The following is a 53,953-nucleotide window of genomic DNA, read 5'->3' on the forward strand; positions in this document are numbered from 1 at the left end:
ATTCTATATTCTATATTCTATATTCTATATGAATATTAAACAGGGGATTATTTCTACATTTACAAATCAAGAAGTATTTTCTTAAATCTGGTAACTATAATTATATTGTTATTTATATTGTTTCACGTGAAACATAATATATTTGCTTAATAATATAAGCTTAGTAAATTTTAATATTAGTATTTTGAATTACTGATATATGTTTTGCATTTTTTTACTTAAAGAAAAGGAATAAATATCAATACTAAATATATATTTAGTAGATATAAGTTTTATTTATTATTAAAAAAGAATAGTAAGAGTAAGTACTATAAATAAAAAAGAGCTGTAATTTTTCTGCAGCTCTTTTTTATAAATTACATACAAACTTATAAAAGAATATTAATCTGTTCTATAACTAAATCAGGTGATTCCAGATGACATAGCTGTTTAGTATCAGGAATACTAAAAGTCTCAATTGACTGGTTAAAGTAAACATAATTATCAACTATTGTATCTATATCATCTTTCATTTCACCGTATAAAATATACATACTATGATCTATTTCTTTTAATGCATGAATTATATTTGCATTCATATATCTACATACATAGCTCGCAAAAGAAAATTTTGCATTGAAATCTGGAACATGCGAAGCCTCTACATAATTAGACAATATTTCGTCAGTAACAGCAGACGAATTATAAAAGTATTCTTCTTCAAAATCCTTCCTAAAAGATTCTTTGCGTGTAAGCATATTATATAGAAAAGTTCCGATGATGGGAGTGTCAATTAAGAACTTCAATAGCTTAGTTTGTTTACTTGGCACCTGGTTTAACTTATTTATACTTTGCGGATTAATGAAAAGCATTTTGTCAATAACTTCACCATCATTATGGCAAGCCATAACAGCTATTGGGGCAGCATCGCCTGTTGCAATAATACTTGTCTTTTTACCTATTACATTCTTAATAAAATCTATAATAGACTGTACATAAAGGTAATTGGTATAAGTAATATTAGGTTTGTCTGATAAACCATAACCAAGAAAATCTATTGTATATACTTCATGCTTCTCAGCTAAAGAATCAACTATAGCGGAAAATTCAAAGCCTGAACTGCCGGCTGTAAGGTCATGGAGGAGGAGAAGAGGGGTACCCGTTCCCTTTTTAGTATATCGTATCTTACCAAACCGCCACTCATAATATTTATTGTTAGGGCAACCTAAATTATTCTTTACAGTACTGACAGAAAATTGTACTCTGTTTATCATGTGAATAGTAAAAGTAGCGATACCTGTGAGGGCAATTACAGTTCCAAGCTTTTTATTCATAGTAATACCTCCTGTATTTAATTATTATAAACCATCACATGTTATCTTACAAGTTAATGATTTGTAGTTTTGTGGCAGTTTTTGCGTGGTTCCTACTTTTGTTTTTATATTGATAATGTTTCACGTGAAACATTAATTAGAATATATTTAACAAGAATTGTATAATACATATTGCATAAAACTATATTTTATGTATTTTATATAGCCTTTAATATAGCTGTTTTAAACTTTACTTACAATTATGTTTCACGTGAAACATAACTCATTATATAAATAAAATACTCTAAAATTAAATTTAAAAAAATAAGTTAATATTTGAATACAAATAGAACAAGTAATAACCAAATTAAAAATATGTATAATAAATCTATTCTGACACTTAACTTAAAAATAATATAATAGAATTAATAAACATTTTCTTCAATAAATCATATTTTAAATTCAAAACTTTCTTTTTAAATACAAAACCAACAATAATATAAAAAAAGAAAGTCCAAATTCTAATATTTCCTTATAGAATATCAACCAGAAAAGTGATATAATCGATAAAGTACTTATTTGGGTGAGAAAGTAATATATAGTGTTGACAGAAGAATGACTCTATCTTGTTTTGTCCAATTGCACACGAAAGGAAAAATGTAATGGGAAGAATTATCGCAATTGCAAACCAGAAGGGCGGTGTTGGTAAAACAACCACAGCGATTAATTTATCGGCTGCTCTCGCTGCAAAAGGGAAGAAGGTATTAGTCATAGATACGGATCCGCAGGGAAATACGACAAGCGGATTTAATATTGATAAGAATAATCTTGACAATACAATCTATGAACTGATGCTGGGGGAATGTACAACTCAGGACTGCCTGATTAAAGAAGTAGTTCCGAATGTTACTGTATTACCGTCCAATGTCAACCTGGCTGCGGCAGAAATAGAGTTAATTGGTGTAGATAAGAAAGAATTTATATTAAAAAATGAGGTAGATTGGGTAAGAGATCAGTATGATTTTGTGGTAATTGATTGTCCGCCTTCCTTGAATATGCTGACGGTTAATGCAATGACGACTGCGAATACGGTTCTGGTTCCAATACAATGCGAGTATTATGCACTGGAAGGACTGAGCCAGTTAATTCACACAGTTAATCTTGTGAGAGAAAGATTGAATCCTCAGTTGCAGATTGAGGGAATACTGTTTACTATGTATGATTCCAGGACAAACCTTTCAACACAGGTAGTTGATAATGTAAAGAAGAATCTGAATCAGAAAATATATAAAACAGTAATACCCAGAAACATAAGGCTGGCCGAGGCGCCGAGCTATGGCCTGCCGATAACAATGTATGATCCGAAATCAGCTGGTGCAGAGAGCTACATGGCATTGGCAAATGAAGTTATTAAGAGAAAGGATTTATGATAATGGCTGCAAGAGGACTGGGGAAAGGCCTTGATTCTTTGATCCCGAATACTATTGGGGAAGCAAAAGAAAAAAAAGAAAGTAAAGAAAAAGTAGAAAATAAAAAACCGGAAACCATGGTAAAACTGTCAATGGTTGAGCCAAACGGGGAACAGCCCAGAAAGAATTTCGATGAGGATTCACTGTTGGAGCTGGCGGAATCAATAAAACAGTTTGGTCTGCTTCAGCCCATTATTGTGCAGGACAGGAAGAATCATTATGAGATAATTGCCGGAGAAAGAAGATGGCGTGCGGCAAAGATGGCGGGATTAAAAGAGATTCCCGTTATTATTAAGAATCTTACAAATCAGGAAATTGTAGAAATTTCATTGATTGAAAATATCCAGAGAGAAGATCTGAATCCGATTGAAGAAGCACAAGCCTATAAAAGACTTTTGGAAGAGTTTAATCTGAAGCAGGATGAGGTGGCAGAGAGAGTATCCAAGAGCAGGACAGCGGTTACCAACTCCATGCGTCTGCTCAAGCTTTGTGATGAAGTACAACAGATGGTCGTAAATGAAATGATCAGTACGGGCCATGCCAGAGCTTTGCTTTCCATTGAAGATCCGGAAGAGCAGTATATGATCGCCCAGAAGGTTTTTGATGAAAAGATGAGCGTACGGGAAGTGGAAAAGCTGGTAAAGGATCTTCATAAACCCGAAAAGGCGCCAAAAAAAGAAAACAAGTCTCTGGAAGTAATTTATCAGAACATTGAAAACAGACTGAAAGAATCATTAGGCACCAAGGTTTCAATTTCACCTAAGAATAATGGAGCAGGCAAAATAGAAATAGAATTCTATAACCATGATGATTTGGACAGGCTTATGGAACAGTTAATGAGAGCCTGATTGTTATAACAGGAAGCGGAGTTTCCTGTACTCAGGATAAAAAATATAAAGGAGAAAAAGATGTCAAGCAGCTTACTGGAGAGTATTGGATTAGGCGGATTGGATATTGCGTACTTGCTTATAGGCCTGTTGGTTTTTATAATAATACTTTTGATTCTGATAATTATCCAGTTCAATAAGTTGAATAAAATACAGAAAAAACTATCAAAGTTTATGAAGGGGAAGGATGCCGGGAGTCTGGAAGAAGATATTACAGGACTATATGAGGATAACGACTTCATAAAGAAGGAATCTGATAAAAACAGAAAAGAAATTAAAGATATTCAGAAAAGATTAGAGTATTGTTATCAAAAAATGGGAATGGTAAAATATGATGCCTTCAGTCAGATGGGCGGACAGCTCAGCTTTTGTTTATGTCTGCTGAATGAAAAGGATGACGGTTTTATACTGAATTCTGTGCAGAGCAGCGATGGCTGTTATACATACACAAAAGAAGTAAAGAAGGGTGAGTGTGCAATTACACTTGGCGCTGAAGAAAAAGAAGCATTAGATAAAGCCATTGGCTATTAATTATAAAATGAGGAGAGGAGCCTTATCATGATTGACATTAAGTTTTTAAGAGAAAATCCGGAAGCAGTAAAAGAAAATATCAGAAAGAAATTCCAGGATTCCAAACTTCCGTTAGTTGATGAAGTAATTAAGTTGGACAAGGAAAGCAGAAAGACACAGCAGGAGGCTGATGACCTGCGTGCCAATAGAAATAAAATTTCCAAGGAAATCGGCGGACTGATGAAGGCCGGTAAGAAGGAAGAAGCGGAAGCAAAGAAAGCTGAAGTGGCTGCCGGAGCAAAGAAGCTGGAAGAACTGGAAGCGAAAGAAGCTCAGCTGCAGGAAAAAATCCTGAAAAATATGATGGTAATTCCTAATATCATTGATCCGACTGTTCCAATTGGTAAGGATGATACGGAAAATGTGGAAATTACAAAATATGGCGAGCCTGTTGTTCCTGATTTCGAAATTCCTTATCATACGGAAATTATGGAAAAGTTCAATGGAATTGATCTTGACAGTGCCAGAAAGGTAGCAGGTAACGGATTCTATTATCTGATGGGCGATATCGCCAGACTGCATTCCGCAGTTATTTCTTATGCAAGAGACTTTATGATTAACAGAGGTTTTACCTATTGTGTACCTCCCTTTATGATCAGAAGCAATGTGGTAACAGGCGTTATGAGCTTTGCAGAAATGGATGCCATGATGTATAAGATTGAAGGAGAGGATTTATACCTTATCGGTACAAGCGAACACTCCATGATAGGTAAGTTTATTGATACTATCATTCAGGAAGAAGAGCTTCCCAAGACCCTTACCAGCTATTCACCCTGCTTCCGTAAGGAGAAGGGCGCGCATGGTCTGGAGGAAAGAGGCGTATACCGCATTCATCAGTTTGAAAAGCAGGAAATGATCGTTGTATGTAAACCCGAGGATTCTGCTATGTGGTTTGAGAAGCTGTGGCAGAATACGGTTGATCTTTTCCGGTCCATGGATATTCCTGTAAGAACCATTGAATGCTGCTCCGGTGATCTGGCAGATCTTAAAGTGAAGTCTTATGATGTAGAAGCATGGTCACCCAGACAGAAAAAATATTTTGAGGTAGGAAGCTGCTCCAATTTGGGAGATGCACAGGCAAGAAGACTTAAAATACGTGTAAATGGGGAAAATGGGAAATACTTTGCGCATACACTAAATAATACGGTAGTTGCTCCGCCGAGAATGCTGATTGCTTTCCTTGAAAATAATCTTCAGGCAGACGGCTCCGTCAGGATTCCTGCAGTGCTTCAGCCTTACATGGGCGGCATGACTGAAATTAAATAAGAAAGGATTGAGTTACTGATCAATAATGATCAGTAACTCAATTGCACAATAATCAAAAAGTGAGGTGAGATTCTTGCATAAATTTTTAAAATCAGTGGGGTTTAGTGAGTATACATCAACTAAGAAAATTCAGGAGCTGGTAAAGGATGTGATCCTGAATGCGGAAACCAGAAACTATACCACTCTTGATGGAAAAGAAGATACGGTCCTGGTAGAGTTTTGCAAGGATTTCGCAGAGAACATGGGAATTGCAGTTTGCGGGGAATTTGATGAAAGTGATAACTTCATTTTCTACTATTATTATCCCTACCTGCGCGGAACCGGCATCAGTTCCATGGAGGATGTGAGCGTGGAGCGTCATGCGGCAGTGGAATCCTATGCAGGTGTGTGTGATGATATTAAGGTAGGAGTAACTTTGATCTTTTACCTGCAGAACATGATCCCCTATATAAAATACAAAAATGCAGATAAGCTTCCGGTCAGAGGTACCAGCCTGACCTTGTCTGCCCTGGCAAGTCAGGGATCAATTATGATGCCTATCATAAAAAGTGAAAACCAGAAAAAAAAGATTCAGCAGTCCACAATTACAAGGAATCAGCTTATTGAGGCCGCCAGACGGGGAGATGAAGACGCTATTGAAAGCCTGACGCTGGAGGATATGGATACCTACACAACTATCTCCAAAAGAATTCAGAAGGAAGACGTATTCAGCCTTGTTGACACGTATTTTATGCCTTATGGTGTGGAGTGCGATCAATATTCTGTATTAGGAGAAATTTCAGAATACCATACGGTAATGAATAAACTGACAAAAGAAAAGATCTGCTTTATGACGATTAACTGCAATGAATTAACCTTTGATGTATGTATTAATGAAAAAGATCTTTATGGCGAACCTAAAATCGGCCGAAGATTCAAAGGGGTAGTCTGGCTCCAGGGAGCAGTAAATTATCCTGAATAAATCAGAAAAAGGCAGAAAAATAAAATATGTTTTGTGCGTTTCAGTAATTTGAAACTGAGCAGCCTGCAACAGAGAACCCTGGAATAAAGATACCTGGAAAAGAGATATCTGAAAAGGAGATGCCTGCAACAGAAATCCCAAGAAAAAAAGAATTATCAATGAAAAGGGGCCAAAATCAGTTGATGAAACGCACAATAACCAAATATTTATAAAACCGTTAAAAAAAATATGATAATTAATATTATAAAAAGAGTAGACTTTTTCCTTAAAATATAGTATTATACTAGATGTGTTTCCTTAGTTAAATGGATATAACAGCCCCCTCCTAAGGGGCAGTTGAGGGTTCGATTCCCCCAGGGAACGTAAATCCGTACAAAAAGAACAACATCTTTTTGTACGGATTTTTTATATTACCGCATATATTCTTATTTATTGCGGGCAGGAAAGCCCGGCTGCCCCATTAGTACGCTGTCTGAACAGAAATAGAACACCAGCAACATCAGCAAAACCACCAACACCATCATAATGGAAAATGAGCAGCAGAAAAAGACAGACAATAAGGCAGAATAAGAATACAGTATAAAAAAAGTACCGAAAAATACAGGACGGGAAGAATTATGAAAAAGATAAAATTCCAGTTTAAAAGGTTAACAAAAATAAGACAGCAGCTGTATACCATATACTTTGCCGCACTGTTCCTTCCTATTATGATAATCGGTATTTTTCTGCTCATAAATACTTACACGCTGCTTTCCAATTATCACAGAGATCTGTTGGAGGCGGATAACCTGAGGGTGAAGACGATTCTTTTTGAGATGACCACCCAGGTTTATAATATATCCGAAAATCTGGTTTTTGACGCAAATATAAAAGAAATTCTGTCGGCCAACTATACCCAGAGGGAAAAGCTTGTGGAAAAAGCTGGGAATCTGACTGTTGTGGATAATTACGCTCAGAATTATGCGGAAATAGAAAGTATAGAAATCTATACGGATAATCCTACTTTTACAGATTATAAGCAATTTTACCGGGCAGATGAAAAGATACAGAATACCGACTGGTACTGCAAGGCTATTTCCCAGTCCAGTGTCTTCTGGGTCCCCATGACAAGCAGGGACAAGTACGGAAATGAATATTGGAACCTGAGCCTGGTGCGCAGGCTGCCGCTGGCGGAAGCGGACTATAATGCCGTGCTTGTGATCAAGGTGAGCGATAACTATCTGAGAACCAGGATCAACAGCCAGGAATATGCAGCCATGATATCCGTAAATGACAGAGAGGTTTTTTTCAATTCCAACAGAAGCGAATATGGCATCAGCCAGAAGGTACCCATAGATTATGACAAAAGCTATTATCAGTACACGGGAAAAGAAAAGATAAACGGAGTCACCTATTTTGTGGATGTTTCCACGCTGTACCTATACCAGTCAGATTCCCGCCTATATATCTGTACCATGAATGATTTAGGCTATGTCAGCATTAAAAGGATTCTGACTATCTGTGTGCTCATACTTGCCGTGGCTATTCTGATTCCGGGACTGATCATTCATTTTTTTACCGAATATTTCACCTCCCGTGTGCTCACTCTGAGACAGGCCATGCATCAGGCCAGTACGGAGGATTATGACATCCGCAGCTATATCCAGGGACAGGATGAGATCTCAGAGGCCTTTTCTGATCTTGAGGTCATGGTACGGAATATTAAAAAGAAGGATGCGGAAATGTATGAGGCCCGCATCAATGAGGCAGAGCTTCGAAACGAACAGCAGGTTATGGAATTTAAGATGCTGGCAAGCCAGATTAATCCTCATTTCCTCTACAATACGCTGGAAACCATCCGTATGAAGGCGTTTGCGGCAAATGACAAAGAAGTGGCAAGGGCCATAAAGCTCCTGGGTAAATCCATGCGCTATGTCCTGGAGAACACCGGTACATCCTATACGACCTTAAGCAGAGAGCTGGAGCATGTCAATGTTTATCTGGATATCCAGAAGCTCAGGTTCACGGATAAATTTGACGGCATAACGGAAATAGGGGAGGAGGTGGATCCTGAAAAAATATATATTCTTCCCCTGCTTCTTCAGCCCGTGGTGGAAAATGCCATACTGCATGGCCTGGAAGAGAGGGAGCATGGAGGCATAATCAAAATCTCCGTAACAAAACATATAGAAGAACAGGAACTTCTGTGCATAGAGGTTTCAGATAACGGCTGTGGAATGACAGAGGAAGAGCTGGCCCAGCTGAGGAGGGACATAGAGCAGAAGGATATGACCAGGAGCAAAAGCATCGGCCTTTATAATATCAACCAGCGTATCAAGCTTACTTATGGAGATGCCTTTGGCATACAGGTTTTATCCGTTCCGGACGAAGGAACCAGGGTACGCCTTTACCTTCCCATTTCCAGGATGGCGGAAAAAGACAGCCCGGCAGTTTGCATATAAAAACTGAAAAAATACGGCATATTTCAAAAAATGAATGTATTTTTAACCGGAATTTTACCGTATTTTTATATTTTTAATTCAATTATAATAAATACATCACAAGGATTGAAAAATTCTGTGGTGTATTTTTTTGACAAAAAATACGGATATATTTGTACAGGAAAGGGAGGAAGAAAATGAGCAGTACAAAGTCACGAAAGGAAGTTTTGACGGATAAGCTTTATTATCCTATCAGGATTGCCATTCTTTTATCTGTGGTATTTCTATTTATACCAAATCTGAATCCGGCAAGAATCTGCGGCATGATCAATAAAAATATGTCGCTGTTCACATCGGGTATTTCTTATTCAACCTTAACGGCGGAGTTCGGCCGCGCCTTCAGGAAGGGCTGGGTGGATGAAGCGTCGATGCAGCTGCTGTTTGCAGCGGCAATGGCGATGTGCCTGGGCATTGTAAGCTTTGGTATCAGTGGTTGTATGTCGCTTGGCAATCTGAAGTTCAAAAAGACAGGCAACGTCATCGGCATTATTGGATGTGTGATTGAGCTGGCAGGCATGGGCGGTATTTACATGGCCTATACACAGGTAGCGCAGACAACCAAGCCGGGTAAGGTGGAACCCATATTTCCTTCGGGACTTTGGCTGATTCTTATTATAACGGTTCTTATACTGGTAGTTTCCATATTGCAGATGGTTTTGCTCCCGAAGCTGAAAAAAGGGACGAAATTCGAAATGCCGACGAAGTTCAGGCTTTTCCTGATGTTGATGCCCTTTGTGGCGCTGGTGGCTGTATTTGCTTACCTGCCGCTGTGGGGCTGGCGTTACGCTTTCTTTGATTATAAGGTAGGCGACGCCATCAGCATGGATAATTTTGTAGGCTTCAAGTGGTTTACAGAGCTGTTTGAAAACCCGGCAACGGTAAGGGATATCGTGCGTGTACTGAAAAACACCCTCGCCATGAGCGGCCTGGGAATCGCAACAAGCTGGCTGCCTATGGCTTTTGCAATTTTCCTTTCCGAAATTAAAAATGTAAGATTCAGAAGATTTGTACAGACCTTTACAACGGTTCCCAACTTCATCAGCTGGGTTCTTGTATACTCCATCGCTTTCTGTATTTTCTCAACAGACGGTTTTGTCAGCAGTATCCTGGTAAACCTGGGAATTTGGAAAGAAGGCGTGAACATGCTGATGAGCGGCGAACACGTGTGGCTGAAAATGCTGGGCTGGGGATTATGGAAAGGAATCGGCTGGAGCGCAATCATTTACATAGCGGCCATTTCCGGTATTGACCAGCAGCTTTACGAGGCGGCCACCGTGGACGGCGCCGGCAGGTTCCAGAGAATGTGGCACATTACCGTGCCCGGGCTGATTCCCACCTTCTGCGTACTGCTTCTGATGTCCATTGCAAACATCTTAAGCAACGGTATGGATCAGTACCTGGTGTTTGAAAATGCAACCAACCAGAACGCCATTATGGTGCTGGATCTGTATGTATATAAATTAGGTATCGGCAAGGGCGCAATCCCTCTGTCTACCGTAATCGGCATGGTGAAATCCATAGTCAGCGTAACGCTGCTGTTCGCGGCCAACGGAGTATCCAAGTTAATCCGCGGCGAAAGCATTGTATAGGAGGTGGAAGCATGGCTAAAACAGCACAGGAAAAAGCGGACTTAAAAGCGGAAAAGCTTTATGAAAAGACACATAAGAAAAAATACAGAACAAGACCGGGCGACATGCTCTTCAACCTGATAAATTACCTGATATTCATCCTGTTTACCGTAGCATGTATTTTCCCGTTCTACTACCTGTTTATCAATACAATCAGTGATAACGATCTGGTGGTAAAGGGTGTTATCAACTTTATCCCCAGGGGGCTTCATCTGGATAACTACAAGTCCCTGCTGAACGTAAGCGACCTTTCCAATGCATTCCTGGTATCTGTGGGAAGAACGCTTCTTGGAACCGCATTCATGGTAGCGGCTTCCGCATTCGTAGGATATCTGGTAACAAAGCAGGAAATGTGGGGCAGGAAATTCTGGTACAGATTTTTAATCATAACCATGTACTTCAACGCAGGCCTGATTCCCTGGTTCTTAAATATGCAGATGCTGGGCCTGACGAATACCTTCTGGGCCTACATCATTCCCGGAATCGTTGCCCCTTACAATATTATTCTGGTAAAAACCTATATTGAGTCCATTCCGGCAGAGCTGGAAGAAAGCGCACAGATTGACGGCGCGACCCATATGGTGATTTTCCGTAAAATCATCTGGCCGCTGAGCAAGCCCATTCTGGCAACCATAGCGATTTTCGGCGCGGTAGGCCACTGGAATTCCTTTACGGATTCCCTGATTCTGATGCAGTCCGCCCCTACGCTGTATACACTGCAGCACAGGCTTTACATCTACCTGAATACGGCTTCCAACTTAAGCGCACTGATGGAATCCGGCGGACAGGTAAGCGATGCGGTCCTGAAATCAGCGCTCAGTGCAAAGGTTATTAAATATACCATTTCCATGGTTACAGTTATTCCGATTCTGGTAGTATATCCGTTCATGCAGCGGTATTTTGAAAAAGGTATTATGCTGGGAGCCGTAAAGGGCTGACAGCTGCCTGGAAACAATTTTACATCGGTGTTATCCGTTCAAACGGTTTTAGTAACACAATCATAAAGGAGGAGAAAAAGTATGAAGGCAAAAAAAATTACGGCGCTGCTCATGGCGGCTGTCATGACGGTATCCCTGGCAGCATGCGGAAGCTCAGGCGCCACAACGGCGGAGCCTGCGGCAGACAGCAGCACGGAAGCAAAGGCTGAGACAGACGCGGATGCGGCTGATGCGGATACGGAAGCGGCGTCTGCAGAAGATCGGGAATCCTATGATGAGCTTCTGGAGGAAATCATTCCGGAGGAAACAGTTACCCTGGATGTATTTGACCAGCTGGCAAATTACTCAGGAGAGCAGATCGGATGGTTCGGTCAGATTATGCTGGAAAAATTCAATGTTAAGCTGAACATCATTCCTGATCCGGACGGTGTATATGAAACACGTATGGAATCCGGAAACCTGGGCGATATCGTTATCTGGGGAAATGATTCCGATGAATATATGCAGGCAGTTGAGAAGGGAATGCTTTTCGACTGGAACGAGGATGATATCCTTTCCGATTACGGCCCGTATATCAAAGAGCATATGCCCTATGCACTGGAGAAGAACACCAACCTTTCCGGCGGAACTACCTATGGCTACGGCTTTGACGTAGCGGTGGATCCCAGCGCCCGCGGTGATATCATGTATACCTGGGATTTAAGATGGGATCTTTACAAGGAACTGGGATATCCTGAAATCAAGAACATGGACGACATGGTAGAGGTTCTGGCCCAGATGAAGGAACTCTGCCCTAAGGATGATAACGGAAAAACCACCTACGGCGTTTCCCTTTTCAACGACTGGGACGGCGACATGGTTATGTTCGTTAAGTCAACGGCTTCCGCTTATTACGGATATGACGAATTCGGTTTCGGCCTTTATGATTCCGAGACACAGGAATATCATCCCTGCCTGGAAAAAGACGGCCCTTATCTGACAGCGCTGAAATTCTACAACAACCTGTACCAGAGAGGACTTCTTGATCCCGACTCACAGACACAGAAATATGACGGTATGGTAGAAGATTACCAGAACGGTACCGCATTCCTGAACGTATTCAACTTCCTGGGATCAGCAATGTACAATTCTGAAACCCATGCGGCTGACGGAAAAGCAATGTATCCCTGCCCTCCGGAAGAAGCGTCACCTATCGCATACGGCCTGAATGTATACGGCGGAAACAGAATCTGGTCCATCGGCGCCAAGAGTGAATATCCTGAACTCTGCATGGCTATCCTGAACTGGCTTTCAACTCCGGAAGGACGTATGACCGCAGAATACGGCCCTAAGGATGTCTGCTGGTATTATGATGAAAACGGCAAGACCTGCTTCACCGAGCTGGGAAAAGCTGCAAAGCTTGATATCAAGACAGAAATGTCAGACGGCTACTCAGGAACCTTTGAAGACGGTAACTTCAAGATGAACAACCAGACCTGGGCGCTTGATACCGAAAACCTGGATTCCAACGGAGATACCTACAACTACAAGAAATGGGACAGCTTTATTACGGAACCCAATTCTGAAATAGAAGCTGACTGGAGAGAACACACCGGAGCAAGAACTCCTGATGAATACATGGGAAGCAGACCTTTCAAGCTTGCACCCGGAACCACCTACTCCGCAGGAACCAAGTCCGATGAGCTTCTTGTGCTCTGGAACCAGGTTGCCGACTGCATTAAGACAAATTCCTGGAAAGCAATCTATGCTTCTTCCGATGAAGAATTTGATAAGATCGTAGATGAAATGATTGCCAAAGCAAATGAATATGGCTATGATAAATGTATTGAATTCCAGGAGAATGAAGTAAAACTGAGAGCTGCAGCAGAGGATGCTGTGAAATAAACAGTTTATAATTCTTCCGTGATAACAGAACAGGGAAAGGGATTGTCCGCAGCGGCAATCCCTTTTCAGGCATAAAAAAGAAAGGGAGCGGCAGCAAATAAAATGGAAAACTATAAAAATACTCCTTTATGGGATAATTCCCTGACAGTGGAGGAACGACTTGATTATCTGGTAAAGGCGTTGACACTGGAGGAAAAAATTGCATGTCTGACCACAGGCTGCCCGGATGTGGAGCGTCTGGGAATCAAGTCCTCTTATATGGGAGGGGAAGCTGCCCATGGAATCGAAGCAAGACATGATCAGGCATTTAACCGTGGGGAACCGGAGCCTACCACATCCTTCACCCAGCCCATCGGCATGAGTGCAAGCTTTGACAGAGAGCTGATCCGGGAATGCGGGCGCTGTGTGGGAGAGGAAGCAAGGGCGCTGTATACAAGAAACGGTGGCGGCGGCCTGTGCAGATGGGCGCCTACCATTGATATGGAACGGGATCCCAGATGGGGAAGGACAGAAGAGGCCTATGGGGAGGATCCCTATCTGTCAGGGGAAATGTCCTCAGCTTATATCAGGGGAATGAAGGGAAATGATCCCTTTTACCTCAGATGCGGTGCAACCCTGAAGCATTTTTATGCAAATAATGTGGAGCACGACAGAATATCCATATCCTCCTCCCTGGATGGAAGAAATAAATATGAGTATTATCTGGAGCCCTTCCGCAAGGCCGTAACAGAAGGCGGTGCAGAGGCAGTCATGACCTCCTATAATGAAATCAACGGCGTGCCTGCCATCGTTAACGATGAAGTTCAAAGAATACTGAAGGACACCTGGGGGCTGCCCGGCCATGTGGTCTGCGACGGCGGGGATATGCAGCAGACCGTATATGACCATAAATATTTCAAGACCCACGCGGAAACAGTGGCTTATGGACTGAAGGCAGGAGTGGACTGCTTTACCGATGATAAGGAAGTGGTTATGGCATCGGCCTGGGAGGCGCTGGAAAAAGGGATGATAACAGAGTCCGATATTGACCGATCCATCCGTAACTCCTTCCGTACCCGCATCCGTCTGGGCTTTTTTGACGGTAACGGGGACTGTCCCTATACAGGAATGGGAGAGGAATACATTAATAATGAAGAGCATCGGGAAATCTGTGCAAAAATGGCAGAAGAGTCAGTTGTCCTTTTAAAGAATGAGAAGGAAGCCCTGCCCATCCTTCCCGGCAAAACAGAATCACTTGCGCTGATAGGCCCTCTCGCGGATGTATGGTATAAGGACTGGTACTGCGGTATTCCGCCCTATTCGGTAACCGTGTTAGATGGGATGAAAAAAGCATATCCGGATACGGAAATCACCTGCACAAGCGGCCTGTCCGATATTTATCTCGTCTGCGGCGGGAAATATGCAGGCCTGGATGAATCCTCCCGGCTGATCCTTACGGATAAGGAGAATGCGGAAGCGTTTACCCTGACTGACTGGGGCACGGGCTGTTCTACGTTAATTGCCCGCAGCAACGGAAAATATGTAACGCTGGAGGAAGGAAGCTGTCAGATAAAAGCGGATAAGGACGAGGCTTTTTCCTGGTTTATCAGGGAATCCTGGAATTTCAGGCAGATCGGGGAAAAGAAAGAAGACGGCAAAACGGAAGAAAGCGGCAAAATAGAGGAATACGGCAAAACAGCCTGGTATCTTGACAGCTGGAACGGCAGGCAGGTGGCAATAGATGAAAAGGGTTACCTTGCGGTAATAAAAACGGCGGAGAAGGCCAACGGGGAAGGCGAAGAGAACGAGGAAACGGCCTGCTTCCTTCGAAGCGGTGAGCCGGCGGTATTTACCATGGAAACCGTAAAAGACGGAATCAGTGAAGCGGTGAAGGCAGCGGGAAGTGCACAGCGTGCCGTGCTGGTGCTGGGCTGTAATCCCGTAATCAACAGCAAAGAGGAAATCGACCGTACTACCCTGGCGCTTCCTCCCTTCCAGCAGAAGCTGGCGGATGCCGTAAAAGCAGCAAATCCGGATACGGTTGTAGTTCTGCTGTCCAACTATCCCTACACCATCAACCGGCTTCAGGAAGAAATGCCGGCTATCCTCTGGAGCGCGTCGGGAAGCCAGGAGCTTGGGAACGGGATTGCAGGCGTCCTCAGTGGAAGGACGTCACCTGCGGGACGTCTGAATATGACCTGGTACAAATCAGATGATGATTTGCCGGATATGAATGATTATGACATAATCAAAGGAAAGAGAACCTATCAGTATTTTGACAGGGAGGTATTGTATCCCTTTGGACACGGACTTTCTTACACCTCCTTTTCCTATGGGAAGCTGACGCTGGAAGAAAAGGCTGATAAAATTATAGCCCGCCTTTCCGTGACCAATACCGGCAGCAGGACTGCCGACGAGGTGGTGCAGCTTTATGTACATAAGGAAAAATCCCGCGTGAAACAGCCTGTAATGCAGTTAAAGAGCTTTGTCCGGCTGAAGGAGCTTGCGCCGGGAGAAACGGCGGAGGCAGAGCTTGTTGTAAACCGGGAGGAACTCAGATATTACGATGTGATTTCTGAAGCCATGCTGCTGGAAAGCGGAGATTATACCTTCATGGCAGGCGCATCCTCAGGGGATATCAGGCAGCAGGCCGTCGTCCGCCTGGAGGGTGAATGCGCCGGGAAACGCAGCCCCTGGGAGCTTACGGCGGCAGACAGATATGATGATTATGAAAACTGCTTTATCCATAAAGGGACAGACGGATATACCTGCGTCATCCCGGGAAAGGCGGGAGATAAACCGGATGAGGTATTGCGGGAAGAAAATGGAACGCAGCCGGAAAAAAGAAAGAGCATACTTATCTACCGGGATTTCTGTTTTGACAGGGCGCCGGAAAAAACAGCATTTATCCTGCACGCGCTGGAGGATGGAAAAATTAAGCTGACAGTAATCCCGGAGGCATCGGAGGAATCCGTTATGGATATCCCGGTAAAGGCAGGAGCCGGTTTTGAGGAAATAGAAGCGGCGGCAGATTTTGGCCGGGTGAAAGGAAACTGTACGGTAACGATAGAAACAGAAGGAAAAATAAAGCTCTGCCGGTTCTGCTTCCGGTAACAACGGACTTAAAAAGGGTTTGCGGGGACAATAGGTATCAGCCCCGGCGGCGCAGCAGCCAGATTAAAAAAAGCCGGAGAGCTTTCAGTCTCTCCGGCGCGCCGTCAATCAGTTTCAGGCAAATTTTTAAGGGGGGGGGTAGAACCGTTTTTTCGGTATTCGGCAGGACTCATCCCCGTATACTTTTTAAATTTCTTGTGAAAATAGTCCACATTATTATAGCCCACCTGCCCGGCAATTTCATAAACCTTCAGCCGGTTTTCCTTTAACAGCTCCTTGGAGTAATCGATTCTTCTGTGATCCACATAGGAATTAAAGCTCTCCCCCATGGTTTTGTTGAAGATTTTTCCCAGGTAGGCGCTGCTGTAGCCGAACAGGGGAGCGATTCCCTCCAGCTTGATGTTGTTCCGGAAGTTATGATCAATATAATAAAGGATATCATCCAGCACCGTATCCCGGGAAGGATTTCCGGTGGCATTCATGATCATTTCCGTCTGCGCGGAAATAAAAAGTATGATTTCATACAGATAATGGCAGCATTTAATCCTGTCAATAATCTCGGAATTGGTGGGAAAAGGAATATCCGCCGAACAGAAAATATGGTTGGCCTTCTCCTTAATGCGCAGGTAAAGATCCGTGAGGAACAGCTTGACGGAGGCAATATCGTTTTTTACATTATAAAGGAACTCCTCCAGGCTAAAAAGCGTCTCAGCCACCTTATTGCGCTGAAAGGCAATGAGATAATCCGTGAGGAGATTGCTGTATTCCTCCAGCTTGTCATTATTGATCTCCAGGGAAATATCCTGTACCTTCGGAAGCGCATCATAGCCCAGCGTATGCTGGCCCTGCATACAGAAGAAACGCCTTTTCTGCAGCGTGGAGGCCTCCTCATAGGACAGATAGATTTCATCCAGGGATCGGACAGGACGTCCATAGGCCAGAAAAAGGGTGTCCAGGGGACTTCCCTTCTGCGGCGGATTCTTCTCATAACGCTCCAGAAAGCCGCGGAATTTATCCAGGGCGAACTGCCCCTTAAGCAGGATGACCTCATTGCCGTCCTCTTCGAAATACTCAAAGGTATGGTTGCCTTTATTGGTTATTTTCAGAAGATCCGCAAAGCTGTAGCTGATATCCTCCGGGTTTTCGCTGAACTTTTCATAAATGACAACCTGATAAATGTCGGCATAAAGATTCATCTCCTCCATTTCCCGGGGAGACATAAGCGCGGCTTCCGCGGTATTGTAGGTTCCGGTTACGATTTCATGAAGGATGACGTCCTTGGCTTTTGTCTTCAGAAGCTCTATATTTTCAGAAGCCGCGTGCTCTTTTTCCAGACTCTGCTTTATTTTGCTGATGGCCTGTGAAAGCTCATCCTCGTCAATGGGCTTGGTGATATAGAAGTCCACACCGTAGCGTATGGCGGTCTGGGCATATGTAAAATCAGAATATCCGCTCAGAATAATGAACCTGCCCTTGTACCCGCGTTCACGGGCTATGCGTATCAGATCCGTCCCATACATTTTGGGCATGCGGATATCCAGAAGAACCAGGCTCGGATTCTTCTCCAGGATGGCACAAAGAGCCTCTTCGCCGTTGGCGGCCTCCCCGCAGATTTCAAAGCCCAGTTCATTCCAGTCTATAATAATTTTGAGGCCTTCGCGGATATTAACCTCATCATCTGCAATCAATACGGTTTCCATTGCGTTCCCCCGCTCTTTATTGTTTTTTGGATGCATTTGGAAAAATGGGTAACATCAGCAGCTGAATCGGATAACTGCTCATATTTTAACACTTTATTTTAAGTATAGAAGAGGAATATCAGATTGTCAATGTATGGCGTGTCCGCAGCCAAAAGGTGACAACGAAGTGCAGCTGTGAAGGGACTTAACAGTTTGAATGAAGTTTTTTTCAGGTGCGGATTACGGCGGTTACATGTTATAATCTGATTATATCCCTGGCAGGGACGGCACCGTAGGTAAGGAGAAAACAATATGAAAAAAGGTTGGAAGAAAACCCTGGCTGTGCTGGCAATATGCAGCCTTGTTATCATCAGCTGCAGCCCCGGAAAGAAGGAAGAGGAATGCCCCTATGAGGATTTTATCGTAGTGGATGTATTTGACTCGCTGGCGAATTTCCAGGGAATCCAGTCAGGCTGGTTTGCCAAAATTGTGAAAGATAAATTCAACATGGAGCTGAATATCATAGCCCCCAATGTTTCCGGCGGAGGGGATACCCTGTTTGAAATCCGATCCGCCGCCGGGAATCTGGGAGACCTGATCATATGTCCGGCAGAAAACGGGGCGCTGCAGGATATGGTGACGGCCGGGCTTCTGATTGATATGGAGCCGATGATTAAGGACCGCCAGATCATGCGTTTTGAAGGCGCCATCCGTGCCCTGAACGACAGCGTATCACAGCCCGGAATCTACGCAATCCCTTCGGAAGTGTCCATGAACTCCCCTCAGACACCCATGGAGGATCCTGATCCTATCTACGGCCCTTATGTCAGATGGGATCTGTATAAGGAGCTTGGATATCCCAAAATAGACACCCTGGAGGATTTGCTCCCGGTGCTCAAGCAGATGCAGGAGCTGGAGCCGGCGGCGGAAAACGGGGACAGGACCTATGCCTTTTCTTTTTTTAAGGACTGGGATTCCAATCTGATGAATGCGGTAAAGCAACCCTGCTGTTTTTATGGTTATGACGAGTACGGCTTTGTTCTGGTGAAGGCGGACAGCAGTGATTATCAGAGTATAATTGAACCGGATTCCCTGTATATGAGGGTGCTGAAATTATATTTTGACGCCAATCAGATGGGGCTTGTGGATCCGGAATCCAGCACACAGACCTACGAAAGCTTTGAAAAAAAATATAAGGAAGGCCAGCTGTTGTTCTGCACATGGCCCTGGGTTGCCCAGCCCGCATATAATACGGAAGCCAGAGTTCAGGAAGGAAAGGGCTTCATGATGGCGGATATCAGTGATATGGTCATCTACTCCTATGGCTGCAGCCCGGCAGGAAACCAGAAGGTGGTTATGTCTATTGGTTCCCAGGCAGAGGATCCGGAAAGGCTGGCGGCCTTTATCGACTGGCTGTACTCCCCGGAAGGGATCCGCAGCAACAGGGCGCAGACATCCGGCGGCATGGCCGGCCCGGAGGGGCTGTGCTGGGAATATGGCGAAGATGGCCCCGTTTTAACCGATTTTGGAAAAAAAGCGCTGCTGGGGGAGGATGCAGAGGTTCCCGAGGAATGGGGTTCAGGAACCTGGTCAGAAGGAATATCTACATTGAACTACAGTACAGTGGCCTCCTGTGAGCTTGATGAAAACGGATATCCCTATGCCTATCTGTTATGGGATTCCGTAAGGAACAGGGATATATCCCCGCTGGAACAGGACTGGAGGGATAAAATGGGGGCAAACAGCACCATGGAGTACCTGGAGAAGAACAACAAGCTCCTGGTATCCCCCGGCACCGGCTACATGGCTCCCCAGGAAAATTCCGAGATGGCCGCAATCAGGCGTCAGTGCCGCAAGGTTATCCAGGAATATTCCTGGAATATGGTATTCGCGGACGATGAACAGGAATTCAACCGCCTGTATGATCAGATGTACAAGGAAGTGATGGAGCTTGGTTATGAAACCATGCTGGAGGTTGATCTGCAGAATGCAAAGGCCAAGGAAGCCGCCAGATGGGAGGCTGTGGAGAGGTTTGAAGAAAAAAACAGGGAATAACAGGTGAGCTGTTACAAAGTAACTGTACTGTTTTGTTCCGCCGGAATCATTATTAATACAAAGGGCACATGAAATTTTTTTAGAAAATTTCATGTGCCCTTTATTTATATAGGTATTGAGGAGCAAATTAAGGCTGTTTCCGGTCTGTAAAAGCCTCTATTTTTTCACCAACCGGAAACTGTAATACTAATCCTTTTTTATACCTTCAGAACTCTCAGATTTAAAGATCGTTTTTAAAGTAACCATACATAATTTTAAATCCAGCCAAATGGAATAATTCTCAATATAAAATAAATCAAGTTTCAGCTTATCTTGATACGATGTGTTGTATTTTCCATAAACCTGGGCAAATCCGGTTAATCCAGCTTTTACTTTTGTACGAAAAACAAATTCAGGTCTTTCCTTTAAATATTCTTGAATTATCTCTGGCCTTTCCGGCCTTGGTCCTACAAAAGACATTTCCCCTTTTAAAATATTCCATAATTGAGGCAGCTCATCAAAACGAAATTTTCTTATTATTTTACCAACAGAAGTAATTCTTATGTCATCTTTTTCCGCAAGTTTTGCAATTCCGTTACTCTCTGCATCAATTTTCATACTTCGCAGCTTTATAATATAGAAAACTTTATTATCCTTAGTGCAACGCTTCTGACGATAGAAAACAGGCCCCCTATCTTCAAATTTAATCAAAACGGTAAAAATCAGTATAATAATGCTTGCCGGCAGCAATAATATAAGAGACAGTAAAATATCCAACATCCTTTTTATTAACTCTTGTCCTACAGTAATTGCCCTATTATTTACGTACAAAACTGGTACATCGGAAAAATGTAACTGCACTGAACCTTTTATCAAAACATCCGCAATTGAAGGAATGATATATATATGTAATCCGCATGCATAGCAATATTTTAAAATATCCTCAAGCGATTCCCCCTCCGGTTTTTGCAAAACGACGGCCTGATAGCCTTTTTCTATTACCATTTTCAGCCTATCTAATCCTTCTGAAATACATAACGAATCTATTATTTTAACATCATTTAATGAGTCAATTTTTTCTAAAATATTTTTATCTTTTTCTGAACGATACAGGAATAGTGCGGACACTGGACAATAACATTTCTGATTTATGCTTCTTCCAACAATGATACCTGTTTCAGAAATAACCAGCTGCAGAATGGTTACCAACAGTATGGGCGATATTCTAACTGTCCAGTTTCTCAACAAGGAGATCATAAAATAACCAAATATATTTACTATACATATCGGAACCAGTTGGGAAACCATACCTTCCATTCCTTTTAAATGAACTATGTCATCGCTCCCATAGGTCTTTTGAAAAAAGAAAAGCAATACAAAATATATTGTTATAAATAGTACATGTCCCTTAAAATAGAATTTGGTTCCCAAACCCTGAATAACTACTGTAAATGAGTAATAATTAATCCATTGGTAAGCAAATACAAATGTCTGTAATGACCAGATTATTATGCAAACTATTAATTTATATAATTTTGCATCTGGTCTATATATATTTGTTTTCATAGTATTAGCCTTTTCTGTTATCTGCTTGTAGCCATTTTTCCTATATTGTTGAGGTTAATAATTCAACTATGAGGAACAGCAATAAATGCTATTCCCCATAGTTGAAAGTTACTGCATATCCTTAAAACATGATTACTACTTATAAACCTTCATAAGTCCCGATGCATAAACACCATCGTCCGCATTTTTGTTAAATACAGCTTGGTATACTTCATTTTTATCCAGATTGTAGAATTTTGATGTATACGTTGAAGTTGTACTAGGTTGCCATGCTGATGCAACTGCAAGGGATGAAATATGTAGTTCAGATCTCCAACTCGTTGTACAAATTACATTAGTAAACTGTACATAAATTGTATCATATCCTGTAAAACCCACTGATGATGCTGCCATTCCCGTTGCAGAAAATGATGCGATATATGGAATTCCCAAATCCCAAATGCTTCTTGGCGTCCTTGCATCTGACTGTTTTAAACCGAACTCACACTTAGAGGCATCTATGTCATATATGCTCAGATTTCCTTCTTTTCTAAGGTACACACCCGGCTCAACCTCAACTGGCTCAACGTCTTTCAATATTTGATCTATTTCAATGGGTGTAAGTTTATTTGGTTCTGCGGCAGACAGCGACATTGAAAAAAACAATGTCATCATACAAATACAAAGTATTATTGCTTTTAATTTATTTTTCATAAAATATATCCCTCTTTTCCCTGAAAATAAAATATTATTTATCCTTTGCAAATAATTATAGTCCCTTTTATGTACTTTACTACTTGTTGATCTTCATCGGTATCACTTCCTTTCTAAATGCTCAATAAACACTCCAAATTTCAATAATATTGTAACTATACAGAGCTCAGGTTAAAAATTATTTAACAAAATTCCCTGTTCAGTCCTATTTTTTGCTACCAATAGTCCCGTTAAATTTTAATTCTTTTCTAGATCCATTAATAAATTTCTCAATCTCAAGTATTATTTATTATATATTAACAAACTTAGTACAACAATTGTATATTTGTCTTTATTCAGTCGTTTTTAGACCTCCAATTGTATCTCCTACCTATTTCTATTGTTCAGCCAGTCTTCCCGGTTCTTATCAGGCTTTATGGTCATACGCTTATCTTCTGGCTCTTTGTCAGAGACATTTCTATTTTTTAGTGCCAGATAAAATAAGAATAAGGACTTGTAAAATGTTACGATTCGTACAGTTGAGGGTCAAAAAACGACAGAATAAGGTCAAAGGAGTATTCTTAACAGTAGATTTGATAAAATATAAATAATCGTATAAGTGTTTAGGATTTTAAAAGCTTTAGGATAAAAAGATAATCGGTTCAAGCAATTTTATGGTCTTCTTTAATCGTCTGAAAACAAAGGAGAAAAAAAGTGATTCGTATAGCAATTTTGGATGATTCTGATAAAGACAGAACTTTTATTAATAATATAACTAATAAATATTTTAATCGTAAGGGAATTCGGTCAGAAATTTATTTGTTTTCAAAAGCTGAGATTTTACTTATAGAACTAAAGGAAAAGGAATACTACGATATTTTTATGTTGGACATTGAATTACCGGAGCAAAGTGGAATACTGGTAGCAAAAGAGACCAGAAAATATTTGCCGGAGTCATTTGTAATCTTTATATCTAACTATGAGGAATATGCATTAGAAGGCTACAAAGTCAGAGCTTTTCGTTATATTACTAAAGACATGCAGAGACTGGAGAACTTATTAGAGGAAGCTTTAGATTGCATTGTACCGATAATTGAGCAGAAAAATGAAAAAGAATATCTATATATAGCAGGCAGTTCCTTTGGAAAAATATTATACCGTAATATCTATTATATTGTTAAGGATCATAAATACATAATAATATACTATCGTGGTGGTGTAATAAAAGAAAGAAAGACATTACAGGAAGTATATCAGGAGCTGGATGCGGAGGAGTTTTTTTATATTGACAAGGGATGTATTGTAAATGTTTGCCATGTGTGTTCCTGTGACAGAGAAAAGGTTTATCTTACCGGAGGGACAGAACTTCATATCAGCCGTTCAAAATATGAAATGGTCAGAGAAAAAGTCCTTACCTATTGGGGGAAGATTAAATGATGGTACATGTAATATTATCAATAATTGAAGTTTCTCTTCATATGTTGGTGGGAATGGGATTGTTTATAGGTGTTTACGGAAGAAAAAAGGGAGGTGTAAAAGTTTACGCATATTTGATGACAGGATTGTGTTTTATAATGGAATTATATAATAACTATTACAGTCAGATATCATTAACAGCAGTAGTATTTGTTGCTGTAGTGGAAAGTATCTGTCTTTGGAAATGGAGCAACTGTAAATGGAAGACTTCTTTTAGCTGGTGTCTGTTTTATAATAATTTCTGTGTTTTATGTATTCTGCCGGCCCTTATTCTGGTTGGAGTTAATTCAGATTATAGTCTGGCACAGCTTATCCGTGTAGAAAATATGCTGATAAGGTTATATGGTTGTGTAATTCTTTTAATATTTTTTCTTATATTAAGGTACAATTTTAGAAAAATTAAGAGTTTTCTGAGAATAATTCTGAGCAGATATTTATATTTAGTGCTGGCTATTGGTACTTTTGAATGGGTTATGGGGATAGGCCTATGGAATCTGGGAATTGATGGTTTTTCAACGCATGTATTTTGGCTGGCAATTTTATTAATTCTCTGCCTGATATTTCTTATATTATTATTGAGTATTATTTTATTATATAAAATAGCTGAAGCTAAATTAAATATAATGTATATCAATGAAAAAAGTATAAAACAAAATTTCAGATTAATAATGCAGGAGCAGGATAAAATCAGAAAAATCAACCATGATCGAAAATATGAATTCCAGTACCTTTTAGAATGTATGGAAAAGGAAGAATATCAGAAGGGGAAAGATTATATTATTGAGAGGTATGCGCAATTTAAGAAAGAACAGATGGTCAGAATCTGGACTGGCTGTAATGGAATTGACAATCTGCTTAACAATGCCGGAAGTCAGGCTAAGAAGAAATATGTTGAGCTAAAGCTGGAAACTGAAATTATGGAAAGCCCGATTAAAGAATATGATTTTTTTGCTGTTCTGGGAAATCTGCTGGATAATGCGATAGATGCTGCGGCAAAGTGTGACGAAGGAAGGAGGAACGTAGAACTTAAACTTTACAGGGCAAATAATATTACTGTACTTAGTCTGAAAAACAGCTATTTGGAAGAGCCGGTAAAAAAGAAAAGGAAATTTATATCATCTAAAGAAGGAAGGGAGCATGGATGGGGAATTGAAAATGTAAAAGGGATAGTGGAACGTAATCATGGAAGAATGGATATCAACTATGGAGATGGTATTTTTACAGTACAGATAACATTTGGAATGTAAGAAAAAGTAAATAAGGAAGAAGGCAGATTTAATGGAGAATTTAGAACACTATGCAGGTGATATTTTATCAGAAATTAAAGAGGCAGAAAAGCTTAGTCCAGAGTCAGAAATAGAAGTAATTGTTTCGATAACTAACGATTGTGGACCATTTTTTACTTTATCTTGTTGCTAAAAACAAAGGAAAATAAGAACAAAGGAAAATTTTATAAAAAAGTCTTATAATTTCCTATTTAAGGTGAAAATCTATGGAGGCTAAAAGAATATTACAGGAGAATACAGTATTTTGGAATGAAATACTGGGGGAAAAATTATATAAACAAATATTGGAAAATGAAAAGGAAACTTTTATTCAGTCTGATCAGCCTTATATATTCGAAATAGAGAATCTAACAAAAGAATTTTACGAATCAGAGGAATCCAAGACAGATGTAAAAAAATTTCAATTGAAGGACAAAGTTTTCGAACCATTTTATGTAAATATAATTAACACATTCCTGAAGAAAGTAAAAAAAGTGAAGCTTGTTCATAAATTCTTAGTTGAACCGTTACAGATGATAGCTGAAGTTTTGGCATATAGCATTCAAGATATACCGATTCGTGTCTGTATTTATGATATGCATTTGTGGAAAGAGCAAGGTAAACTGCAGGGAGAGAATATAATAGAGGAATATGAATATTATTGTAGAGAACGGCTTTGTAATATTGGTGAATTAAAAAAATTATGCAAAGAATATCCGGAAATGATGCGACTAATATGGCTCAAAATAACATTTGCATGGCAAAATCTTAATGAACTTCTTGAACATATAGACATGGATAAGAAAGTGATAATTAAAAAATTTTGCAATAACAATAATTTTCTTAAAATAGTTTCATTGAATATGAATTGTTCTGACTGGCATTCAGGAGGTAAAAGCGTTGCCAGATGTACTTTAGATAATGGTACAACACTTATATACAAACCTCACAGCCTTCATAAGGAGATATTGTATCACAAAATAATTAACCTGTTTTATAGAAATATGGGCCTGGCTCCTTTTTATTTCAAACTATATGATAGGGGATCTTATGGCTGGGAAGAATTTTTGGAATGCTCATCCTGTGAAAATAAGCTTCAGGTAAAAAGATACTTTATGCGTATGGGGGTCCAGCTTTTTCTATGTATGTTACTGAATGCATCCGATATGCATCAGGAAAATTTCTTGGCGGTGGGGGAATTCCCTGCTGCATTGGATTTGGAAACTTTGCCAGGAATAAAAAAAATACACGATATTAAAAATGCGGAAGAAAGAATAACTAAGATAATACAGGATTCTGTATTAAGCACAGCTATTCTTCCGACAACTTCATGGAGTGCAGCAGGTAAAGGGGTTATATTTGGGGCGTTAAATTATGATGCAGATTTAAAGAGTACCGTAAAGCTTCCGGTTATAAAAAAAGCAAAGACCTCTGAAATGTATATTGATTATGAGTATAGGGAGATACAACAAGGAAAGAGTCTCCCTGTTTTTGAAGGCAAACAAATTAATCCTAAAGATTATATTGAAGAAATATGTACTGGTTTTCGAACTGCGTACCGTATATTCTTGAAAGATAAGACAAATCCAGAAAAACTATTTGAGACATTCTGGAAAGAACAGTGTCGTATCCTGATCAGACATACTCAGCAATATAGTATGTTATTGTCCAGTTCTTTACATATAGAATTTTTAAAAGATTCTGATAAACGTCTCCTTTTTTTACAGATACTTCAGAAGGAAAAGATAAATATTTTACAGAACTTGAGATTGAAGCACTTTTTCAAGGGGATATACCTTTGTTATCCTGCAGAGGTGATGAAAATTTGGCATATTTTTCAGCCTCCCCAAAGATTTGTTATGAAAAGAGAATAAAAAATATAACAGAAGTTGATATGGAACAGCAAATAGACTTTATTCAACTATCTATGAAAATGTCAAACCCGGAAGTAAGAATAAACAAATATCTGAATAGTGAGGATAAGGGCTGCAATACTGATACCTTATGCGTCAGAAAAGGTATCCAAAAAATATATGAGTTAATACAAAAAAGAGCAGTTGTTGAAAATGAGGATATAGGATGGATTACTGTTAAAATGAAAGAAGGTAACAGCTGGTATCTAACCTCAGCCGGGATGGATTTTTATGATGGAATTGGAGGAATTGCTTTCTTTTTGACATTGCTGAAGATAAAAAAATATCCGGTTTGTAATAGAATGTATAGATTAATTCTCAAGAAGCTATTCTTATTTACGGATTCAAACAAATCCCTTGAATCATGTAAAACGGGGTTATTGGTTGGAGAAGGATCTATTGCATTTACCTATTATCTCTTATATATGCTTACAAAGAAAAATATATTTAAGGATTATGCCGACAAACAAATAATAAAACTAAAAGATACATTCCGGAAAGATATGGAATTTGACTTATTATCAGGAAATGCCGGTGCTATTACCTTGTTAATAAAGATGCATGATGAATTTGGTGGCAATAAATACTTAGATTTGGCTATACAGATGGGAGATTATTTAATAGCTCATGCACAAAAACAATGTATTGGTATAGGATGGACAAATGTAACAGTAACAAGAGCATTAGGAGGAATGGCACATGGAAATAGCGGGTTTTTATCAGCATATATTGATTTGTATCGTATTACTCATAAAATAAAATATAGAAAAATAATTGATGATATATTAGCTTATGAGAATTCTCTTTATTCCTTAGAAAATAGGAATTGGGTTGATTTACGATATCCCGACAAGGAGATATTTGGAAATGCATGGTGTCATGGTGCGGCAGGAATTTTATTGTCAAGGCTAAAACTGATTTCCTTAAAGGAATATAGCGGGAATAATGAGGTTGCTCGTGATATTGATAGTGCATCTTCAATATTATTTTCAAATTGGAAAAGGAGTGGAATGTGTCTTTGCCATGGTATGGCAGGAAACTACTGGATAATGAAGCAATATGAAAAAGTATTTGGGGTAGATTATTTTCAAAAAAAAGCCATGAATGATACATGGAATAATTTTATAGAAAATGTTTTGGACTGGAACAAAATGCTCCCTCAGGAGGTAAATTCTTTGGGACTTATGAATGGAATAGTTGGTGTTGGATGTGTTTTATTGATATAAAAACAACGATGGAAGTATACAAGTGGTCTAACTTTGTATGCTTCCTTTTTTATAGGGTCAAAAAATGACGGATGGAGCTATTTTTGACAAATTTTAATCTGAATATGATATTTTTTTATTGTAAACTCTGCAGAGTAAACAGTACTATATAATTTTATTGAAAATGAAAGTATTTTAATACTTATACTAGAAAGGATGAGCAAAGCGTATGAAAAAAAGAAATATTATTTTACCTATTCTTACATTGGCTTTTATGTTTTCTATCCCCTGTTCCGCGGCACAACCTAGAATACAAGTATGTTGCGAAAAAATGAATAATGTTTCGTCTACGTATGAGTCACATTGTAATAATCTGTCTGGTACAATGTGTGAAGTAATTATCTGGAAAGATACCCATTGTACTAATTGCGGTGCTACAACTAAGTCAATAGCTGGTGGTTATAGCCATGCACCTCATTTTTAAAAATTATATTGCAATAAGTTTAATAATCATGATTAAAATTTTTAATTAACAATCTTATAATACACCAACATGCATATAAATTGTATGTTGGTGTATTATAAAAAGTCATTCATATTAAGTTAGATTTCATGTAATGAAAATAAGATATAAGTCGTTATAATGTTATTTTACAATTATCTAGATTATATTATTTTCGTTAGAGTTTTATTTTTTCAAATTGATTTCGACATTTAATTTTTGATGTTATAGATAAATTAATTTTTTTAGATAAAAGTATTGTTTACAGAAAGAAAAATAAGGGGGCAAAAACAACGTTACAGAAGCTTATGAGATATCTTGGTAGAAACAATGTGTGTATACTTGGTTTTTTGGTGGGATGCATATCATTTATATGTATATTTGGTACACAAATTTTGAATATTACATATACGGATTGGCTTTTGGGTGGTGGTAATATCACCCAAAACTTTCTTGGATGGATTTTTTTTAGAAATAGTGAATGGCTTTTCCCCATTGGATTAATGAATAATATAACATACCCTAATCCTGTATCTATTATCTATACAAATTCAATACCATTATGTGCAATTTTTTTTAAACTGTTCGATGTAGTTCTACCAAATGAGTTTCAGTATTTTGGGCTATGGATTATTCTGTGTATGGGTCTTCAAGGTGCCTATAGTTCCCTTCTTATTTATCATTTCATTGAAAATAAAATGATAGCTGTGATAAGTAGCTTATTTTTTGTGATAACTCCAATTTTACTGGAACAAGTATCATTAAACTTTGCGTTAGGTGCTCAGTGGTTGATTCTTTTTTCACTATATGTGGGTGTTAAAAGAAAATTGATGGAGCGAAGAAAGAAAATTATTGTATGGGGAATGGCTGGTTTTTTGGCAGGAAGTATTCATCTATATTTTATACCTATTTGTGGTATTATTTTTTTTAGCTTTTTGCTATCAGATATTATACTGAATAAAAATAAAATACATACACTAGAGGATTTTTTTTCCTATATATGTGTGGCTATTGTGACAGTAACACTTTTGGGAGGTTTTTCTCATTTTCATTTACCGGATTCTACTTTAATAGGACAAGGAAGCTTTAATTTGAACGGATTTCTAAATCCACAGGGATGGTCAAAGTTGATACCTAGCTTTGTGGTATATGGTGAAAATCCTTCTGAGGGATTGGCATATCCAGGAACTGGTATTTTATTACTATTTATAGTTGGGTTAGTAGTTTACTTATTAAATAAATTTATATATATATTCGTTAATAAAGAAAAATGTCCTCGATTATTTATTAAAAATTTTCATGAAAATAGATTGGCATTTTTGATTTTATCAATATTGTCTATTTTAATTTCCTTATCCCCTTGGATAACTTACGGAAATAAAATACTTTTAAAGATAGAGTATCCGACTTGGGTTTATTCCATATGGCTGCGTATTGGTAATTGCGGCCGGTTTATTTGGCCGGTTGTCTATTTAGTCATATTAGGATGTGTGATATGGCTGAAGAAAAATATACCTTGGAAGAATATTTTAATTATTCTGTTAGTTCTATTTACTATTGTACAAGTTCAAGACGAGAAGTGGCAATTAATACATAGAAAGGTTCAGTTTAGTACTAATTTCTGTTATAAAAGTCGTTTAGAAGATGGAATATGGGAGGAATGGGCAAATGACGAAAAGTTAAAGCATATTGTTTTTATTTCTAATATTTTTGATGATGAAGAAATGTTATATAGCTTGAGTATTTACGCAGCTAAAAATGGAATGACTGTGAATGGTTTTAAATTATCCTGTCAAACGGTTCGGGATATGAACTTAATGGATCAAAGTAAAATTAGGGGTAATATACAGGAAGACACATTATATGTATTTAAAGAATCAGATAGAATGATACGTAATGATATTTATATGAACTATAAAAATATCGATGGAATGGTTATAGGAACTATAAAACCGTTTGAATACTGAGTACATAATATAATTTTTTGTTTTCTGTAAAAAGTATTTTCTATTATTATCATGGAGAAGAATATGAACAAATTAATTACAACTAATTATAAAATGGGAAAAGGGCTCTCTTCATGGCGTGATGGTTCTGCCCAGTCTATTACTTTTGTTGTAACAGAAGATTGCAATTTAAGATGTAAATATTGTTATATTTCGCACAAATCAACTGATAATAAAATGAGCTTCGAAACAGCACGAAAATTTATTGATTACATATTAAGCGGAAAAGTTCATTGTGGTCCGGCTGTCATACTTGATTTTATCGGCGGGGAGCCATTTCTTGAGATTGAACTGATCGATAGAATTTGTGATTATTTTAAAGTGCAGGCATATGTAATGAAACACCCCTGGTTCTGGAATTACCGATTCAGCTTTTCAACTAACGGAATAAATTTTGGTGAAGAGAAGGTACAGAGGTATTTGGAAAAGAACAGAGGAAAAGTATCGGTAGGCTTAACAATAGATGGTAATAAAGAAAAGCATGATTTACAACGTGTATTTCCGGATGGCTCTGGTTCCTATGATTATGTTTTATCCAATATACCCTTATATCTTAAAGAGTTTGCACCTAGTACAAAAGTTACATTTTCCAGCGAGGATCTTAAATATCTTAAGGACAGCATAATTAATTTATGGGAAATGGGGATCACGGATGTTGCTGCAAATGTAGTATTTGAAAATGTCTGGAGAGAAGGAGACGATAGTATACTGGAGGAGCAGCTGAAGCAATTAGGTGATTATATCCTTGATAACAATTTATATGGACAATATAATTGTACGTTCTTTTCTGAAAGTATTGGCGGATACCTGAAACCACAATTATTAGATCGGCCAACATGCGGGGCAGGCAAAATGGTTGCTTTAGGACCGGATGGAAAAATTTATCCTTGTATTCGTTATAAGTCATATTCCCTGAATAAAAGAAAAGAGTGGATAATAGGTGATGTTGACAACGGAATCGACATGGAAAAAATAAGGCCGTTTATGGTTGCAAGCAACCGCTACCAAAGTGATGCCGAATGTCTGGAATGTCCTGTGGCACAGGGTTGTAATCATTGCCAGGGGTTTAATTATGACGAAGCTGATACAGATACCAATTTTCAAAGATCCAAGTACATTTGTAAAATGCATAAGGCCCGTGTCAGGGCAAATGATTATTATTTTGCCAGGCTACATGAAAGATATGGTATAAAAAGAAGGTGGCATCAGGACAGACGCCAAATGTATTTTTTATTATCTGATAATTATGTTAGTTATTGCTGCTATTGCAATACAAAAGAAGAAGAATCGCAAGTTATGGCTAAGGAAGTGTTAGCGGAAGGATTATCTTTTTGTTATAGAAACTTCTATGAAGCAGTGCTGGTTCATCCTAATCATAGGGTGTTAGATATTGATATTCCCATTATACATGAATTTAGTATTCGGCATATTGTATCAGCTGATGTGTATAAGGAAGCTCTGGGTAAGTATATAAATGTACTTCCCGTATTTGAAATGAATACGCCTAATGAAGTTGAAGCTGCACCTGTTGATAACTGTATTTTTAACATTCAGGAACAAAATATAGGCGAACTCGCAGAAAATGTGAGTAAGCTTATGGAGAAATCTAATAGGATTAATGTTAATATTCATAATTTGAGCGCGGATTTCCAATTTGACATATATAAAGCACAGCTTTCTATTTTAGAAAAGGAATTGATAAAAAATCGAAAAAAGGAATTAAACTTAATTACAGACCGCTATTATCTAAAAGACTTCAGTAATTGTAAAGCGGGAGAAAAAACTTTTGTACTTTCGCCGGATGGTGATATCTATACATGTGTTGGACTTTATGAGAGCGGGCTTGAGCCTTCGATAGGAAGTATCGGTGAGGGCATAAATAAGCATTTAAATAAACATCTATATAATATGGACTACCATCCTATATGCCAGAAATGTGATGCTTATCAATGCAGGAATTGTATTTACCGTAATAAAAAAGCAACTAATGAGGTGAATGTATCTCCTTCATATCAATGTAAGAAAAGCTATATAGAACGTTCTGTCACACAAAAATATCAATTGGATATAGGCTGTAAGGGAGAACCAATAGACGATACAGAGTATATGGATCCGATTTCTAACATAGGAGGAGTCGATAGTTCCTTGTATTCTTTTTATACACACTAGATGTATGCAAGAGGATTAATTATGCGGAAAGTAATTGATATTTTATCAGAAAAAGAGAAGGAAGAGATTCTTGAGTTGTATGAAAAAAAGCTGGCAATGGAAAATCTGGCTAAAGTTATCAATGCAGAAACTGATGAACAGCTGTTTCAAAACCTCAAAAATGACTATCTTGTATTAATGAATGAATACACTGCATGGTGGAGTAATAATACAGAGATAAAGGGATGGGCAAAAGGAAACTTATTTATTGATTTTAATACAAATGAAGTTGTAATGGACGAATAGAAAAGTATGGGACGGTGGACAACTATGTATAATAGAAGATATTGGTTTGTTATTTTGGCAATGGTAATTTCCGGTTCGCTTATGGCATGCGGAGATAAGGAATTTCAACACATAACCCCTGACAGTATGGAAAGTGTAGCGTCCACGGAACCGGAGAAAGAGGAAGATGTTGAACCGCAGCAGAGTATATCGGAAGAAAATAATACATATAGTTATCTTACTGGTCTGCCAATAGCGGAGGAACAGAAAAATAAAAGGCCGATAGCAGTAATGATGAGTAATATTAAAAGTGGCTGCCCCCAATATGGAATTGAAAAAGCCGCTGTCATATACGAGGCTCCGGTAGAAACCCGTATTACCCGGTTGATGGGTATTTTCGAAGACTGGGAGGATATTGAGAAAATAGGGTATATTCGAAGCAGCAGGGATTATTTTGTATATAGTGCCTTGGAGCATGATGCTATTTATTGTCATTTTGGACAGGCGACTCTATATGTGGGTGAACTGCTTAATAGTGGGAGGGTAGATGCCATCAGCGCGGCGGTGGCGGGAATTAATCATCCGGCACAATATGCTTTCCACAGAACTGTTGACAGAAAGGCGCCTCACAATGTCATAACGTCAGGACCGGATATATTATTAGATGTGGAAAAGTTTAAATATTCTTTAACTTATCATGATACCTTCAAACCTAAATTTATATTTATGGAAGATGATGATTTATATCAGGATAAGCCGGAGGTACATGAAATTTATCCTGGAGGGAAATCCGGGAATGCCAGAAACGGCTATGGTAAAATTCAGGCATATTTTAAATATGAGGATGGAAAATATAACCGATATCAGTATGGAGGCCCGCAAATTGATGAAGAGACAGGAAGGCAATTAAGCTATGACAATGTAATATTGCAGTACTGTTACGGTGAAGTCAGAGATGAAAATGATTACCTGGCATTCGGCACTCATGGAGATAATGGATATCCTGTACAGGTATTCACAGGAGGAAAAATAATTCAAGGTACCTGGTCGCGTTTCAGTGATAACGATCCTGCTATTTATGTTGACGAAAATGGGGATACAATCAAATTAACACCAGGAAAGACGTGGATTTGCATTGTCTGGATGGACTATGCGGAGGATGTAATACTTAATTAGACATCTACAGTGGAGGATAAAGTGACGTGTAAAAAAGAAAGAGCAATATACGATTTTTTATATTCCTATACTTCCGGGTATAGATTACATTTATTAACGCTCATTTTTCTCTTGTTCACAGGACTGACTATGGCTTGTGTACAACCGCTTATTTATGGAAAATTAATTGACAGTGTTGTAAATATAAATGTAAAGGGATTTAGCTCAATTCTTTTTGTGTATTTCAGTTCGGTAATTATGGTAAATATGTTACATGTGATGGAAAGTTATTATGGGGAATGGATATCCTTCCGGATTACCTCTAAAATAAAAAGTAATGTTTTTAAAAATATTATTTTATTAAGATGCCTGGAAATTGAGCGGATGGGAAAAGGAGAATTGTTATCACGTTTAAATGGTGATATAGAAGTGATTACAACATATTTTATTAGCCTGGTTACATCAGTCATATCAATTTTCCTGAATTCTGTTATTTCACTGATATTCATATTTAATATATCCGGGAACCTGTCCAGAATTGCGCTTATATTTATACCACTTTCATTTTTAGTTAATTTCTATTTTAAGAAGAAATATGGGGCAATACAGACAGAAAAAAGCTCCTATTGGGATAAATATTATACTTTTCAAGTTAATGTATTAAATAACATAATTTCCTTTCGTACTTATTCTGTTGAAGATAAATATGTTAATTTGTTTGGTAACCTGATGGAAGGTCAATGGAGAATTACCAGGAAAGAAAAGAAGCTTCGTTCACATGCTGTAATTTGCGGAAGTCTGATTATGAACTTTTCATCTCTCCTTCTTTTTTACTTTGCAGCCATAATGATATGGAAAAATGAATTTAGCCTAGGAAATATGATTTCATTTCTGACATATATTTCTTTCTTAACGAAAGAAGTAGATCGGATTTTAAATTTAAACCTGGAATCACAAAAAGTACAGGTTTGTATAAAACGTCTGAAGGATATAGAAAAACTGCCTTCTGAAACGGTTCTTATAAAGGAAAAAGAGGATGTGGAAATTCAAGTTTTTAATTTATTGCTTGTGAATAATGTTTTCTTTTCATATGTTCAGGGACGTAATATATTAAATGGAATTTCTCTTGAAATTAATGAAAATGGTTTATATACCATGGTAGGAAAAAATGGATCCGGCAAAAGTACTTTATTAAAGTTGCTAGTGCGATATTATGACTATACAAGTGGAGATATCTGGTTTGGACAAAAGGAACTTATGAATATCCCTCTTCCTATCTTGAGACGTTCGGTTAAATATATTTCTAAGGATGCTTATATAGAAAACATATCTTTTTTAGAAAATATACGTTTTTTTTGCGATGTAGACGATGATAACGAAATTATCAATGTATATGAAAAGGTTGGTCTTTCAGATTTTATTGAATCTCTGCCGGAGAGATATAACACGAAGGTAGGTGAAAATGGAGTTACACTATCCAGCGGGCAAAAACAAAAAATTAATATTGCAAGGGCACTTGTCAGTAAAGCCAGTATTTTACTATTTGATGAAATTACATCGGATTTAGATGGCAAGTCAGAAAGAGATATTAATTTTATTCTGAGAAAAGAAAGTAAAAATAAAATTATTATACATGCAACACACCGGATAAATTCAGCCAGAGAAGGAGTAAAAATTTTTGTTTTAGATAAAGGAAGAATTGAACTGGCCGGAAACCATGATTTTTTACTCGCGAATTCCGAGACTTACAAATATCTGTTTACATATTCAAATGGGTAGCAATGGCTACGGAATAAAATAATGATGGAAAACAAAGGGTTTATAAAAGAAAGGAGGGCAGGCATGTACGAGAGTAAATTACAGGAATTGCTGTCTATGGATGAAATACTTAGAGTAGACCCACAATGTGCAGAGCAAGCCTGTAAGGGATTATGTACTGGCGCATGTCAAGCTGCCTGCGGCTATTCATGCCAGGCAGACTGCGCAGTGTCGGGACTATGGTAACAATTAAAAATTTTTAAGAGAGGAGGATTAAGGTATGTTTGAAAGTAAACTTGAAGAATTAGAAATTTGTGATTTCGTTCCCAGGGATATTACCCAATGTGCAACTGATGCATGTAAAAACCAATGTACTGGAATATGTACAGCTCGGTGTCAGAATGCCTGTGAAAATACCTGTTCATTTTCTGGATTCTGGTAATTATGCGGCATGAGTAAAAAGAAAAACCGGCCACCGGACCGTGAAAGCCTCAATTCCCTTTCACAGCCGGCGGCCGGTTCTTTAGTAATTAAAGTTGCGGGGGCGCCAAAGTTTTCTATGTCTGTAACATATGGCACAGCTAGAATCCCCTGTATCATTCAATATGCACTGCGCCTTTATTCCGCTATCTTCGCACCGCAGCATCCGCAGAAAACAAAGCCGTCCTTCATTTCGGCGCCGCATACAGGACACTTCCTGGCAGGCTTTTCCCCGGCTTCCTTTGCAGGCTCCGGCTCCAGAAGAGAGCCGCACTGCGTACAGAACCGCAGGCCTTCCTGATTCAGGGCCTGGCAGGCGGGACAGACCACCATGGATTCCGGGGCCGGATCAGGTTTCTTTTCCGGTTCGGCAGCAGCAGTGTCGCCGGTATTATTTCTGTTTTCCTCCGGCGGCCGGGCTTCATCATTATCCGCGCTGTTTCCTTTGGGGTTATTTTCCCGTTTTATCCGCTCGATCTCAGCCTTTGCCTGCTCAATCGCCTCATAATGTGCGGCGGCGGCAGCGCAGAAATCCTGGATTTCTGTGTCGATGGGTTCCTCCCCTGCAAATTTTTTATAATAAAAATCTCCGATCTTATTCAGTTCCTCTGCAGCAGCATTCTTTTCTGAAGAAATTTTCGCATTGAGCTTTGTGATCTCAATGGCGTCGTTTGTCCTGTCCCCGATATTTTTTGCGATATTACCAATCTTGTCTAAAAAGTCCATATGAGCAATACCTCCTTTTTCCCTATTCTATATTTATATATGTGGTATAACAAGTAAAATTTTATTAAGCTTCTATTAAATTAATTGGAATCCCGGGCTAAACGTGTTATTCTTTGCATATAGCAGGTGTAACTGTCTCTGTAACGGGAGCAAAGGAGCAGCCGGGAAAGGAAAACCATGTTGAATCTGGGATTTTATTTTTGTCTATTATTAGGAATTATTTTTTTGATCCTCGGAATTATTTTTGCTTTTCTTAAGGAGAAGGGCGCGATGCTGATCAGCGGTTTTAATACCCTGCCTGAAAGAGAGCGGGAAAAATACGACAAGGCGCGAATGAGCCGGGATCAGCGGAACCTGTTTTTTCTGTGGTGCGTCGTATTCCTGATTGGGGGAGCGCTGTCGTATTTTGTAAACACATATTGTGCCATTCCGGCTTTTGCCGTCTGGCTGGTTCTGTTTTTCCGCGAGGTCCATATAGATACGGAAAAGGCTTTTGGCAAATACCGTAAATGAGTTCCTGACGAAACAGGCTGTAATATTTACGCCGCCAGATGGCTGACGGTGCGGCCGCAGCGGAACGGTTGTTATATATATGCATTTTCCTGTAAAATAATACCCCCTGCCGGTTAGAATTGATGCCGGCAGGGGGTGTGTCCTTAGGGGGAATCACCTATGTAATTAGAAATCTACTTCTAAGTCATAATAGCAGCACTTCAAAAGTTTTTCCATTTCCTCCTGTGTGGGGATACGGGGATTGCTGCCTGTGCAGGCGTCTCCGATAGCAAGCTCCGCAACTGCGGGAAGCTTGTCAAGGAATTCCTTCTCGTCAATGATGGAATTATCTGCAATAAGCCCTCCTTCTCCGTAATTCTTGATTGCGAGAGGAATATTCAGCATTCTGTTCATATTGCGCAGCTCTTCAATTAAGGATTCAACCAGTTCTTCGGTGGTATTTCCGGGAAGGTTGATAAATCTGGCAATATCTGCATATCTTTCAGAAGCTTCTGCATTTGCCGCATTGAATTTGATTACCTTGGGAAGGTACATTGCGTTTGCAGCCCCGTGGATAATATGTCCGCCGGAGAAAGCAGCGCCGGTCTTGTGTGCCATGGAATGAACAATTCCCAAAAGTGCATTGGAGAATGCCATACCGGCCAGGCACTGGGCGTCATGCATCTGATCGCGGGCGTCCATATCGCCGTCATAGGATTTCTTCAGATAGTCATGAATCATCTTGATGGCATGGAGAGCCAAAGGATCCGTGTAATTGCAGTGAAGCGTGGATACATAGGCTTCTACCGCATGTGTCATGGCATCCATACCTGTATGGGCTACCAGCTTCGGAGGCATTGTCTCCGCAAGGTTAGGATCAACGATGGCAACGTCGGGCGTAATGTTAAAGTCTGCCAGAGGATATTTAATACCCTTCTGATAGTCCGTGATAACTGCAAAAGCGGTAACCTCCGTTGCTGTTCCGGATGTGGAGGAGATAGCACAGAAATGAGCTTTCTGGCGCAGCTCCGGGAACGCAAAAGGAGTAATCAGATCTTCAAAGGTAGTGTCGGGGTATTCGTAGAATGCCCACATGGTCTTGGCTGCATCAATCGGTGAGCCGCCGCCCATGGCAACGATCCAGTCGGGTTCAAATTCCTGCATCATTTTCGCGCCGCGCATAACTGTTTCTACGGAAGGATCGGACTCAACGCCTTCAAAAAGCTTCACTTCCATGCCGGCTTCCTTCAGATATTCTTCAGCCTGTCCGAGGAATCCGCCTCTCTTCATGGAGCCGCCGCCAACAACGATGATGGCTTTCTTTCCTTTCAGATTCTTAAGCTCTGCGAGTGATCCCTTTCCATGATATAAGTCACGCGGTAAAGTAAAACGTCCCATTGCTAAAATACCTCCTTAAATTTTGTATGATTACCGGGTATGTCATGTCCCCCTCGATTGACATCTCGATTTGTTAATATTTTAACACTTTGAAACAGGTAAGTCAATGTAATTAGATAAAATATACAAAATAAAATAAAAAAAACAAAGAGAAGATATGTTTTATTTACATAAAAATATATGAATAAGACTTTTTGATTATGTATAAATAACACATAAAAATTATGTGGGATTATTTCGTTATTGTTTATTATCAGTGATTGCACATAAATAGATTTCATGTCGGTTAAGTAAAATTTCCGGAATGTAAAGGGTTTTTCTTTTCGGTTTTTCTTTTCCGTGTATGATTCTTGAATTATTTTTACCTATATAGTATGCTGAGTACATAAGATATGGGGGAAAGCTCATGAATATCAGTGTTTTAATTGTAGATGATGACAGATTGGTGGTAGACAAGCTGGTAGAAGGAGTATCATGGAAGAGGCTTGGTATCGGGACGGTTCTTACAGCCTATAATATCAGGCAGGCTATGGAAATCCTGAATGAAGTCAGTGTGGATATCCTGCTTTCAGACATAGAAATGCCTCAGGGGAGCGGCCTGGAATTGCTTGAGTGGATTCGAAACAAAGAAATTCCAATTGAGTGTATTTTCCTGAGCAGTTATGCATATTTTGCATATGCACAGAAGGCGATTAATCTGAAATCCAGGGAATATATGCTGAAACCGGTTTCGAACAGAGAATTGGAGGAGGCATTAACCAGTATTGTTGAGATTATCAGAGAACGTAATGAGCGGAAGGAAGATGGCAAGGATAAACAGAATGCATTCTGGGAGAGGTTCCTGTTTCAGGATGGCATGAGTTTATCCGGTGTGGAAAAGGCGCAGAAGGAAGGAATTTATCGGCCGTCGGAAAGGGGCCGTCTGGAAATTGTAAGAGCATTTCCGGATTCTGATACACGGAAGAAAAACGATATTAATCTTTACGATTTTATCGTACAGAACATTTCAGAGGAATTTTTCATCGGGGGGGGGTATAAACAGAATGAGTTTTTCCTGGTGAGAAGAAGTGATTATGAATGGTACTTAGTATTCAGGGAAAATGAGAAGCTGGAACAGCTTGAAAAACAGGCGGCTACCTTCAAGGATTATCTGGAAAAGGCACTCCATATGCGGGTTTGCATTTATATAGGAAAAGTTTGCAGAATGGACGGGCTGATAAATAGCAAAAAAATTCTGGAACAGATGGAATTGGAGGCGGTTCCTGGTGAAGGCGGACTTCTTTTTGAAGAAGAGTGGTTTAAGAAAGAGATAGAGTATATTTCTCCGCCATGGGAGGTATGGGAAAAGGAAATGATGGCGGAAGATATGCTGGAAGGTGTAGAGCAGAAGCTTCTTGAGTTTATACGCAGCCTATGGGCGCATAATCAGGTAACGGTATCGATACTGGAGCATTTCAGAAAAGAATTAATGCAGATGATATACAGATATCTTAATAAACAGGATATTCTTGTTACCAGAATTTTTGATGGAAAAGAATTTGACGATTTCTATGAGAAAGCTGTAAGCACACTTCCCGACATGGAGCTTTTCATACATTATATGCTGGAAAAGCTGTCGGGCTTCAGAAATCAGGACAACAGGCAGGAATCCGTTGTGGAGCAGATGAAACATTATATTAATGATCATTTGAGAGAAGATTTATCAAGGAAAAAGCTGGCCAGCATTGTTTTTCTTTCTGAAGATTATGTGTCAAAGATTTTTATGAATGTGACCGGTATGTCCATACCCAACTACGTGTCTTCCTGCAGAATGCAAAAGGCTCAGGAATATCTGAAGCATTCTAATCTTTCAGTAAGTAAGGTTGCACTGGAGGTAGGCTATAGCAATTTCTCATATTTCAGCAAAACATTCCGCGACTATGCTGGATGTACTCCCAATGAATACCGAAACAGGGTTCAGAACAATTCATATTGAAATATATCTGATAATAAATTTAAGGAATAAAATGGGCAGAGGCTCCTGAAAATTAACAATTTTCAGGGCCTTTGTTGTTTTTATAGGAAGGCTTTAGCAAAATTCTGTCCTGAATAACAAAAAAAAGTGATTCTGTAAAATTTCGGATGATAAAAGAGGACTTTTTTTTGTTAATAACTGGACTTAGAATTTATAGATAATATCTCTGGCAAAATATACAATTTATCTATAAAACACAACAATTATTTGTTCAATGCGCTATTTGCAATACATATAATTGAAATTTTACAAACAAACCGCACAAAAAAATAAGAGTTGGGAGTGGTAAAAGAGTGTCAGGAAAAACAGCTGCAATTAAAAAGAAACAGCAAACGTATGTACCGCAGGTGAGTCTGTGGAAAAGAATGTCAAGAAGTGGTTCACTGTATCTGTTAATGCTGCCTTCATTGGTTATCATGTTCATGTTTACTTACATTCCTATGTATGGTGTTGTCATTGCTTTTAAGGACTTCACACCTGCCGAGGGGATTATGGGCAGTGCATGGGCGGGAATGAAGTATTTTAAACAATATTTTAATTCCTATCAGTTCTGGACAACAATAAAGAACACTTTGATTATCAGTATTTACAGTATTATTGTTACATTTCCTCTTCCGATTGCACTTGCATTGATGTGCAACCAGATGGCGGCAAGGCGGTTCAAAAAGTTTTTCCAGGTTTCCACCTATCTGCCACACTTTATTTCTACTGTTGTTATGTGTGGTATGATAATTCTTTTCCTTTCTCCTAGTCATGGCATAATAGCGAAGCTGTTAAGCTACATAGGAATCACGCTTCCCAACTTGATGGGGCAGGCAAGTGCATTTTCCAGTATTTATGTATGGACCGAAGCATGGCAGCATGTTGGTTGGGACAGTATTTTGTATATTGCAGCTCTGTCCGCAGTAGATCCTTCACTGTATGAAGCAGCTACTATGGATGGGGCCAGTAAATGGCAGAAGCTGGTGAATATTGACATTCCCATGCTTCTTCCCACTGCAACCATCATGTTTATTTTGAGAACAGGCAGTATCATGAGCGTTGGTTTTGAAAAAGTATATCTTCTTCAAAACACACTGAACAGCAGTGCAAGTGAAATTATCTCCACTTATGTATACAAGATGGGTCTTGTAAGTAACCAGTACAGTCTTTCTGCGGCAATTGGATTTTTTAATAATATTATAAATCTGGCTTTATTGCTCAGCGTAAACTTTATCTCTAAGAAAATGAGTGATACATCTTTGATATAGAAGGGGAGTGGAGAAATGGAAAAACAGAAAAATGTGGTCAGTACAGGTATCAAGGTAAAAAAATCCAGAACAGACCGGATATTTGATTTTTTTCTGTATCTGATTGCTTTTATTATAATTCTGATAGTGCTTTACCCAATGTACTTTATTGTAATTGCATCTATCAGTAGTCCGGCGGATGTATCGGCGGGTAATATTGTCTTTCTGCCGAAGGGAATCAACTTCAAAGGCTATCAGAAATTAGCTGAATATTCCCAGCTTTGGGTAGGGTATAAAAATACAATACTTTACACAGCTGCAGGGACAGTAATTTCCCTGATAGTAAATATCCCGGCAGCATATGCGTTATCCAGAAAGGATTTGTGCGGAAAAAACCTGTTTACCGTATTTTATCTGATTCCCATGTTTTTTACAGGTGGTCTGATCCCCACCTATCTGGTGGTAAAAGATTTTGGGTTACTGGATTCGTTCTGGGTTATGGTTCTGCCGTTTTCCGTAATAACTTATTACATCATTGTTGCCAGAACTTTCTTTAACAATAGTATTCCAGGGGATTTGTGGGAGGCGGCCCAGATTGATGGCTGTGGAAACCTGAATTTCTTTTTCCGTATTGTGCTTCCCTTATCCAAGGCAGTTATTGCAGTTATAGCATTGTGGACTGCAGTAGGACAGTGGAATTCCTATTTTAACGCCTTGATTTATCTGAGAAGCCCTGAACTGCAGCCGTTGCAGTTGGTACTGAGGAATATACTGATTAGCAATCAGACTATCAGTGCCATGGCGACAGGGGCTGCGGCCGTGGAAGCCAAACAGATGGCTGATTTAATTAAATATGCAATTATTGTTGTTTCCAGTGCACCTATTATGTGTATGTATCCGTTTGTACAGAAGTATTTCAATCAGGGCGTTATGTTAGGATCCCTGAAGGGCTGAGACGGTAAAGCCATTGTGGCTTTCAGTATATTAAGAAAAGGAGAGAGATTATGAGCTATTTGAAAAAAGGATTGGGTATTTTTCTTGCGGCTACCATGGTAGTTGGAACCTTGGCCGGCTGCGGAAGCAAATCAGAAACAACCACAACTGCAGGAAGCGAGCCTGCCAAGGCCGAAACGACGGAGAACAGCGGCGGAGATGAGGCCGTATCCGATGATGTTCCTACTTATACTATTGCAACGGTACGCTGGACGGATTCCTGGCCTGTTGATTTCCTGGAAAGCGGTATTATGAAGGAACTTGAGGAAAAACACGGGATTAAGATTAACTGGCAGGTTTACTATAACAGTGATTGGGCAGAGCAGAAATCACTGCTGCTGGCATCCGGAGATCTTCCTGACGCATTCTTCGGTTCTATTTGTCTGAACGACTCAGATGTAGCGCAGAATAAATCATATTTTGTAGAGCTGACAGATCTGATCGATCAGAACATGCCTAACCTGAAGGCAGTATTTGAAAAAGAACCGGAGCTTCTTGCCCGTGCAAAGGATCGTAATGGAGAAATCTACAGCCTGGTTAAAAAACTTCCGTTAAGACCTACTGTATGCGGGGATATTATGTATCTGAACAAGGAATGGCTGGATAATCTGGGACTTGAAGTTCCCACAACCTATGAAGAACTGGAAAATGTTCTGGAAGCATTTGTAACTCAGGATGCTGACGGTGATGGAGATCCCAACAATGAAGTAGGTATCACCGGTTCCGCAAGCAGTGCTGTACTCAGCGGAAACTTACGTACTATTCTTGCTCCTTTTGGTACTCTTGTAAGCCGTGATAATAATTACATGGGCCTTGACAAGGATGGCAAACCAGTTTTTATGCCTGTACAGGATAATTACAAGGAAGCTGTAAAATGGATGTATGATATGTATCAGAAGGGTATTATTGACCCTGAATTCTTCACACAGGAATCCTCTATGGCAACTGCAAAGCTGCAGGCTGAAGGCGGTTCACAGGTTGGCCTTTTCACCGGATGGACAGCTGATGCACAGGCAGGACTGAATGCCGCTCAGTTTATTCCGCTGGAGGCAGTAGCAGGCCCTGATGGAGAACGTTATATTGAAAATGCACAGAATTACCTGGATGTATGTGACAGAGAATTAATGATTACTACAAATTGCAAAAATCCTGAAAAGCTGCTTCAGTGGGCGGATGATTTTTATACGGATCTCGTTTCCCTTCAGACCTTCTACGGATCTATTCCGGATCAGGTAAAGGATAATGGGGATGGAACCTATGAAGTACTGGTGCCTTCAGACGGAAGTTCTCTTGATACCTCCGCATGGTCTTATTCCATGCGTGACTTTGGACCGAAGTATATGAATCCTGATTTTTATGACAAGGTATCTCTTCCTGAGAATCAGGGTGACGGCATTAAGCTGGCAGAGGATGAAATAAATGCAAAATATGTACGCACAGATAAATCCAATGCGTTCCCTATGGTAAAATACACAGATGAAGAGTTAACAAGGCTTACAAGTCTCGGGACAGATATTTATAAATATGTGGAAGCACAATATGCTCACTGGGTTGTAGACGGCGGAATCGATAATGAGTGGGATGATTATCTGAAGCAGTTGGATGCAATGGGACTTCAGGAGCTTATAGAGATTCAGAATAATGCTTATGAAGCATATATGTCATCCATGAAGTAAAGTAGATGATGTAAGATTACCGGGCACACATCCAAAGGGGTGTGTGCCCTTTATAAAATAAGATGGAGGACGGGAAATTATGATATTTGAAAAAGAAGGAAGCCTTTATTACCAGTTTGATAACGAAACTGTACGTGTGGATGCCTGGGGAAAAAATGCAGTTCGTGTGCGCTCAACAAAAAATGCTGTTTTTACAGAGCATAATTGGGCATTGGCAGCTGAAGATCGATGTGCAGGGAAAATTGAGGTTTTTGATGATGTGAATGCCAGTGGTACGGTTTATGCTAATATGTACAGCGGCAAAAATGAATCCTTTGGAGCGCTTACAAATGGGAAGATAGCTGCAGTTATTAACGCAGACGGTGTTCTCTCGTTTTATAATCAAGAGAAAAAGCTCCTGATAAAGGAGCATTGGAGAAGGTTGAAGGATACTCCAAGTATGCCTCTGAACATTATGGGAAGAGAATTTAAAACGGCAGCAGGCGATAATTTCCGGCTTATAGCAAGATTTATTGGAAACGATGAAGAAAAGATTTTCGGCATGGGTCAGTATCAGCAGAAATATATGAATATGAAAGGCTGCATTCTGGAGCTTGCCCAGAGAAATTCCCAGGTAAGTGTTCCTTTTTATGTATCAAATATCGGCTATGGATTTTTATGGAATAATCCGGCAGTGGGCAAGGTTACTTTTGGTATAAATGGGACTGAATGGATTGCAGAAAGCACCAAAGAACTGGATTATCTGGTAATTGCGGGGGATACGCCGGCGGAGATAGAAGAGGATTATATGGAACTGACAGGGAAGGCGCCTATGATGCCGGAATACGGAATGGGATTCTGGCAGTGTAAGCTCCGTTATCAGACGCAGGAACAGCTTCTTAATGTTGCAAGAAAATATAAGGAACTGGAACTTCCCCTTGATGTGATAGTAGCTGACTTTTTCCATTGGACCCAGCAGGGAGAGTATAAATTTGATCCCAAATACTGGCCTGATGTACCGGGAATGTGCAAAGAACTGGATGAAATGGGCGTAAAGCTTATGGTATCCGTATGGCCTACAGTGGATTATCGTTCGGAAAATTTCCGGGAAATGCTGGAGAAAGGTTATCTTGTACGCACGGAAAATGGAGTGCGCATTTCCATGACTTGTTTTGGACAGGAGCTGTTTTTTGATGCTACCAATCCTGAGGCCAGAGCCTTTGTATGGAGTAAAATTAAACAGAACTACTGGGACAATGGGGCAAAGCTGTATTGGCTGGATGTGGCGGAACCGGAGTACACCACCTATGATTATACCAATTACAGGTATCAGCTGGGCAGTGTTATGGAAGTTGGAAATATATATCCAAGAATGTATACACAGGGATTTTATGAAGGAATGAAATCAGAAGGGGATGATATGCCCCTTAACCTGGTAAGATCTGCATGGGCTGGAAGTGCAAAATACGGTGCGCTCGTCTGGTCAGGAGATATAGACAGTACCTTCGAATGCTTTAACAGACAGGTGAGGGCGGGACTATCTATGGCTATGGCCGGAATTCCCTGGTGGACAACCGATATCGGCGGCTTCCATGGGGCCAGGACGGACGATCCTACGTTCCGTAAACTGTTAATCAGATGGTTTGAATATGCCTGCTTCTGTCCCGTAATGAGACTGCATGGAAACAGAGAGCCGCAGAGCGGATTTGCAGGTGACATGGTATCAGGAATTGGACTTTTTGGTACGGGGGCCGATAATGAAGTATGGAGCTTTGGTGATGAAGCCTTTGAAATCTGCAGAAAGTATATGAATCTCAGAGAACAGCTCCGTCCCTATATAAGAGAACAGATGAAGCTTACTCATGAAAAAGGAACGCCGGTAATGCGTCCTTTGTTCTATGACTTTTCACAGGACGAAAATACCTGGAATGTGGATGATTCTTACATGTTTGGTCCTGATTTACTGGTTTCTCCTGTTATGGAAGAGGATGCAAGTGAAAGAAAGGTCTACCTGCCGGCCGGATACAGCTGGAAGGAAGCATATACACAGAAGGTGTACGATGGAGGTCAGTGGGTAAATGCTGCTGCGCCTATTGATGTAATACCGGTATTTGTGAAAGAAGGAAGTGATCTGATAATTACTTTTTGAGGACTTTCACTGTGAATACTGTCCGTAATCCGATATAATTGAACCCGGAGATATTTTTTCAGGCAGCCCTGCCGGATTCGGAGGGCTGCCATCACACATTTTTGTAGCGGGAGGAACTGGTATGGCAGATAAACATACCGTGACAAAAAAATATAAATCAATGGGAAAGCTTACCCTTCAGGTGTTAATTCCTGTCATGGTCCTGTTTCTTGGCATAATTTCAGTTATGTTTCAGAGCATGCTTGAGGCAAGACAGCTGGTATATCGTTATATAGAGGATACGGCAAGGCTTTATGTAGAACAGATAAATACGGATATTGTTAAAATAAATTATGAAGTAATTACGCTTGTAAATAAAAATGAAAAGAACTATTCCCTTCTGGAAGAATCGCGGCCGGACAACAGCAAATATTTTCCTTATTTAACCGATATTATGGAGCAGAACCGTAATCTGAAAATCCGTTATAAGGAACCTTGCTGTTTTTATCTGTATCTGGATCGTGCGGATATGATGATATTGGACAGCGGGACTATTTTTACGGACAGCCAGGCGGAAGGGGTTAATGAACCCCTGAGAACTGCTCTCAGAGAAAAAAATGGAATAAATACACCGTATTCGGAATGGTCTTTTATTAATGATGGTAAGGAAGATTATGTTTATAGCCGCTATTCAAAAAATGGAATCACCATGGGCTGTGCCATCCGTCTGAATGATTTATTCAGTACATTGCACATAGACAGTCTCGGCTATGAAGGAATTCCATATATACTAAAGGAAAATGGGCAAATTCTTATATCCAGTATGGATAGGGAAAAGGTTGATATGGAGGAACTTAAAGGGGAATTCAGCAAAAAAACAGGATTTCTGTCCAGGCAGGCTGTTTATTCCTTCCCAATCAGTGGAATTATTGGAGATAACAGGAATTTTCATATTTTAATTACACCAACAGGGGGAATTCTTGAAAAAATCATGCGTCTTCAGATTATTCTTGTTATTTTATCTATTGGAATGATTGCGGGCGGCATACTAATGGTTCGGGTTTATTATATGCGTGTTCTAAGGCCAATGAAGCAATTTGTTAATAGCCTGAAGAATACCGAAGAAGAACAGCTGATCAATGAAAACGGTAGCAATAACATCCTGGAACTGGAAATGGCCAGCAAGGAGTTTAAGGGTCTGCTGCGTAAGATAAAGTCTTTGAAAATTGATATTTATGAGAAAGAACTGGAAAGACAAAAGACAGAGCTGGAAGCCGTGCAGGTTCAAATAAAACCACATTTTTACCTGAATTGCCTTAGTCTTATTCATGGAATGGCTGATGTGGATCACGAGGAAAAAATAGTACAGATTACAGAAATGCTTTCCAGTTATATGCGTTATGTGATGAAGGATGCCTTTGAACCCAGGCCGCTGAGAGAGGAACTTGCATTTATCAGGAACTATGTGGAGATACAGCAGCTGAGATATGGCGAGGAGGCATTTTCATTTGATGTGATAATGGATAAAGGAATTGAGGAATATCTGGTTCCTACATTGATAATCCACAATTTTGTGGAGAATGCTATCACTCATGCCGTTTCTCTGGACAATCATGTGGAGATTACACTCTATATTGTAATTGAAAATTATGAGGATGGGGAATATCTCTATATTTGTATCTCGGATACAGGAAAGGGTTTTCCTCCGGATATTCTTGAGGCCATTGAGAGTGATCAAATCATTTATTATGATGGCAGAAAGCATATAGGCATACAGAATTCTGTAAGAAGACTGTATATAATGTATGGGGAAAAGGCTAAAATTACTTTTTCTAATATGGACGAAGGATATGGGGCAATTGTGGAAATCCGGATTCCCGCGCATAATTCAGATGAAATAATAGAAAATAAACAAGGATAATGAAATCACTGGATCACAAAACCGATGATAAGCTCCTGTATATATAGATAACAGGAAGCTTCACCATATTGTGGTCCTTTCGTGTTTCATTGACTATGCCCATAAAGTATTGTAAACTGAATTGTAGCTGTAAACGATTTGAACAGCTGCACTGAATTTATAACAAAAACGGGAGGGCAGACAAATGAAATTTTCAGAAATGCCTTATGAAAGAGTAGATTTCAATAAGGTAGAGGAAGAATTCAAACAGCTGATGAAGGAGTTTGGGGAAGCTGCTACAGGGGAAGGACAGTTTGCCGTACATCAAAAATACTACCGGCTCAGGGATAAGGTGGATACGATGATGACCATTGCGCAGATCCGCCATGACGTGAATACTGCCGATGCTTTTTACAGCGCGGAGCAGGATTACTATGATGAGCAGAGCCCGAAGTACAGCAACATGATCATTGAATATCAGACACTGCTGTATGATTCCCCTTACAGGAAGGAACTGGAGGAGAAAATAGGAGCCGTGGCCTTTAAGAACATGGAGCTTGCCAGAAAATCCATGGATGAGATATTGATTCCCCTGCTCCAGGAAGAAAACGCGCTTACCACCACCTACGAAAAAATTCCGGCGGAGGCCGAATTTGACTGGGATGGGGAAAAAGTAAATATCTCACGGATCAAGGCCTACATGAAGGATACGGATCGAAGCATCCGGAAGAAGGCCTGGGATAAGCTGTCCGCCTTCTTTTTGGAGCATGAGAAGGAGCTGGACGATATCTATGACAAGCTGGTCAAAAACCGCACGGAGCAGGCCCGGAAAATGGGCTATGAGAACTATGTGGAGCTGGGCTATTACCGCATGGGACGTAACTGCTATGATAAGGATGCGGTGGAAGCCTTCCGGAAGCAGGTAAAGGAGGATTTCGTCCCCTTTGTGGAGAAGCTTCATGACAGAAGGAGAGAGCGTCTGGGCCTGGAGAAGCTTTCCTATATTGATGAGGGTGTTTATTTTAAGGATGGTAATCCCAAGCCCACAGGGACACCGGAGGAAATCCTGGCGGCAGGGCAGCGGATGTACAGCGAGCTTTCCGTGGAAACAAAGGAATTCTTTGATTTTATGAGGGAAAATGAGCTGTTTGATGTGCTGGGCCGTAAAAATAAGAGGGTGGGAGGCTACATGACCTATCTTCCCGTATATCAGGCGCCCTTTATTTTTGCCAATTTCAATGGGACCAGCGGGGATGTGGATGTGATCACCCATGAATGCGGACATGCATTCCAGGGGTATCTGTCCGGTAAAGATCCCATCCGCGAGCACAGTGATATTACGATGGAGACGGCGGAATGCCATTCCATGTCCATGGAATTTTTCACGGAAAAATGGATGGACTGGTTTTTCGGAGATAAGGCGGATGCTTACAGGGAAATGCATTTTGAAGATGCGATGATGTTTATTCCCTATGGCTGTATGGTGGATGAGTTCCAGCATATTGTTTACGAAAGCCCTGAGCTGACCCCGGCGGAGAGGAAGGAAGCCTGGAGCAGGCTGGAAAAGGAATATAAGCCTCATCTGGATTACGAAGGAGATCCCTTCTTCGGAAACGGCGGTTTCTGGCAGCAGCAGCACCATATTTACAGCTTCCCCTTCTACTATATTGACTATGTAATTGCACAGACGGTTGCCTTTGAATATAAGCTGTGGATGGATGAGGATTTTGATGCGGCCTGGAAGAGCTATCTGAAGCTGTGCAGGCTGTCCGCTTCGGACTTTTTCACGAACATGATAAAGGATGCGGGGCTGAAGCTTCCCTTTGAGGAAGGCTGTATGAAGGAAATCGCGGAGAAACTGGAAAAGAAGCTGATGAAAGAAGCATAATATTGTATGAATTATATTATCTTGGACCTGGAATGGAATCAGGGGAACGAACAGAGGGAAAAACAGCTGAAGGAGCTGCCGTTTGAAATTATTGAAATCGGTGCGGTGAAATTAAACAGCCGCATGGAAATATGCGACAGCTTCCATGAGCTGATACGGCCGCAGGTTTATAAGGAAATGCATTATATGACAAAGAAGCTCCTCCAGCTTGATATGGATGAGCTTCAGGACGGCCGCGCCTTTCCTGAGGTAATACGCGGTTTCCTTGCCTGGTGCGGGACGGAGGAGTTTATGTTCGGCACCTGGGGGCCGCAGGATTTGACGGAGCTTCAGCGGAATATGAAATATTTCGGTCTGCCGCCGCTCAGTCCCAGGCCCCTGAAGTTCTATGACGTCCAGAAGCTGTTCAGCATTGCCTTTGAGGATAAAAAATCCCGCCGCAATCTGGAATACGCGGTGGATTATCTTGCCTTATCCAAGGATGTCCCGTTCCACAGGGCATTGAGCGACGCCTACTATACGGGCCGGGTGCTGGAAAGGATCAAGGATCCGCAGGTACTGCAGAAGGTTTCCTTTGACGGCTTCAACGTCCCCCATAATAAGAGGGATGAGATTCATATAGTTTTTGATGATTATGCGAAGTATATTTCCAGGGAGTTCAGTGATAAAGGAGAGCTTCTTGCGGATAAAGAGGTGGCTTCCACAAAGTGCTATCTGTGCCACCGCAACCTGAAAAGAAAAATCAGATGGTTTACTCCCAATGGAAAGCATTATTACAGTGTTTCCTATTGTGAGAAGCATGGATACATGAAAGGGAAAATCCGTATCAGGAAGGCGGATGACGATGGGGTTTATGCGGTAAAGACCATGAAGTTCATTTCCGAGGAGGAGGCCGCTGAGATTTTCCAGAAAAAAGAAAGGGCGCGGGAGATACGCAGGATGAAGCGCCATAAAGAGGCAGCAGGGGATGAATAATCCCCTGCTGTTTTAAGTTCGGTGCGTTAACCGGGAGATAGTTAAGATAATTTCAGTCCCGGATAACCAGGCAGAAGGGATGTCCGCCAGGATCGGGCAGCGTAATCCATTTACTGCCGCCATACTGGGCAGCTGCGGGCCTGGCATCCGGACGGACAGCCTTTACCAACGCTTCATGCAGCGCCTTCTTACCTTTAAAGAAAGAATTAATACCCGTCAGGTCCCTTCGTATATCTGTCAAAATCAATGGTACTGGTTTTCCGCCGTTTGCTGCGTTTCAGGCTGATTTTCCGCCTTTTTCCAAAGCTGTAGTTCCTTATGAGGGAAATGACATATATTATCAGGAACAATACCAGAACAGCGATAGCGACGCCAATCAGGATTAGCTTGATATTAATATAGTAAACCTTTCCCGGAGCAACGCTTGGCTTCGTCGTCTTATCGGAAGCGGTTACCTTCTGAGGGACCATTTCAATGGAGGCGCTTCCGACAAAGGTGCCGTTATAGGTAAAATCAATTTTTACCGCAGTCCCCTTTGCGCTGTCGTCATAGTTCAGGCTGGATTCCAAATCCTTATAATCCGCGGTGTTGGGGAGGACAATGATATCCGAGGGATTGATGGTGAGCAGCGGAGAGGAATTTCCAAATACATCGCTGTCCGATTCAAAAAAGCTGTTGTTCCCCACGGCGTATCTGGTGTCCGCTTCTGAGACATTAACCGCGCGGAAATTGCTGAAACCGTAATTAAACAATTCTATGGTATCCGTGTACTGCGCGGGTGATTCTTCCTTCAGGATCACGCATATGAGCTTGAGCCCGTCCTTCTGCGCGCAGGATACAAGGGTCTGCCTGGCTTCGGAGGTATAACCGGTCTTGCTGCCCACAAGGTATTCGTAGGCATAGGTTTTACCGGGATACAGCTGGTTCTTGCTGTGGATATTCATTTCCTGGCTGACGGTTGCAGAAGCGGGGATGGTGTAATTGGCCGTATCTGACATTTTGCACAGCAGGTCATTGGAAAAAAAAGCGCGTGCGATGAGCGCCAGATCATAGGCCGAGGTGTAGTGATTCTCATCAAAGGTTCCATTCGTGGTCACAAAATGGGAATCCCTGCAGCCAAGCTCCCTGGCCCTCTGATTCATCAGATCCACAAAGGCGCCCATGCTTCCGCTGATGTGTTCGCCGATGGCGTTGCCCACCTCATTGGCGGAGCCTACGAGCAGGCCGTATAGCGACTGCTCCATAGTGATCTGCTCTCCCGGCTTAATGCCGATGTTGGAATCCGTCTGCCAGTCAATGCTTGCGACCGCTTCATTGGAGTAGGTTACAATATCGTCAAGGGGACAGTTCTCGATTGCGATCAGGGCAGTCAGGATTTTCGTAACGCTGGCGGGATAGAGCTGATCATGGATATTTTTTTCATAAAGAATGGCCCCGGTATTGGCTTCCATAATTATGGCGGCCTGTGCCCCGATCAGGGGCCCTGCGGGCCAGTTTTCCCACTCATTGGACTGGACGGGAAGCTCTTTGCGGGCTTCTGCCTCCTCTTGAAAGCTGTTGCCGCCGGCAGCAGGCGCCGCTGCCGCAGTCAGGGGAGCGGAAAGAAAAAGTACCGGTAATAAGAGCAGAGAGGACAGAAAACACACAACGCTGCGGCCTGTCCTGATATGGATAAGAGAAGATAACTTCATTAACATCACCTTTATTCCTGCATAAACGGACCGATGGAGCAAAGGGCTGAATTCCGGGCCGCATACAGTTTTTTCCGTGCCGGATAAAAGAAATGCGGCGGGGAAGACAGGCTTACCGCATTTTTTATCTGCTAGTATACATTTTTACCGCTTTCATCATACACTATCCGGCAATAAATTTTAAGGGTTTTAAGGAAAAATTCATAAAGTTTATCCCGCCGGCGCTGCAGTTCCCACCCCATATGTGCTTCA

At 40.3% G+C, this 53,953-nt stretch carries 38 protein-coding genes and 1 tRNA gene; 32 read left to right on the forward strand and 7 right to left on the reverse strand.

The features are described from left to right. Positions 1-368: 368 nt before the first annotated feature. Positions 369-1,313, reverse strand: a complete 945-nt coding sequence (locus HMPREF1548_RS01940; RefSeq protein ID WP_021633996.1) for an alpha/beta fold hydrolase — start codon at positions 1,311-1,313, stop codon at positions 369-371. A 641-nt stretch (positions 1,314-1,954) separates the two neighbouring features. Here HMPREF1548_RS01940 and HMPREF1548_RS01945 point away from each other — a divergent pair. From HMPREF1548_RS01945 to HMPREF1548_RS01995, 11 genes are all read left to right on the forward strand, one after another. Then, entirely contained in the window at positions 1,955-2,722 is a 768-nt protein-coding gene (locus HMPREF1548_RS01945) for a ParA family protein (protein ID WP_021633997.1), read from the forward strand. After that, positions 2,719-3,609: a ParB/RepB/Spo0J family partition protein gene (locus tag HMPREF1548_RS01950; RefSeq protein WP_021633998.1), complete on the forward strand. Its 891-nt coding sequence runs from the start codon at positions 2,719-2,721 to the stop codon at positions 3,607-3,609. Before HMPREF1548_RS01945 ends, HMPREF1548_RS01950 begins: the two co-directional genes overlap by 4 nt. 60 nt (positions 3,610-3,669) lie before the next feature. Next, positions 3,670-4,179, forward strand: a complete 510-nt coding sequence (locus tag HMPREF1548_RS01955) for a DUF4446 family protein (RefSeq protein WP_021633999.1) — start codon at positions 3,670-3,672, stop codon at positions 4,177-4,179. 27 nt (positions 4,180-4,206) lie between these two features. Beyond that, positions 4,207-5,484 (forward strand): serine--tRNA ligase, encoded by a 1,278-nt coding sequence (gene serS, locus HMPREF1548_RS01960; protein WP_021634000.1) that lies wholly within the window; start codon positions 4,207-4,209, stop codon positions 5,482-5,484. Between the two features lie 73 nt (positions 5,485-5,557). After that, positions 5,558-6,445 carry a DUF3881 family protein gene (locus HMPREF1548_RS01965; RefSeq protein WP_025487934.1) on the forward strand — a complete coding sequence of 296 codons (888 nt, stop codon included), beginning with the start codon at positions 5,558-5,560 and terminating at the stop codon, positions 6,443-6,445. A 291-nt stretch (positions 6,446-6,736) separates the two neighbouring features. Continuing rightward, positions 6,737-6,808 (forward strand) — tRNA-Arg (locus tag HMPREF1548_RS01970). A gap of 254 nt (positions 6,809-7,062) precedes the next feature. Then, positions 7,063-8,886, forward strand: coding sequence for a sensor histidine kinase (locus HMPREF1548_RS01975; protein WP_021634003.1), 1,824 nt, complete (start codon positions 7,063-7,065; stop codon positions 8,884-8,886). Positions 8,887-9,062: 176 nt separating this feature from the next. Further along, on the forward strand, positions 9,063-10,514 hold the full coding sequence (locus HMPREF1548_RS28770; RefSeq protein WP_021634005.1) for an ABC transporter permease: 1,452 nt from the start codon (positions 9,063-9,065) through the stop codon (positions 10,512-10,514). Positions 10,515-10,525: 11 nt separating this feature from the next. Next, the gene (locus tag HMPREF1548_RS01985; protein WP_021634006.1) at positions 10,526-11,491 is read left to right on the forward strand and encodes a carbohydrate ABC transporter permease; all 966 of its coding nucleotides are present in this window, start codon (positions 10,526-10,528) and stop codon (positions 11,489-11,491) included. A gap of 81 nt (positions 11,492-11,572) precedes the next feature. Next, the gene (locus tag HMPREF1548_RS01990; protein ID WP_021634007.1) at positions 11,573-13,375 is read left to right on the forward strand and encodes an extracellular solute-binding protein; all 1,803 of its coding nucleotides are present in this window, start codon (positions 11,573-11,575) and stop codon (positions 13,373-13,375) included. Between the two features lie 102 nt (positions 13,376-13,477). Then, complete coding sequence (locus HMPREF1548_RS01995; protein WP_021634008.1) at positions 13,478-16,468, forward strand: beta-glucosidase; 2,991 nt, start codon at positions 13,478-13,480, stop codon at positions 16,466-16,468. Positions 16,469-16,572: 104 nt separating this feature from the next. On the opposite strand, the gene HMPREF1548_RS02000 is transcribed toward HMPREF1548_RS01995, so the two are convergent. Beyond that, positions 16,573-18,168 carry a response regulator transcription factor gene (locus HMPREF1548_RS02000; protein ID WP_035320673.1) on the reverse strand — a complete coding sequence of 532 codons (1,596 nt, stop codon included), beginning with the start codon at positions 18,166-18,168 and terminating at the stop codon, positions 16,573-16,575. Between the two features lie 291 nt (positions 18,169-18,459). Between HMPREF1548_RS02000 and HMPREF1548_RS02005 the strand changes: the two genes are divergently transcribed. Next, on the forward strand, positions 18,460-20,202 hold the full coding sequence (locus tag HMPREF1548_RS02005) for a type 2 periplasmic-binding domain-containing protein (RefSeq protein ID WP_021634010.1): 1,743 nt from the start codon (positions 18,460-18,462) through the stop codon (positions 20,200-20,202). 186 nt (positions 20,203-20,388) lie between these two features. Here HMPREF1548_RS02005 and HMPREF1548_RS02010 read toward each other — a convergent pair whose 3' ends face one another. Continuing rightward, positions 20,389-21,747 carry an exopolysaccharide biosynthesis polyprenyl glycosylphosphotransferase gene (locus HMPREF1548_RS02010; RefSeq protein ID WP_021634011.1) on the reverse strand — a complete coding sequence of 453 codons (1,359 nt, stop codon included), beginning with the start codon at positions 21,745-21,747 and terminating at the stop codon, positions 20,389-20,391. 135 nt (positions 21,748-21,882) lie between these two features. After that, positions 21,883-22,440: a hypothetical protein gene (locus tag HMPREF1548_RS02015; protein ID WP_021634012.1), complete on the reverse strand. Its 558-nt coding sequence runs from the start codon at positions 22,438-22,440 to the stop codon at positions 21,883-21,885. Between the two features lie 693 nt (positions 22,441-23,133). Between HMPREF1548_RS02015 and HMPREF1548_RS02020 the strand changes: the two genes are divergently transcribed. The 11 genes from HMPREF1548_RS02020 (at position 23,134) to HMPREF1548_RS29305 (ending at position 36,574) form a co-directional block, all read left to right on the forward strand. Next, a complete protein-coding gene (locus HMPREF1548_RS02020) occupies positions 23,134-23,856 on the forward strand; it encodes a LytR/AlgR family response regulator transcription factor (RefSeq protein WP_021634013.1) in 723 nt (240 codons plus the stop codon). Beyond that, complete coding sequence (locus HMPREF1548_RS02025; protein WP_021634014.1) at positions 23,853-25,142, forward strand: sensor histidine kinase; 1,290 nt, start codon at positions 23,853-23,855, stop codon at positions 25,140-25,142. Before HMPREF1548_RS02020 ends, HMPREF1548_RS02025 begins: the two co-directional genes overlap by 4 nt. Positions 25,143-25,173: 31 nt before the next feature. Further along, complete coding sequence (locus HMPREF1548_RS29300; RefSeq protein WP_157065612.1) at positions 25,174-25,314, forward strand: hypothetical protein; 141 nt, start codon at positions 25,174-25,176, stop codon at positions 25,312-25,314. Positions 25,315-25,387: 73 nt separating this feature from the next. Then, the gene (gene lanM, locus HMPREF1548_RS02030; RefSeq protein ID WP_021634015.1) at positions 25,388-27,034 is read left to right on the forward strand and encodes a type 2 lanthipeptide synthetase LanM; all 1,647 of its coding nucleotides are present in this window, start codon (positions 25,388-25,390) and stop codon (positions 27,032-27,034) included. Continuing rightward, a complete protein-coding gene (locus HMPREF1548_RS02035) occupies positions 26,986-28,299 on the forward strand; it encodes a lanthionine synthetase LanC family protein (RefSeq protein ID WP_157065613.1) in 1,314 nt (437 codons plus the stop codon). The genes lanM and HMPREF1548_RS02035 overlap by 49 nt, the downstream gene beginning before the upstream one ends. Before the next feature lie 789 nt (positions 28,300-29,088). Next, positions 29,089-30,747 carry a DUF6311 domain-containing protein gene (locus HMPREF1548_RS02040; RefSeq protein WP_021634017.1) on the forward strand — a complete coding sequence of 553 codons (1,659 nt, stop codon included), beginning with the start codon at positions 29,089-29,091 and terminating at the stop codon, positions 30,745-30,747. 63 nt (positions 30,748-30,810) lie between these two features. Further along, positions 30,811-32,955 carry a radical SAM peptide maturase, CXXX-repeat target family gene (locus HMPREF1548_RS02045; RefSeq protein WP_051358292.1) on the forward strand — a complete coding sequence of 715 codons (2,145 nt, stop codon included), beginning with the start codon at positions 30,811-30,813 and terminating at the stop codon, positions 32,953-32,955. 21 nt (positions 32,956-32,976) lie between these two features. Further along, positions 32,977-33,240, forward strand: coding sequence for a hypothetical protein (locus tag HMPREF1548_RS02050; RefSeq protein WP_055725846.1), 264 nt, complete (start codon positions 32,977-32,979; stop codon positions 33,238-33,240). A 24-nt stretch (positions 33,241-33,264) separates the two neighbouring features. Next, positions 33,265-34,395 carry a DUF3048 domain-containing protein gene (locus HMPREF1548_RS02055; RefSeq protein WP_021634020.1) on the forward strand — a complete coding sequence of 377 codons (1,131 nt, stop codon included), beginning with the start codon at positions 33,265-33,267 and terminating at the stop codon, positions 34,393-34,395. Positions 34,396-34,416: 21 nt separating this feature from the next. Further along, on the forward strand, positions 34,417-36,153 hold the full coding sequence (locus HMPREF1548_RS02060; RefSeq protein ID WP_035320675.1) for an ABC transporter ATP-binding protein: 1,737 nt from the start codon (positions 34,417-34,419) through the stop codon (positions 36,151-36,153). A gap of 259 nt (positions 36,154-36,412) precedes the next feature. Further along, a complete protein-coding gene (locus tag HMPREF1548_RS29305) occupies positions 36,413-36,574 on the forward strand; it encodes a hypothetical protein (RefSeq protein ID WP_157065614.1) in 162 nt (53 codons plus the stop codon). 176 nt (positions 36,575-36,750) lie between these two features. On the opposite strand, the gene HMPREF1548_RS02070 is transcribed toward HMPREF1548_RS29305, so the two are convergent. Next, the gene (locus HMPREF1548_RS02070) at positions 36,751-37,338 is read right to left on the reverse strand and encodes a zinc ribbon domain-containing protein (protein ID WP_021634024.1); all 588 of its coding nucleotides are present in this window, start codon (positions 37,336-37,338) and stop codon (positions 36,751-36,753) included. A 177-nt stretch (positions 37,339-37,515) separates the two neighbouring features. On the opposite strand from HMPREF1548_RS02070, the gene HMPREF1548_RS02075 reads away from it, so the two are divergent. Further along, the gene (locus HMPREF1548_RS02075) at positions 37,516-37,851 is read left to right on the forward strand and encodes a DUF3784 domain-containing protein (RefSeq protein WP_021634025.1); all 336 of its coding nucleotides are present in this window, start codon (positions 37,516-37,518) and stop codon (positions 37,849-37,851) included. A gap of 165 nt (positions 37,852-38,016) precedes the next feature. Here the strand turns inward: HMPREF1548_RS02075 and HMPREF1548_RS02080 are convergent, their stop codons facing one another. Continuing rightward, entirely contained in the window at positions 38,017-39,228 is a 1,212-nt protein-coding gene (locus tag HMPREF1548_RS02080) for an iron-containing alcohol dehydrogenase (RefSeq protein WP_021634026.1), read from the reverse strand. A 406-nt stretch (positions 39,229-39,634) separates the two neighbouring features. Between HMPREF1548_RS02080 and HMPREF1548_RS02085 the strand changes: the two genes are divergently transcribed. The 8 genes from HMPREF1548_RS02085 (at position 39,635) to HMPREF1548_RS02120 (ending at position 52,010) form a co-directional block, all read left to right on the forward strand. Then, on the forward strand, positions 39,635-41,203 hold the full coding sequence (locus HMPREF1548_RS02085) for a helix-turn-helix domain-containing protein (protein WP_021634028.1): 1,569 nt from the start codon (positions 39,635-39,637) through the stop codon (positions 41,201-41,203). Between the two features lie 404 nt (positions 41,204-41,607). After that, positions 41,608-42,492, forward strand: a complete 885-nt coding sequence (locus HMPREF1548_RS02090) for an ABC transporter permease (protein WP_051358294.1) — start codon at positions 41,608-41,610, stop codon at positions 42,490-42,492. A gap of 15 nt (positions 42,493-42,507) precedes the next feature. After that, positions 42,508-43,425 carry a carbohydrate ABC transporter permease gene (locus tag HMPREF1548_RS02095; protein WP_021634030.1) on the forward strand — a complete coding sequence of 306 codons (918 nt, stop codon included), beginning with the start codon at positions 42,508-42,510 and terminating at the stop codon, positions 43,423-43,425. 50 nt (positions 43,426-43,475) lie between these two features. Further along, positions 43,476-45,140 (forward strand): extracellular solute-binding protein, encoded by a 1,665-nt coding sequence (locus HMPREF1548_RS02100; protein ID WP_021634031.1) that lies wholly within the window; start codon positions 43,476-43,478, stop codon positions 45,138-45,140. Between the two features lie 79 nt (positions 45,141-45,219). Next, positions 45,220-47,268 carry a glycoside hydrolase family 31 protein gene (locus HMPREF1548_RS02105; protein WP_021634032.1) on the forward strand — a complete coding sequence of 683 codons (2,049 nt, stop codon included), beginning with the start codon at positions 45,220-45,222 and terminating at the stop codon, positions 47,266-47,268. 121 nt (positions 47,269-47,389) lie between these two features. Continuing rightward, positions 47,390-49,168: a sensor histidine kinase gene (locus HMPREF1548_RS02110; protein ID WP_021634033.1), complete on the forward strand. Its 1,779-nt coding sequence runs from the start codon at positions 47,390-47,392 to the stop codon at positions 49,166-49,168. Positions 49,169-49,352: 184 nt separating this feature from the next. Further along, positions 49,353-51,035, forward strand: a complete 1,683-nt coding sequence (locus HMPREF1548_RS02115) for a M3 family oligoendopeptidase (RefSeq protein ID WP_021634034.1) — start codon at positions 49,353-49,355, stop codon at positions 51,033-51,035. A 6-nt stretch (positions 51,036-51,041) separates the two neighbouring features. Continuing rightward, positions 51,042-52,010 (forward strand): 3'-5' exonuclease, encoded by a 969-nt coding sequence (locus HMPREF1548_RS02120; RefSeq protein ID WP_021634035.1) that lies wholly within the window; start codon positions 51,042-51,044, stop codon positions 52,008-52,010. Between the two features lie 206 nt (positions 52,011-52,216). Here HMPREF1548_RS02120 and HMPREF1548_RS02130 read toward each other — a convergent pair whose 3' ends face one another. Then, positions 52,217-53,707: a D-alanyl-D-alanine carboxypeptidase family protein gene (locus tag HMPREF1548_RS02130; RefSeq protein ID WP_021634036.1), complete on the reverse strand. Its 1,491-nt coding sequence runs from the start codon at positions 53,705-53,707 to the stop codon at positions 52,217-52,219. Between the last annotated feature and the right edge of the window lie 246 nt (positions 53,708-53,953).

The organism is Clostridium sp. KLE 1755, assembly GCF_000466465.2.
GTDB lineage: Bacteria > Bacillota > Clostridia > Lachnospirales > Lachnospiraceae > Eisenbergiella > Eisenbergiella porci.

Bases quoted from the DNA above. Each gene is read 5' to 3' on its own strand.
- HMPREF1548_RS01940 (WP_021633996.1), bottom strand. From the start codon at position 1,313: ATGAATAAAAAGCTTGGAACTGTAATTGCCCTCACAGGTATCGCTACT.
- HMPREF1548_RS01945 (WP_021633997.1), top strand. From the start codon at position 1,955: ATGGGAAGAATTATCGCAATTGCAAACCAGAAGGGCGGTGTTGGTAAA.
- HMPREF1548_RS01950 (WP_021633998.1), top strand. From the start codon at position 2,719: ATGATAATGGCTGCAAGAGGACTGGGGAAAGGCCTTGATTCTTTGATC.
- HMPREF1548_RS01955 (WP_021633999.1), top strand. From the start codon at position 3,670: ATGTCAAGCAGCTTACTGGAGAGTATTGGATTAGGCGGATTGGATATT.
- serS (WP_021634000.1), top strand. From the start codon at position 4,207: ATGATTGACATTAAGTTTTTAAGAGAAAATCCGGAAGCAGTAAAAGAA.
- HMPREF1548_RS01975 (WP_021634003.1), top strand. From the start codon at position 7,063: ATGAAAAAGATAAAATTCCAGTTTAAAAGGTTAACAAAAATAAGACAG.
- HMPREF1548_RS28770 (WP_021634005.1), top strand. From the start codon at position 9,063: ATGAGCAGTACAAAGTCACGAAAGGAAGTTTTGACGGATAAGCTTTAT.
- HMPREF1548_RS01985 (WP_021634006.1), top strand. From the start codon at position 10,526: ATGGCTAAAACAGCACAGGAAAAAGCGGACTTAAAAGCGGAAAAGCTT.
- HMPREF1548_RS01990 (WP_021634007.1), top strand. From the start codon at position 11,573: ATGAAGGCAAAAAAAATTACGGCGCTGCTCATGGCGGCTGTCATGACG.
- HMPREF1548_RS01995 (WP_021634008.1), top strand. From the start codon at position 13,478: ATGGAAAACTATAAAAATACTCCTTTATGGGATAATTCCCTGACAGTG.
- HMPREF1548_RS02000 (WP_035320673.1), bottom strand. From the start codon at position 18,168: ATGGAAACCGTATTGATTGCAGATGATGAGGTTAATATCCGCGAAGGC.
- HMPREF1548_RS02005 (WP_021634010.1), top strand. From the start codon at position 18,460: ATGAAAAAAGGTTGGAAGAAAACCCTGGCTGTGCTGGCAATATGCAGC.
- HMPREF1548_RS02010 (WP_021634011.1), bottom strand. From the start codon at position 21,747: ATGAAAACAAATATATATAGACCAGATGCAAAATTATATAAATTAATA.
- HMPREF1548_RS02015 (WP_021634012.1), bottom strand. From the start codon at position 22,440: ATGAAAAATAAATTAAAAGCAATAATACTTTGTATTTGTATGATGACA.
- HMPREF1548_RS02025 (WP_021634014.1), top strand. From the start codon at position 23,853: ATGATGGTACATGTAATATTATCAATAATTGAAGTTTCTCTTCATATG.
- HMPREF1548_RS29300 (WP_157065612.1), top strand. From the start codon at position 25,174: ATGGAGAATTTAGAACACTATGCAGGTGATATTTTATCAGAAATTAAA.
- lanM (WP_021634015.1), top strand. From the start codon at position 25,388: ATGGAGGCTAAAAGAATATTACAGGAGAATACAGTATTTTGGAATGAA.
- HMPREF1548_RS02040 (WP_021634017.1), top strand. From the start codon at position 29,089: ATGAGATATCTTGGTAGAAACAATGTGTGTATACTTGGTTTTTTGGTG.
- HMPREF1548_RS02045 (WP_051358292.1), top strand. From the start codon at position 30,811: ATGAACAAATTAATTACAACTAATTATAAAATGGGAAAAGGGCTCTCT.
- HMPREF1548_RS02050 (WP_055725846.1), top strand. From the start codon at position 32,977: ATGCGGAAAGTAATTGATATTTTATCAGAAAAAGAGAAGGAAGAGATT.
- HMPREF1548_RS02055 (WP_021634020.1), top strand. From the start codon at position 33,265: ATGTATAATAGAAGATATTGGTTTGTTATTTTGGCAATGGTAATTTCC.
- HMPREF1548_RS29305 (WP_157065614.1), top strand. From the start codon at position 36,413: ATGTTTGAAAGTAAACTTGAAGAATTAGAAATTTGTGATTTCGTTCCC.
- HMPREF1548_RS02070 (WP_021634024.1), bottom strand. From the start codon at position 37,338: ATGGACTTTTTAGACAAGATTGGTAATATCGCAAAAAATATCGGGGAC.
- HMPREF1548_RS02075 (WP_021634025.1), top strand. From the start codon at position 37,516: ATGTTGAATCTGGGATTTTATTTTTGTCTATTATTAGGAATTATTTTT.
- HMPREF1548_RS02080 (WP_021634026.1), bottom strand. From the start codon at position 39,228: ATGGGACGTTTTACTTTACCGCGTGACTTATATCATGGAAAGGGATCA.
- HMPREF1548_RS02085 (WP_021634028.1), top strand. From the start codon at position 39,635: ATGAATATCAGTGTTTTAATTGTAGATGATGACAGATTGGTGGTAGAC.
- HMPREF1548_RS02090 (WP_051358294.1), top strand. From the start codon at position 41,608: ATGTCAAGAAGTGGTTCACTGTATCTGTTAATGCTGCCTTCATTGGTT.
- HMPREF1548_RS02095 (WP_021634030.1), top strand. From the start codon at position 42,508: ATGGAAAAACAGAAAAATGTGGTCAGTACAGGTATCAAGGTAAAAAAA.
- HMPREF1548_RS02100 (WP_021634031.1), top strand. From the start codon at position 43,476: ATGAGCTATTTGAAAAAAGGATTGGGTATTTTTCTTGCGGCTACCATG.
- HMPREF1548_RS02105 (WP_021634032.1), top strand. From the start codon at position 45,220: ATGATATTTGAAAAAGAAGGAAGCCTTTATTACCAGTTTGATAACGAA.
- HMPREF1548_RS02110 (WP_021634033.1), top strand. From the start codon at position 47,390: ATGGCAGATAAACATACCGTGACAAAAAAATATAAATCAATGGGAAAG.
- HMPREF1548_RS02115 (WP_021634034.1), top strand. From the start codon at position 49,353: ATGAAATTTTCAGAAATGCCTTATGAAAGAGTAGATTTCAATAAGGTA.
- HMPREF1548_RS02120 (WP_021634035.1), top strand. From the start codon at position 51,042: ATGAATTATATTATCTTGGACCTGGAATGGAATCAGGGGAACGAACAG.
- HMPREF1548_RS02130 (WP_021634036.1), bottom strand. From the start codon at position 53,707: ATGTTAATGAAGTTATCTTCTCTTATCCATATCAGGACAGGCCGCAGC.